Annotated in this window: 52 protein-coding genes (1 of these 52 only partly in view); 28 read left to right on the top strand and 24 right to left on the bottom strand. The window is 68.1% G+C overall.

Annotated features, from left to right (window positions below):
• A protein-coding gene (gene aroA / locus IU452_RS01315; protein ID WP_195107003.1) for a 3-phosphoshikimate 1-carboxyvinyltransferase crosses the window boundary here: on the bottom strand, positions 1 to 1003 show its 5' portion. 281 nt of this gene lie to the left of the window's left edge; 1003 of the gene's 1284 nt are visible here — the first part of the coding sequence; it begins with the start codon at positions 1001 to 1003; the stop codon falls past the left edge of the window.
• Positions 1004 to 1177: 174 nt separating this feature from the next.
• A complete protein-coding gene (locus tag IU452_RS01310) occupies positions 1178 to 2686 on the bottom strand; it encodes an aldehyde dehydrogenase family protein (protein WP_195107002.1) in 1509 nt (502 codons plus the stop codon).
• 143 nt (positions 2687 to 2829) lie between these two features.
• On the opposite strand from IU452_RS01310, the gene IU452_RS01305 reads away from it, so the two are divergent.
• Positions 2830 to 3612, top strand: a complete 783-nt coding sequence (locus tag IU452_RS01305; protein ID WP_195107001.1) for an SOS response-associated peptidase — start codon at positions 2830 to 2832, stop codon at positions 3610 to 3612.
• Between the two features lie 24 nt (positions 3613 to 3636).
• Here the strand turns inward: IU452_RS01305 and IU452_RS01300 are convergent, their stop codons facing one another.
• The 4 genes from IU452_RS01300 to ybaK form a co-directional block, all read right to left on the bottom strand.
• On the bottom strand, positions 3637 to 3933 hold the full coding sequence (locus tag IU452_RS01300; protein WP_195107000.1) for a hypothetical protein: 297 nt from the start codon (positions 3931 to 3933) through the stop codon (positions 3637 to 3639).
• Between the two features lie 146 nt (positions 3934 to 4079).
• Entirely contained in the window at positions 4080 to 5708 is a 1629-nt protein-coding gene (locus IU452_RS01295; RefSeq protein WP_195107457.1) for an MDR family MFS transporter, read from the bottom strand.
• Positions 5709 to 5773: 65 nt separating this feature from the next.
• The gene (locus IU452_RS01290) at positions 5774 to 6265 is read right to left on the bottom strand and encodes a MarR family winged helix-turn-helix transcriptional regulator (RefSeq protein ID WP_195106999.1); all 492 of its coding nucleotides are present in this window, start codon (positions 6263 to 6265) and stop codon (positions 5774 to 5776) included.
• 136 nt (positions 6266 to 6401) lie between these two features.
• On the bottom strand, positions 6402 to 6896 hold the full coding sequence (gene ybaK / locus IU452_RS01285; RefSeq protein WP_195106998.1) for a Cys-tRNA(Pro) deacylase: 495 nt from the start codon (positions 6894 to 6896) through the stop codon (positions 6402 to 6404).
• A 408-nt stretch (positions 6897 to 7304) separates the two neighbouring features.
• Between ybaK and IU452_RS01280 the strand changes: the two genes are divergently transcribed.
• Together IU452_RS01280 and rsrA are read left to right on the top strand one after the other, a co-directional pair.
• Complete coding sequence (locus tag IU452_RS01280; protein ID WP_416382270.1) at positions 7305 to 8033, top strand: sigma-70 family RNA polymerase sigma factor; 729 nt, start codon at positions 7305 to 7307, stop codon at positions 8031 to 8033.
• A 20-nt stretch (positions 8034 to 8053) separates the two neighbouring features.
• A complete protein-coding gene (rsrA, locus tag IU452_RS01275) occupies positions 8054 to 8311 on the top strand; it encodes a mycothiol system anti-sigma-R factor (protein WP_195107455.1) in 258 nt (85 codons plus the stop codon).
• 82 nt (positions 8312 to 8393) lie between these two features.
• On the opposite strand, the gene IU452_RS39380 is transcribed toward rsrA, so the two are convergent.
• Positions 8394 to 8468 carry a 50S ribosomal protein bL37 gene (locus IU452_RS39380; protein WP_370512239.1) on the bottom strand — a complete coding sequence of 25 codons (75 nt, stop codon included), beginning with the start codon at positions 8466 to 8468 and terminating at the stop codon, positions 8394 to 8396.
• 107 nt (positions 8469 to 8575) lie between these two features.
• Here IU452_RS39380 and IU452_RS01270 point away from each other — a divergent pair, with 107 nt between their 5' ends.
• On the top strand, positions 8576 to 8791 hold the full coding sequence (locus tag IU452_RS01270; RefSeq protein WP_195106997.1) for a biotin/lipoyl-binding carrier protein: 216 nt from the start codon (positions 8576 to 8578) through the stop codon (positions 8789 to 8791).
• A gap of 62 nt (positions 8792 to 8853) precedes the next feature.
• Complete coding sequence (locus IU452_RS01265) at positions 8854 to 10368, top strand: sensor histidine kinase (RefSeq protein WP_195106996.1); 1515 nt, start codon at positions 8854 to 8856, stop codon at positions 10366 to 10368.
• Between the two features lie 101 nt (positions 10369 to 10469).
• Here the strand turns inward: IU452_RS01265 and IU452_RS01260 are convergent, their stop codons facing one another.
• Both IU452_RS01260 and IU452_RS01255 read right to left on the bottom strand, forming a co-directional pair.
• Positions 10470 to 10724: a WhiB family transcriptional regulator gene (locus tag IU452_RS01260; protein ID WP_062507827.1), complete on the bottom strand. Its 255-nt coding sequence runs from the start codon at positions 10722 to 10724 to the stop codon at positions 10470 to 10472.
• 233 nt (positions 10725 to 10957) lie between these two features.
• Positions 10958 to 11992, bottom strand: coding sequence for a diacylglycerol/lipid kinase family protein (locus IU452_RS01255; protein WP_195106995.1), 1035 nt, complete (start codon positions 11990 to 11992; stop codon positions 10958 to 10960).
• Between the two features lie 108 nt (positions 11993 to 12100).
• On the opposite strand from IU452_RS01255, the gene IU452_RS01250 reads away from it, so the two are divergent.
• Positions 12101 to 12517 (top strand): hypothetical protein, encoded by a 417-nt coding sequence (locus tag IU452_RS01250; protein WP_324192382.1) that lies wholly within the window; start codon positions 12101 to 12103, stop codon positions 12515 to 12517.
• A gap of 22 nt (positions 12518 to 12539) precedes the next feature.
• Here IU452_RS01250 and IU452_RS01245 read toward each other — a convergent pair whose 3' ends face one another.
• The 5 genes from IU452_RS01245 to IU452_RS01225 all read right to left on the bottom strand — a co-directional run bounded on the left by IU452_RS01245 (position 12540) and on the right by IU452_RS01225 (position 17110).
• On the bottom strand, positions 12540 to 13016 hold the full coding sequence (locus IU452_RS01245; RefSeq protein WP_195106994.1) for a GNAT family N-acetyltransferase: 477 nt from the start codon (positions 13014 to 13016) through the stop codon (positions 12540 to 12542).
• Positions 13013 to 13621, bottom strand: a complete 609-nt coding sequence (locus tag IU452_RS01240; RefSeq protein ID WP_228816260.1) for an acid phosphatase — start codon at positions 13619 to 13621, stop codon at positions 13013 to 13015. Before IU452_RS01240 ends, IU452_RS01245 begins: the two co-directional genes overlap by 4 nt.
• 43 nt (positions 13622 to 13664) lie before the next feature.
• Positions 13665 to 14885, bottom strand: a complete 1221-nt coding sequence (locus IU452_RS01235) for a PQQ-binding-like beta-propeller repeat protein (RefSeq protein WP_195106992.1) — start codon at positions 14883 to 14885, stop codon at positions 13665 to 13667.
• An 80-nt stretch (positions 14886 to 14965) separates the two neighbouring features.
• Positions 14966 to 16660: a DEAD/DEAH box helicase gene (locus tag IU452_RS01230; protein ID WP_195106991.1), complete on the bottom strand. Its 1695-nt coding sequence runs from the start codon at positions 16658 to 16660 to the stop codon at positions 14966 to 14968.
• Positions 16661 to 16711: 51 nt separating this feature from the next.
• Positions 16712 to 17110 (bottom strand): hypothetical protein, encoded by a 399-nt coding sequence (locus tag IU452_RS01225; protein ID WP_195106990.1) that lies wholly within the window; start codon positions 17108 to 17110, stop codon positions 16712 to 16714.
• 89 nt (positions 17111 to 17199) lie between these two features.
• On the opposite strand from IU452_RS01225, the gene IU452_RS01220 reads away from it, so the two are divergent.
• The 3 genes from IU452_RS01220 (at position 17200) to IU452_RS01210 (ending at position 19335) form a co-directional block, all read left to right on the top strand.
• The gene (locus IU452_RS01220; protein ID WP_195106989.1) at positions 17200 to 18258 is read left to right on the top strand and encodes an alpha/beta fold hydrolase; all 1059 of its coding nucleotides are present in this window, start codon (positions 17200 to 17202) and stop codon (positions 18256 to 18258) included.
• Between the two features lie 41 nt (positions 18259 to 18299).
• Positions 18300 to 18998: a ferritin-like fold-containing protein gene (locus IU452_RS01215; RefSeq protein ID WP_195106988.1), complete on the top strand. Its 699-nt coding sequence runs from the start codon at positions 18300 to 18302 to the stop codon at positions 18996 to 18998.
• A 109-nt stretch (positions 18999 to 19107) separates the two neighbouring features.
• On the top strand, positions 19108 to 19335 hold the full coding sequence (locus IU452_RS01210; RefSeq protein ID WP_195106987.1) for a DUF3107 domain-containing protein: 228 nt from the start codon (positions 19108 to 19110) through the stop codon (positions 19333 to 19335).
• A gap of 109 nt (positions 19336 to 19444) precedes the next feature.
• Here the strand turns inward: IU452_RS01210 and IU452_RS01205 are convergent, their stop codons facing one another.
• Positions 19445 to 20107, bottom strand: coding sequence for a TetR/AcrR family transcriptional regulator (locus IU452_RS01205; protein ID WP_195106986.1), 663 nt, complete (start codon positions 20105 to 20107; stop codon positions 19445 to 19447).
• A gap of 301 nt (positions 20108 to 20408) precedes the next feature.
• Here IU452_RS01205 and IU452_RS01200 point away from each other — a divergent pair, with 301 nt between their 5' ends.
• From IU452_RS01200 to IU452_RS01190, 3 genes are all read left to right on the top strand, one after another.
• The gene (locus IU452_RS01200) at positions 20409 to 21545 is read left to right on the top strand and encodes a DUF3152 domain-containing protein (RefSeq protein ID WP_416382257.1); all 1137 of its coding nucleotides are present in this window, start codon (positions 20409 to 20411) and stop codon (positions 21543 to 21545) included.
• A gap of 90 nt (positions 21546 to 21635) precedes the next feature.
• Positions 21636 to 22820, top strand: coding sequence for an adenylyltransferase/sulfurtransferase MoeZ (gene moeZ / locus IU452_RS01195; protein WP_195106985.1), 1185 nt, complete (start codon positions 21636 to 21638; stop codon positions 22818 to 22820).
• A 140-nt stretch (positions 22821 to 22960) separates the two neighbouring features.
• Positions 22961 to 23812: a TIGR02569 family protein gene (locus IU452_RS01190; protein WP_195106984.1), complete on the top strand. Its 852-nt coding sequence runs from the start codon at positions 22961 to 22963 to the stop codon at positions 23810 to 23812.
• Positions 23813 to 23820: 8 nt separating this feature from the next.
• Here IU452_RS01190 and IU452_RS01185 read toward each other — a convergent pair whose 3' ends face one another.
• Both IU452_RS01185 and IU452_RS01180 read right to left on the bottom strand, forming a co-directional pair.
• On the bottom strand, positions 23821 to 25296 hold the full coding sequence (locus IU452_RS01185) for an MFS transporter (protein ID WP_195106983.1): 1476 nt from the start codon (positions 25294 to 25296) through the stop codon (positions 23821 to 23823).
• 198 nt (positions 25297 to 25494) lie between these two features.
• Positions 25495 to 26163: a FadR/GntR family transcriptional regulator gene (locus IU452_RS01180; RefSeq protein WP_195106982.1), complete on the bottom strand. Its 669-nt coding sequence runs from the start codon at positions 26161 to 26163 to the stop codon at positions 25495 to 25497.
• A gap of 65 nt (positions 26164 to 26228) precedes the next feature.
• On the opposite strand from IU452_RS01180, the gene IU452_RS01175 reads away from it, so the two are divergent.
• The 6 genes from IU452_RS01175 to IU452_RS01150 all read left to right on the top strand — a co-directional run bounded on the left by IU452_RS01175 (position 26229) and on the right by IU452_RS01150 (position 34283).
• On the top strand, positions 26229 to 27473 hold the full coding sequence (locus IU452_RS01175; protein ID WP_324192381.1) for an MFS transporter: 1245 nt from the start codon (positions 26229 to 26231) through the stop codon (positions 27471 to 27473).
• Between the two features lie 312 nt (positions 27474 to 27785).
• The gene (locus tag IU452_RS01170) at positions 27786 to 29282 is read left to right on the top strand and encodes a nitrate/nitrite transporter (RefSeq protein ID WP_195106980.1); all 1497 of its coding nucleotides are present in this window, start codon (positions 27786 to 27788) and stop codon (positions 29280 to 29282) included.
• Positions 29283 to 29304: 22 nt separating this feature from the next.
• Positions 29305 to 31854 carry a nitrite reductase large subunit NirB gene (gene nirB / locus IU452_RS01165; RefSeq protein ID WP_324192380.1) on the top strand — a complete coding sequence of 850 codons (2550 nt, stop codon included), beginning with the start codon at positions 29305 to 29307 and terminating at the stop codon, positions 31852 to 31854.
• A 64-nt stretch (positions 31855 to 31918) separates the two neighbouring features.
• Positions 31919 to 32320 carry a nitrite reductase small subunit NirD gene (gene nirD / locus IU452_RS01160; RefSeq protein ID WP_195106978.1) on the top strand — a complete coding sequence of 134 codons (402 nt, stop codon included), beginning with the start codon at positions 31919 to 31921 and terminating at the stop codon, positions 32318 to 32320.
• Positions 32317 to 33558 carry a uroporphyrinogen-III synthase gene (locus IU452_RS01155; RefSeq protein WP_195106977.1) on the top strand — a complete coding sequence of 414 codons (1242 nt, stop codon included), beginning with the start codon at positions 32317 to 32319 and terminating at the stop codon, positions 33556 to 33558. Before nirD ends, IU452_RS01155 begins: the two co-directional genes overlap by 4 nt.
• The gene (locus tag IU452_RS01150) at positions 33555 to 34283 is read left to right on the top strand and encodes a sirohydrochlorin chelatase (RefSeq protein ID WP_195106976.1); all 729 of its coding nucleotides are present in this window, start codon (positions 33555 to 33557) and stop codon (positions 34281 to 34283) included. The genes IU452_RS01155 and IU452_RS01150 overlap by 4 nt, the downstream gene beginning before the upstream one ends.
• 27 nt (positions 34284 to 34310) lie before the next feature.
• Here the strand turns inward: IU452_RS01150 and IU452_RS01145 are convergent, their stop codons facing one another.
• Positions 34311 to 34793, bottom strand: a complete 483-nt coding sequence (locus tag IU452_RS01145; RefSeq protein WP_195106975.1) for a MarR family winged helix-turn-helix transcriptional regulator — start codon at positions 34791 to 34793, stop codon at positions 34311 to 34313.
• A 47-nt stretch (positions 34794 to 34840) separates the two neighbouring features.
• Here IU452_RS01145 and IU452_RS01140 point away from each other — a divergent pair, with 47 nt between their 5' ends.
• Complete coding sequence (locus IU452_RS01140; RefSeq protein ID WP_195106974.1) at positions 34841 to 35626, top strand: SDR family oxidoreductase; 786 nt, start codon at positions 34841 to 34843, stop codon at positions 35624 to 35626.
• A gap of 104 nt (positions 35627 to 35730) precedes the next feature.
• Here the strand turns inward: IU452_RS01140 and IU452_RS01135 are convergent, their stop codons facing one another.
• From IU452_RS01135 to IU452_RS01125, 3 genes are all read right to left on the bottom strand, one after another.
• Positions 35731 to 39732 carry a Pls/PosA family non-ribosomal peptide synthetase gene (locus tag IU452_RS01135; RefSeq protein ID WP_228816258.1) on the bottom strand — a complete coding sequence of 1334 codons (4002 nt, stop codon included), beginning with the start codon at positions 39730 to 39732 and terminating at the stop codon, positions 35731 to 35733.
• Between the two features lie 290 nt (positions 39733 to 40022).
• Positions 40023 to 40445: a hypothetical protein gene (locus tag IU452_RS01130; protein WP_416382256.1), complete on the bottom strand. Its 423-nt coding sequence runs from the start codon at positions 40443 to 40445 to the stop codon at positions 40023 to 40025.
• Positions 40446 to 40521: 76 nt separating this feature from the next.
• Positions 40522 to 41295 (bottom strand): SDR family NAD(P)-dependent oxidoreductase, encoded by a 774-nt coding sequence (locus tag IU452_RS01125; protein WP_195106973.1) that lies wholly within the window; start codon positions 41293 to 41295, stop codon positions 40522 to 40524.
• Positions 41296 to 41340: 45 nt separating this feature from the next.
• Here IU452_RS01125 and IU452_RS01120 point away from each other — a divergent pair, with 45 nt between their 5' ends.
• Entirely contained in the window at positions 41341 to 41943 is a 603-nt protein-coding gene (locus IU452_RS01120) for a TetR/AcrR family transcriptional regulator (protein WP_195106972.1), read from the top strand.
• Between the two features lie 102 nt (positions 41944 to 42045).
• A complete protein-coding gene (locus IU452_RS01115; protein ID WP_195106971.1) occupies positions 42046 to 42570 on the top strand; it encodes a hypothetical protein in 525 nt (174 codons plus the stop codon).
• On the opposite strand, the gene IU452_RS01110 is transcribed toward IU452_RS01115, so the two are convergent.
• A complete protein-coding gene (locus tag IU452_RS01110) occupies positions 42533 to 43597 on the bottom strand; it encodes an aldo/keto reductase (protein WP_195106970.1) in 1065 nt (354 codons plus the stop codon). The genes IU452_RS01115 and IU452_RS01110 overlap by 38 nt on opposite strands.
• A gap of 118 nt (positions 43598 to 43715) precedes the next feature.
• Between IU452_RS01110 and IU452_RS01105 the strand changes: the two genes are divergently transcribed.
• The 4 genes from IU452_RS01105 (at position 43716) to IU452_RS01090 (ending at position 50405) form a co-directional block, all read left to right on the top strand.
• A complete protein-coding gene (locus IU452_RS01105; protein WP_195106969.1) occupies positions 43716 to 44549 on the top strand; it encodes a helix-turn-helix transcriptional regulator in 834 nt (277 codons plus the stop codon).
• Positions 44550 to 44686: 137 nt separating this feature from the next.
• Positions 44687 to 48664, top strand: coding sequence for an amino acid adenylation domain-containing protein (locus IU452_RS01100; protein ID WP_324192379.1), 3978 nt, complete (start codon positions 44687 to 44689; stop codon positions 48662 to 48664).
• On the top strand, positions 48661 to 49377 hold the full coding sequence (locus tag IU452_RS01095) for a DUF6875 domain-containing protein (RefSeq protein WP_195106967.1): 717 nt from the start codon (positions 48661 to 48663) through the stop codon (positions 49375 to 49377). Before IU452_RS01100 ends, IU452_RS01095 begins: the two co-directional genes overlap by 4 nt.
• Positions 49378 to 49418: 41 nt before the next feature.
• Complete coding sequence (locus tag IU452_RS01090; protein ID WP_195106966.1) at positions 49419 to 50405, top strand: alpha/beta hydrolase; 987 nt, start codon at positions 49419 to 49421, stop codon at positions 50403 to 50405.
• Between the two features lie 5 nt (positions 50406 to 50410).
• Here the strand turns inward: IU452_RS01090 and IU452_RS01085 are convergent, their stop codons facing one another.
• Entirely contained in the window at positions 50411 to 52114 is a 1704-nt protein-coding gene (locus IU452_RS01085) for a metallophosphoesterase family protein (RefSeq protein ID WP_195106965.1), read from the bottom strand.
• A 66-nt stretch (positions 52115 to 52180) separates the two neighbouring features.
• A complete protein-coding gene (locus IU452_RS01080) occupies positions 52181 to 52807 on the bottom strand; it encodes a TetR/AcrR family transcriptional regulator (RefSeq protein ID WP_195106964.1) in 627 nt (208 codons plus the stop codon).
• Positions 52808 to 52925: 118 nt separating this feature from the next.
• Here IU452_RS01080 and IU452_RS01075 point away from each other — a divergent pair, with 118 nt between their 5' ends.
• From IU452_RS01075 to IU452_RS01065, 3 genes are read left to right on the top strand one after another with little or no spacing between them, the layout of a single operon-like run.
• The gene (locus tag IU452_RS01075) at positions 52926 to 54299 is read left to right on the top strand and encodes a flavin-containing monooxygenase (RefSeq protein WP_195106963.1); all 1374 of its coding nucleotides are present in this window, start codon (positions 52926 to 52928) and stop codon (positions 54297 to 54299) included.
• Positions 54296 to 55459 (top strand): serine hydrolase domain-containing protein, encoded by a 1164-nt coding sequence (locus IU452_RS01070; RefSeq protein WP_195106962.1) that lies wholly within the window; start codon positions 54296 to 54298, stop codon positions 55457 to 55459. Before IU452_RS01075 ends, IU452_RS01070 begins: the two co-directional genes overlap by 4 nt.
• Positions 55456 to 57114, top strand: a complete 1659-nt coding sequence (locus IU452_RS01065; protein ID WP_195106961.1) for a class I adenylate-forming enzyme family protein — start codon at positions 55456 to 55458, stop codon at positions 57112 to 57114. The genes IU452_RS01070 and IU452_RS01065 overlap by 4 nt, the downstream gene beginning before the upstream one ends.
• Positions 57115 to 57178 lie beyond the last annotated feature (64 nt).

The raw sequence follows: 57178 nt of genomic DNA, 5'->3' as shown, positions 1-57178 counted from the left end.
GCAGGTGCGCGATGCCGCGCAGCCGGGACGGCGAATAGGCCAGTGCGGCCAGTGCGGCGACGGTCGGGGTGAGCTCTCCGACGTCGTGCAGGTCGATATCGATCCCGGCCAGCCGGTCCGGGCCGCGCACGGTCAGTTTGCCGTCGAAGCGGCGCGCCTCGGCACCCATGCGCACCAGGATCTCGCGGATGACATCGCCGGGCTGGGTGGTCAGTTGCGGCCAGTGCGGGATGACCACCTCGCCGCCGGTCACCGCCGCCGCGGCCAGGAACGGGGTCGCATTCGACAGATCCGGCTCCACCTCCCAGTCGACCGCGCGGATCGGGCCCGGCGAGACCGTCCAGATCTGGTCCTTGCGCGGATCCGACGGCGCCTCGACACGCACATCGGCCTGCTGCAGCATCTGCACGGTCATCTCGATATGCGGCATCGACGGCAGCGGGTCGCCCTGGTGGTGAACGGTCACGCCCTCGTCGAAGCGGGCCGCCGAGAGCAGCAGCCCCGAGACGAACTGTGAGGAGCCGGAGGCATCGATGGCGACCGGGCCGCCGCGCAGCGAGCCGGTGCCGTGCACCACGAACGGCAGCGAATCGCCGTCGATATCCACCCCGAGCCGGCGTAGCGCGTCCAGGATGGTGCCCAGCGGACGCAGCCGGGCCTGCTCGTCGCCGAAGAAGGCGACATCGCCGTGGGCGAGCGCGGCCACCGGCGGGAGGAACCGCATGACGGTCCCGGCCAGTCCACAATCGACGGTGGCGCTGCTCAGCGTGGCGGCGGGGGTGACGGTGAGAGTCTCTGCGTCGCCGGTGATTTCGGTGCCCATGGCCCGCAGCGCGGCGATCATCAGGTTGGTGTCACGACTGCGCAGCGCACCGGTGATGGTCGACGGGCGGTCGGCGAGTGCGGCCAGGATCAGTGCCCGGTTGGTGATGGATTTCGACCCGGGCAGCGGCACGGTCGCATGCACGGGCTGTTCGGTATGGGGCGCAGGCCAGAAACTCACCAATCCATCTTCGCCTATGTAAGAACTCTGTACGCATCCGGACTGTGCTATTTTGCGCCGCCTACGGTGTCGCAAACCCGTACGTGGCTGGTCTAGCCGGGAAACATGCGGAACCCACTTGGGCGGACCGGAAGTAGGTCCCCGCGCGCTTTTGGCGGGGACCCACGGAACGGCCTACTTGTGGCGGCCGTGGAGGAGGGGGACGACCTTGCGGAGCAGGTTCATGGTGCGGTCGGTGCGGGCGTAGCTGAGCAGGGCCATGCCGGGGATGGCGAAGCGCTGCACGGCGATGGAGTGCGGGCTGGAGAATTCCAGCAGGCCCGGGGCGCCGTGGATGCGGCCGATGCCCGAATCGCCCACGCCGCCGAACGGCAGGGCCGAGATGGCGGCGAAGCCGAGCACCGAGTTGACCGAGGTGGCGCCCGCGCGCAGGCGGCGGGCGATCTCGAGGCCGCGCTTGCGCGAGTAGACCGACGAACCCAGTCCGTACTTGGAGGCGTTGGCCAGCTCGACGGCCTCATCGATGCTGTTCACCGTCCGGATGGTGACGGTCGGGCCGAAGGTCTCCTCGCACACCGCCTCCGAACCCTCGTCCACATCGACCAGCACGACCGGCTCGATGTAGGGCGCCTTGACCGATTCCGGGCCGCCCAGCACCGCGGTGCCGCCCTTCTTCAGCGCATCCTCGATGTGACGGCGCACGATATCGATCTGGCTCGGCATGGTCATCGGCCCGTAGGAGGCCTTGTCGTCGGAGCCGGGGTGAATATCGGTCAGGATCCGCTTCACCTCGGCGACGAACTCGTCGCGGATGGACTTCTCGACGTAGACCCGCTCCACACCGGCGCAGGTCTGGCCACTGTTCATGGTCGCGCCGTAGGCGACCGCATCGGCCGCGGCCTTGATATCGGCGTCGGCGGCCACGATGACCGGATCCTTACCGCCGCATTCCAGCAGGACCGGGGTGAGGTTCTCGGCCGCGGCGGCCATGATCTTCTTACCGGTGGCGGTGGATCCGGTGAACGCGATCTTGTCGACGCCCGAGCGGACGAGTGCGGCACCGGTCGCGCCGTAGCCGTTGATCGTGCCGAATACGCCCTCGGGAAGCTCCGGATTGGCCTTCGCGAACAGCTCCGCCAGGAAATTGCCGATGCCGGTGGAGTACTCGCTGGGCTTGAACACCACGGCATTTCCGGCGGCCAGCGCATAGGCGATCGAGCCGTTGGGCGTGTAGACCGGGTAGTTCCACGGGCCGATCACGCCCACCACGCCGAGCGGGCGCTGTTCGATGTAGGCGGCGAAGTTGGCCATCAGCGCGCCGGGGGACACCTTCTTGGGCTTCAACACCTTCTCGGCGTTGTTGGCGGCCCATTTGATGTGCTCGAGGGCCAGCATCAACTCGAGGAAGGCGTCGTCGCGGGGTTTGCCGTTCTCGGCGTGGATCAGGTCGCAGAATCGGTCGGCCTCGGCGACGATGCGGCTGCCCCAGCGCAGCAGGTGCCGCTTGCGGTCGGCGTAGCTGAGCCGTCCCCAGGTCGCGGCCGCGGTGCGGGCCTTGGCGACGGCCGCGCGCACCGCCTGTTCGTCGGCGATCGGATGGCTGGCGATGACCTCACCGGTAGCCGGATTGACCGAGGTCAGCGTGGTCTCCGGAACGATGGCGGTGGACTCGGTGGTGGACATGTCTCGGCGACCCCTAGTGAGAGAGTTACGGCACGAAGTTCTCACACCATAGATGTGAAGTCAACCGCCTTCAGTTGGATTTTCGGCCATTTTTCCGCCGTTTCGGTCAAATACTTGTCGGTGCCCGGTGGCAGCATGGGTGCATGTGCGGCAGATATGCGACCACGGCGAACCCGGCCCGACTGGCCGCCGAACTCGACGCCATCGACGAAACCGGTGATCGGCCGGATTCGGGCCCCAACTACAACGTGGCACCGACCAACCAGGTGCTGACGGTGGTCGAGCGCCACGATCACGACCACCCGGACGACGATCCGACGCTGCGGATCCGGCGCATGCGCTGGGGCCTGATCCCGGTGTGGACCAAGGCCGCCGAGCCCGGCGTCCCCGCCAAGGGCAAGCCGCTGTTCAACGCCCGCGCCGACCGGGCCGCCACCGCACCCTCGTTCCGGGACGCGGTGAAGAAGCGGCGCTGCCTCGTGCCGATGGACGGCTGGTACGAATGGCTGGTGGAGGGGGAGACCGCCAAGGGTAAGGCGATCAAGCAGCCGTACTTCATGTCCCACGCCGATGGGTCCCGGTTGTATATGGCCGGGCTGTGGTCGACCTGGCGCGATCCGGCGCAGCGGGATATGGATCCGCTGCTGTCGTGCACGATCCTGACCACCGACGCCGTAGGTGACCTGACCAAGATCCACGACCGGATGCCGCTGCCGATGCCGCGCGAGCACTGGGACGCCTGGCTGGATCCGGACCACCCGGCCCCGCAGGAGTTGCTGGAAACCCCTCCGGTGGACTGGATTTCGGGAATCGTCGCGCGTCCGGTGTCACCCCTGGTGAACAGCGTGCGCAACAACGGCCCGGAACTGCTGGCCGAGGCATCCGGTGCGAATACCGAACAGGCCGGTCAGACCAGCCTGATCTGACCGGCCGTCGGCGGGACTTCGTTGTCACATATCGCATCTCACGGTCGGCACCGCGATGCCGAGCCCGCACTTGACGACGCTCGCGCCCAGATCCACGAGTCTGGTGGTCAGGCTCCCGCCGAACTTCTCTGCCTTCTCCGCCTGCCTGGACGGATCCTGGGTCGCCTGTCCCGGTCCGCCGCCCATGGGGTAGTTGGAATCCACGGCAGTCACGATCACCGGTGCCGCGGCCACGGGGACCGCGGCCGTCACACCCGATCCCAGGGCCACCAGGGCACCGCCCGACACGATCAGGGTGCGTAAACGGCGTCGGTCAGACATGTCGCATCACATCCTCCGGTCGAACGAATCTGACCCGACCAGTAACGCATACTGCCCGGTTCCATTCGGGACATTTGCGTGTTTCATGCCTCTGACTGTGCGTGTCGGGGTCCCCGCCAGCAGCAGGCGGGGACCCCCACGGATGCCTACGCCTGCGGTACCGAGGCGGTTACCTTTTCCTCGGTTCGTGCCTGCCCTGCGGCCTGGATGCCGCCCGCGGTGCGCAGCGGCACCTCCTTCCAGAACAGCACCAGCAGCAGGGCCAGGGCCGCCATACCGGCCACCGACAGGAACACCGTCGACATCGAGTCGGCGAAGCCCACCTTGAACGGCCGGGCCAGCGTCGGGTTCAGCTGCTGGATGACCGAGCTGTCGTTCATCACCGCACCGGCGGCGGAGACGTCATGGGCGGCAAGCCCCTTCGACAGTGCCGCATCGGCCGGGTTGGTGCTGTGCACGCCCTCGACCACCGCCTGCTGGAATGCGGGCTGCGTCGCCGACGAATGCAGCTCGTTGCTGATATTCGGGGTCAGCTGCGCGAACAGGATGGACAGGAACACCGCCACACCCAGGGTGCCGCCGATCTGCCGGAAGAAGGTGGCGGCCGCGGTGGACACGCCCATATCCTTCGGCGGCAGCGCATTCTGCAGCGCCAGGGTCAGCGGCTGCATCAGATTGCCCAGGCCCAGGCCGGCGATCGCCATGAAGATCATCACCAGCCACAGGTGGCTGTCGGCGGTCACGAAGTGCAGCAGGAACAGGCCCAGCGTCAGCAGTGCCGCACCGATCAGCGGGAAGGCCCGGTAGCGGCCGGTGCGCGAGATCAGCTGGCCCGCGATGATCGATCCGGTCATCAGGCCCAGCACCATCGGCAGCATCTGCAGACCGGCGACGGTCGGGCTGGAGCCGCGCACCACCTGCAGATACTGCGGCAGCAGGCTGATACCGCCGAACATGGCGGCACCGACCACGAACGAGATCACCACGCCCAGCGCGAAGGTCGAGCTCTTGAACATCCGCAGCGGGATCAGGGCCACGTCGCCCAGCTTGGCCTCGACCGCGATGAACCCGAGCACGCCCAGCACGCCGATCACGTAGCAGAGCACCGAATTGGTGCTGCCCCAACCCCATTCGCGACCCTGCTCGGCCACCACCAGCAGCGGCACGATGCCGACCGCCAGCATGAGCACGCCCCACCAGTCGACCCGCACACCCGGATGCGGCTTCTTCGGCAGGTGCAGCACCTTGCTCACCACGGCCAGCGCGACCACGCCGACCGGCACGTTCACCAGGAACACCCAGCGCCAGCCGGTGACGCCGAAGAGGCTGTCCTGACCGGCGAACAGGCCGCCCAGCACCGGGCCGACCACGCTGGAGGTGCCGAAGACGGCCAGGAAGTAGCCCTGGTAGCGGGCCCGCTCACGCGGGCTGACGATATCGCCCATGATGGTCAGCGCCAGCGACATCAGACCACCGGCGCCCAGGCCCTGCAGCGCGCGGAAGGCGGCCAGCTCGTACATCGACTGCGCGAACGAGCAGGCCAGCGAGCCGATCACGAAGATCGTGATGGCGGCCAGATAGAACGGCTTGCGCCCGTACATGTCGGACAACTTGCCGTACAGCGGGGTGGCCAGGGTGGCGGTGATCAGGTAGGCGGTGGTCACCCACGCCTGCAGCGAGTAGCCCTGCAGGTCGTCGGCGATGGTGCGGATCGCGGTCGAGACGATGGTCTGGTCGAGCGCGGCCAGCAGCATGCCGAGCATCAGGCCGCTCATGATCACCAGAACCTGGCGGTGGGTGAAGCCGGCCGCCTCCGATCTCGGTTCTTCGATGGTTGCTGTCACGAATGTTCCTCCGTCGCAGAAATTTTCGGGGGAGTGAGGATGGCCGGGCGGGCGGCCTCGTAGTCGTCGACGAACCGGCGCAGCAGGTGCCCGAGCAGTTCGCGATCGTCGCGGGACCAGTTCGCCATGACCCGGTCGAGGGTTTCGTTGCGGCGCCTGCGGATTTCCGCGGCCAGCTCCCGGCCGGCGTCGGTGACGACCAGGACGCTGGCCCGCCCGTCGTCGGGGTCGGCCCGGCGCTCGATCAGCCCCTTCTTGACCAGGCTCGCGACCTGGCGGCTGATCGTGGAGGCATCCGAGTACAGCGCCTCGGCCAGCGCTCCCGACCGCATCGGGCCGTCGCAGAGCAGCCGGAAGATGATGCCGTAGGCCGCGAGCTCGATCTCGCTGCCGGATGCGGCGGCGATCTGCGCTTGGGTGCGCTCCCGGATGCGAGCCAGGCGGATCAGCTGCTGGGCGATCTGGTCGATCACCGCGTCGCTGTCCATGCTCAATGCCTCCTTGTGCGGGCCAACTACTTGCAAAAGGTAATTGCTTGTATGAGTCAACTAGTTGTACCTGGCAAGTATGCGGAGATATGTCCGCGACGGCAAGTCGTTTCGGGTGTGAGCCGAGTCGCCCTGGTCAGCCCTGGGTAATAGGGGCGGTGACGGCCTGGGTGAGCCGGATCAGGTCGGCGGGCGCCACCTCGATCTCCAAGCCGCGCTTGCCCGCGCTGCACAGCATGCGGTCCCAGTCGAGTGCCGAGTCATCCACCACGGTCGGCAGCAGCCGCTTCTGGCCGAGCGGGGAGATGCCGCCCAGGACGTAGCCGGTCGTGCGCTCGGCCTTGGCCTTGTCGGCCATCGCCGCCTTCGGCGCGCCCAGGGCGGCCGCGGCGGCCTTCAGCGAGAGGGTGCGCGGGACCGGCAGGACCGCCACCGCCAGCCCGCCCGTCGACAGCTCGACGACCAGGGTCTTGAAGATCTGCTCGGCCACCACGCCCAGCTGTTCGGCCAGCGCTGCCACGGCCTCGGCGCCATAGGAGTCGCTGCGCGGATCGTGGGGGTAGGAGTGCACGTGATGGGGGGCCTTCGCCTGGGTCAATGCGCGGATCGCGGGCGTGGAAGCTCCTGCCATGCGGGTCACCTTAGATTCCCGGCCTTCGGCCGGGAAAGCGAAAAAGGGCCGGGAAGCCGGAAAGCGAAAAGGGGCCGGGAAGCCGGAAAGCGAAAAGGGGCCGGGAAGCCGGAAGGCGAAAGAAGGCCGGGAAGCCAGGTAGGGCACGGGAGAGGCCACCCGCGGGAACACACCGAAGGGTTGCCATGTTGCATGCGATACCCACCCTCGATCCCATATCCCGTGAACCGAAGGAGATTACCGGTGACGGTTCTGGTCGACGAACGTCCGGTGCACGCCGGGTCGCCGCCGTCGTTCCCACAGCTGGACCCGGTGGCGCCGGTCACCGGATTCCTGCTGCCCACCCCCCTCGCGGTAGATTCGGAAGCTACGGCGATCGAAGGGATGGGCGTGACGAGCGACGACGATATGGCGGCCGATCGCCTGCGCGGCGACACCGCGGGCGATTCCGGGCCCGAGGGCATCGGTGACACCGATGACCTGGCCATTGATGACGAATTCGCGGACGACGAGCCGGGGGCGACACGCAGCAATGCCAGCGATGCGGAGCTGGCCGAGCGGTTCGAGCGCGATGCGCTCCCGCTGCTGGACCAGCTCTACGGTGCGGCCTTGCGGATGACCCGCAACCCGGCCGACGCCGAGGATCTGGTGCAGGAGACCTATGCCAAGGCCTACCAGGGCTTCCGGTCCTTCCGGGAGGGCACCAACCTGCGGGCCTGGCTGTACCGCATCCTGACCAATACCTACATCAACTCCTATCGGAAGAAGCAGCGCCAGCCCGCGCAGTATCCGACCGACGAGATCACCGACTGGCAGCTCGCGTCGACCGCCGAGCACACCTCGACGGGTCTGCGTTCGGCGGAGATGGAGGCGCTCGAGGCGCTGCCCGACGACGACATCAAGTCGGCCCTGCAGTCGCTGCCGGAGGAATTCCGGATGGCGGTCTACTACGCCGACGTGGAGGGCTTCCCCTACAAGGAGATTGCCGAGATCATGGGGACTCCGATCGGTACGGTCATGTCCCGGTTGCACCGCGGCCGCAAGCAGCTCAAGGGGCTGCTCGCCGACGTGGCGCACGAACGTGGATTCGACCGGAACCGAGCGGGCAGTGGCACGCGTCAGGAGGTAACCCAGTGAGTGCCGGGGACAACGACGACATGGAACTGGACTGCACGGCTGTGCTCGCCGACGTCTGGCTCATGCTCGACGGTGAATGCGACGAGGCCACCCGGGCCCGGCTGCAGCATCACATGGACCACTGCTCGCCGTGCATCGAGGCCTACGGTCTCGAGGAGAAGCTCAAGCGCCTGCTGCACACCAAGTGCGGCGGCGACAAGGCACCCGAATCGCTGCGCGAACGGCTGACGCTGGAGATCCGGCGGTCCATCACGATCACCGAGACCCGCGAGGGATAGTTCCACAGCAGAGCGGCACGCCATCCGGGATGGCGTGCCGCTCAGTGCTTTTCGGGTTTCGCCGACCGGGTCGGCGGCACGATCAAGCGTTGGGACGCTTGCCGTGGTTGGCCGCGTTCTTGCGGCGGCTGCGCTTCTTACGACCACGCTTACCCATCGGTATCCTCCTTCTGATCGAGCGTCATTGTTTCATGTGTGGTTGGGTGGGCCTGCAGCGGATGCGGGGCCGGAATATTCACAGTGCCGACGGGTGGAAAGGGTGTCATGGCCGAGGAAGTGCACGCCGAGATGGTGTCGACCGTCTTCCAGATCGTCGCGCAGGAGGGGGCGCCGATCGAGGAGGGGGACACCCTGGTGCTGCTGGAGTCGATGAAGATGGAGATTCCGGTGGTCGCCGAATCGAGCGGCACGGTGACGTCGATCAACGTCAAGCCCGGCGACGTCCTGCAGAAGGGCGACCTGATCGCCGTCATCTCCTAGTGCCTGCGCTCCACCCCGATGCGTAGTGGAGGATATTCACATCGGGTTGAAGGAGCGTGGTGATGTCGACACTGAGCGATCTGCTGGCCGAGCATACGGATCTACCGGGTGCGGCCGTGGATCATCTGCAGCGGATGGTGGGTGATTGGCAGCTGCTGTCGGACCTGTCGTTCGCGGATCTGCTGCTGTGGGTGGGCGCGGGCCCGGTGTCGGAGGGCGCCGACGTCGTCTGCGTCGCCCAGTGCCGCCCCACCACCGGCGCCACCGTGCATCCGGAGGATCTGGTCGGCGGCCTCGCCTCCAAAGAGGATCATCCGCAGGTGTTCGAGGCGCTGCTGACCGGCGAGATCGTGCGAATCGACTCCGACGGCGAATCCCAGGGGGTCTACCACCCCAGTCCGGTGCACGCCATTCGCGAGGCGATTCCGGTTCGGGTCGGCGAGCACGTGATCGCCGTGCTCGCCCGCGACACGGACGTGCAGCGGTCGAAGGTGCGCGGCAGCCTCGAGCACGCCTATATGGCCTGTGCCGACGATCTGTGTCAGATGATCGCCGACGGCACCTTCCCGACGCTCGAGGACCGCACCGGATCGCATTCCAGTCCGCGCGCCGGTGACGGGTTCATCCGCCTGGACACCGAGGGCATCGTGGCCTACGCCAGCCCCAATGCGCTGTCGGCCTATCACCGCATGGGCCTGCAGAGCGATCTGGCGGGCCAGGATCTGGCCCAGACGACGCGCTCGCTGATCACCGACCCGTTCGATGCCCAGGAGGTCGTCAGCGATATCCAAGCCGCGCTGGCGGGCAAATCGGGGCGGCGCATGGAGGTGGAGGCGCGCGGGGCGACGGTGCTGCTGCGCACCATAGTGCTGCGCCCGCACGGCGAGCTGGCCGGTGCCGCGGTGCTGGTCCGCGACGTCACCGAGGTCAAGCGCCGCGACCGGGCGCTGCTGTCCAAGGACGCCACCATTCGCGAGATCCACCACCGCGTGAAGAACAACCTGCAGACGGTCGCGGCACTGCTGCGATTGCAGGCGCGGCGCACCGAGAACGAGGAGGCGCGGCTGGCGTTGACCGAATCGGTGCGCCGGGTCACCTCCATCGCGTCGGTGCACGAAATGCTGTCGATGTCGGTTGACGAAGAGGTCGATCTCGACGAGGTCGTGGACCGGCTGCTGCCGATCATGGCCGATGTGGCGACCGTGCATACCGCGCGGATCAAAGTGCGCCGGGCGGGTTCGCTGGGAGTGTTCTCCGCCGAGCGGGCCACGCCGCTGGTGATGGTGCTGACCGAATTGGTGCAGAACGCAATCGAGCATGCTTTCGATCCGGGCGAAAACGGCACAGTGACAATTCGTTCCGAGCGTTCGGCGCGCTGGCTGGATGTGATCATCAGCGATGACGGCCGGGGTTTGCCCGACGGTTTCAGTTTGGAAGGTTCGGACCGGTTGGGCCTGCAGATCGTGCGCACTCTGGTGACCGCCGAATTGGGTGGTTCGATCGGTTTGCACCCGGGTGCGGATGTGGGAACCGATGCGGTACTCCGGGTTCCGCTCGGCCGCCGATCGTCCCGTTGATCCCTGAAAACAATGAAGCCCGGCACCTCGCGGGTGCCGGGCCGAAAATGCGCTACGTGCCGGGCTGTGCGGCTATCGCGTGGCCGTAACGCCGAACGCCGTCAGACGACGCTACGGGTGCGGGTGCGCGCGTTGCGACGCTTCAGCGCCCGACGCTCGTCTTCGCTCATACCACCCCAAACGCCGGCATCCTGCCCCGACTTCAGGGCCCAGGACAGGCACTCGGCGGTCACGGGGCAGCGGGCGCAGACCAGCTTGGCATCGGCAATCTGCGCGAGTGCAGGACCGCTGTTACCTACCGGGAAGAACAGCTCGGGGTCCTCGTCGCGACAGATGGCCTTGTGGCGCCAGTCCATTCCTCTGCTCCTTTGCTGGGCGCGCTAGGGCGCCTCGTGTTTGTGGTCCGTTCACTTGTGCGACTCGAATGTTTCCGCACGGTTGCTTGTGAATGCTTTCACGAACACCGTAGATGTCAATAGGTTTGTGGTGCACCGTGGGGAAGCTCACGCTGTAAGACCCCTACATCGGGGGCCTGCGGAGTCCTTTGTACTCGCTCGCGCCAGTTTTCGCAGCACAACTGCGATGTTTCTCAGTTGTGTCGGCCCGATTCGGGTCGCGGAGCGACCACCTCGAGCACCTCCGGCACGGCCGTGAAATCCACCACGCTGCGTCGGCCGATGAAGTCGCCGTCAATTTGCAGCCCGATGGGTTCGGCGGCCTCGATCCGCACCGACGGAACATCGTCGGTGCGAAACAATTTGCGCGCCTTGGGGTTTCCATCCTTGGCCAACAACTGGCGGGCGACCCACAGTGTGGGCAGTACCCGCATGGTCTGCATGGCAAACACTCCGAGTCCGGTTTCGAATCGAGTCCCGGGGTTGGTGCGCACCGGAGTGGAGTCGAGATAGGTCCACGGGCTGGTGTTGGTCACGAATGCGTAATGCACGCCCGTGACCGGTTCGTGATCGGGCACGTGCAGGGTGACCGCCGGCTCCTTGCGCTTGGCCCGGAAGAACTGCCGCACGGTGGTGCGCAGATAGCGGGCCGGGGTGGCCGTGTGCCCGTTGGCGCGGCTGCGGTCGATGGCCTCGCACACGTCGGCGTCCAGGCCCACGCCCGCGCTGAAGGTGAACCAGCGGTCGTCGGCGATGGCCAGGCCGATGCGTCGGTCACCGCCCGCCGCGCTCCCGGCTGTGTTCGATCCCGCCCTGCTCCCGGCTGTGTTCGATCCCGCCCTGCTCCCGCCCGCGTCCAGCGACAGCAGGTCGATCAGCTGATTGGTGGCGGCCACCGGGTCGGGCGCGATGCCCAGCGAGCGGGCGAAGACGTTGGCCGACCCGCCCGGGATGACGCCGAGCCGCGGAATCCACGCCTGCCCGTCGTCGACCTGCGGCAGCGGCAGGAAGCCGTTGATCGTCTCGTTGACCGTGCCGTCCCCGCCGTGCACGACGATCAGATCCATCTCGTTGGTGGCGGCCCACTGCGCCAACTCGGCCGCATGCCCCCGATGCTGGGTGTGGGCCACGATCAGCTGGGTGCGGCTCTCCAATGCGTGAGCGAGCAGATCCCGAGTGGCCGGTGTGGTCGAGGTGGCATTCGGGTTCACGATCAGCAACGTCCGCACGCCAGCAGCCTAGCCACGGGTGAAATCGGTTGACACCTCGCGTTGCCTGCGAAGTCGGTCGGCACCTTGTGTTGCCCCGCCGGAACGGCAGGGCCTTAGGCTGGGCGGGTGGCGAAGCAGGACACGGATGGTGGAGGGACCGGATCGGTGGAGGCGCCCGGGACGGTGCGCGGGGCCGGGGCGGTGGCGGCCCTGGAGGGGCTGGTCGGGGTGATCATCGCGATCGTGCTGGTGGCGCAGGGAACTCGGGGTAACGAGACCGCGACCCAGGCGTATGGGACCGCCGCGTATTTCGCGATCCTCGCCGGTGCGGTGCTCGCGGCGGGTGTCGCGCTGTTCCGCGGGCACCGGTGGGGGCGGGCCATCGTGGTGCTCGCGCAGGTGCTGTTGCTGCCGGTGGCCTGGTACATGTTCAGCTCGCACCGGCCCGAGTTGGCCGTCCCGGTGGGCCTGGCCGCCGTGGTCACCCTGGTGCTGATCTTCTCCCCGCCCTCGAACCGCTGGATGGCCCGCAGCTACGGCTAGGTGTTTCGTCGGGGAGTCCGAATCAGGACGCCGCGAGGCGTCCCAGTGCATCGCCGGACAGGCGGTAGCCGGTCCATTCGTCCTGGGGTTCGGCGCCCAGGGATTTGTAGAAGTCGATCGACGGGGTGTTCCAGTCCAGCACGGCCCAGGCGACCCGGCTGTAGCCCTTGGCCACGGCCTCTCGGGCCAGTTCGGCGATCAGGGCCTTGCCCAGGCCCAGTCCTCGCGCCTCCGGTTTGACGTAGAGGTCCTCGAGGTAGATCCCGTGCACCCCGTCCCAGGTGGAGAAGTTCAGGAACCAGATCGCGCAGCCGAGCACCTCGTCGCTCGAATCGCCGTGGGCCACATGGGCGAACAGGGCGGGGGAGGGGCCGAACAGGGCGGTGTGCAACTGCTCGGGGGTGAGAGTGCATTCCTGCCCGGCCTTCTCGTACTCGGCCAGGTCGTAGACCAGCTGCACCAGGGCGGGCACGTCGTCGGGGGTGGCGCGGCGAATCATCGGGCGGCTCCGTCGAGATCGGGGACGAGATTATGGGCGAGGATCGTGCGGGCCTGATGGTCGTGTCCGAGGACGCTGATCGCGCCGGTCGACAGGAAGAAGCGCCGGCCCTCCCGGACGTCGAATTCGGCCCAGCGGGCGATCAGCGCGCGGGAGAAGTGCCCGTGTCCGACCAGCACCACATCGCGGGAGCGCAGTGCGGGCTCGACCGCGGCCAGCACCCGGTCGGCGCGGGCCTGCACCTGGGCGGCCGATTCCCCGCCGGGCACGTCGTGGGTGAAGATGGTCCAGCCCGGGACGGTCTGCTGGATCTGCGGTGTGGTCAGACCCTCGTAGTCGCCGTAGTCCCACTCGACCAGGTCGTCGTCGATCCGCGCATCGGACAGGCCGGACAGCTCCGCGGTCTGCACCGCCCGCTGCTTGGGGCTGGTCAGGACCAGGGGATCGGACAGCTTCAGGCCGGTCAGCACGTGTGCGGCGGCGCGCGCCTGCTCCTGTCCGAGCGGCGTGAGCGGGACATCGGTGCGCCCGGTGTGTCGACGCGCCTTGGACCACTCGGTTTCGCCGTGCCGCAGCAATACCAGCCGGTACTCCGTCTCGCCCATGTCTTCGATCATGCCCGAGATCCCCCGGGCCGGGGACGAGGGGCTACTGGCCCAGGCCGTAGAGCTGCCCGCCGCGCAATTCGAGGACGGTGGAGCCGACCACCGCCAGCGAGATGGGCTCATTGTGATAGCCGCTGCGCTGCAGCGGAATTCGGGAGATCCGTGCGCCGGTGGTCAGGTCGAGGGCGGCGATGCCGTCGGCGGTCGGCATGATCAGCTGTCCGGCCATCCAGGCGGGGCTGCCCAGCGCGTCGGGAGCGGTCCAGATCGGCTCCAGGGTGGTGGCGTTCAGCGCGATCAGGCTGTTGCCGGTGAACACCAGAAAGGCCGATCCGATCCGGGTGGTCTTGACGCTGTCGCTCAGCGGCGTCGTGAGCCGGTGCACCGCAACGGGATTGGCGGCCTGATCGTAGATGGCGAATTCCGGTGCGGTGGTGGCGGTTCCGGGCAGATACAGCGCAATCCGGTTGTCCGACACCGCGATCACGCGGGCCTTGTCCGATAGCGCGCCCGGTTCGGTGAGCACGTGCGAGCCGTACTCCTCGGGCACGGTGTTGTCCTTGGGCGCCGGGTTCTGCACGGTGAGCCGCACGGCCGCTTCGCCGGGACAGCGCTCGAGCACTGCCAGCCGACTGGTGCTCGAGGCGGCCGACAGCAGTGTGCAGCCGCGGCGCGGCTGGGTCCGCACGTTCACCGGCGCATCCACGTACCCGTACTCGAGGGTGCGCACCAGATCGGGTCGCCACATCTCGAGCCGCTTCGGGCCCAGCGCCAGCACGTAGGTGCCGTCGGCCGACAGCGTCACTTGCCGGTCCATATAGCTGCTGCGAGCGGTGCGCCGCGTGCCGCTGTCGGCGGCCAGCAGCGTGGACTGGCTGCAGCCGCGCTGGTCGCGATAGGTGGCCACCACGGTGCCGAGCTGACCCTCGACGCCGCACAGCGGCATATCCCGCTGGTATTTCCACACCTGCGCGCCGGTCGCCGGGTCGCGCCCGGTGACCGTGCCGCCGTCGCCCGTGATGGCGAGCCCGCCGCCGACCAGGGCCCGCCCGGCGGCGCCGTCGGCGGCGTGCCACAGCTCGCGCAGCGACTGCGGCAGGTGGTCGGCCGGGGCCGGTGGGGTGACCGGGTGTGCGGCCGGATCGGATTCGGTGCCGCGCGCATCGCTGATCGACCACACGACGACCACCGCGATCACCACCACGACGGCGATCGCGACGGCGGCATAGATGTCGGCGCGTGTCCGCCGCTCGGGTGCGAGCACGTCAGCGAGACTAACAGTGGGCAGGGACGGGCCGAGCCGCCACGTGCGGCGGGCTCGGCACGTTCGCGCGAACGGTGCGGTTACACCGACGCGGCAACGGGGGCTTCGGCATCGGCGTCGGCACCCGACTCGGCCGAGGGCTTGCGGCGGCGGCGGCGACGGCGTGCGGGCTTGTCCGTCGATTCCTCCGCGGTGTCGGCGTCCGCGGCGTCGGCCGCGGTGTCGGTGCTCTCGGCTTCGCTTGCCGCGTCGTCGTTTCCGGCCTCGGCGCTCGCCCCCGACCGGCGGCGGCGACGCCGACGGCGGGCCGGCTTGTCACCGTCGGCCACGGAATCGTCCTCGGCCGCAACGGCCGCACCCGAATCGGCACCGGCGGTGTCGGTTTCGGTGGCCTCGGTGCCGTCCTCGGACCGCTCCACCGGCTTACCGCGCACGGTGCGTTTGCGATTGCGCTTGCGCGGGGCGCGCGGCTCGCGCTCCACCACGACGGCATCCTCCTCGCGCTCCGGCTTGCGCCGTAGCGTGCCGCTCACATCCTCCGGGATGCCCAGGTCCGAATACAGGTGCGGGGAGCGCGAATAGGTCTCCACCGGCTCCGGCATGCCCAGTTTCAGCGCCGCATCGATCGTCTGCCAGCGGTTGATCTCGTCCCAGTCGACCAGGGTGACCGCGACACCGGTGCGGCCCGCGCGGCCGGTGCGGCCGATGCGGTGCACGTAGGTCTTCTCGTCCTCCGGGCACTGGTAGTTGACCACGTGGGTGACATCGTCGATGTCGATACCGCGGGCGGCGACGTCGGTGGCGACCAGGACGTCGATCTTGCCCTTGCGGAACTTGTCGAGCGCCTTCTCGCGGGCGATCTGACCCAGGTCGCCGTGCACGGCACCGACCGCGAAGCCGCGCTCGGCCAGTTCGTCGGCCACCTTCTGGGCGGTGCGCTTGGTGCGGGTGAAGATCATGGTGGCGCCGCGGCTCTCGGCCTGCAGGATACGCGCGATCACCTCGCCCTTGTCCAGCGCGTGGGCCCGGTACACGAATTGTGCCGTCCGGTCGTGTACGGCCGAATCGTGCGGTTCCTCGGCCCGGATATGGGTGGGCTTGTGCAGGAATGTGCGGGCCAGGGTGATGATCGGGCCCGGCATGGTCGCCGAGAACAGCATGGTCTGGCGCTGCTCGGGCACCATGGTCAGAATGCGTTCGATATCGGGCAGGAAGCCCAGATCGAGCATTTCGTCGGCCTCGTCGAGCACCAGCACGCCGACCTTGCCGAGGATCAGATGCTGCTGTTCGGCCAGATCCAGCAGACGCCCGGGTGTGCCGACCACGACGTCGACGCCGGAGCGCAGCGCCGCGATCTGAGATTCGTAGGGGCGGCCGCCGTAGATGGAGGCGACGCGCAGCTTGCCCTTGTGGTTGGTCAGATATTTGCCCGCATTCTCCAGATCCTGGGTGACCTGGACGCACAGCTCGCGGGTGGGCACGATGACCAGCGCCCGCGGGGTGCCGTCCAGCGGCGTGGTGCCCGAATCGGTGCTGGAAATGCGGTTCAGCAGCGGCACGCCGAAACCGAAGGTCTTACCCATGCCGGTGCGGGCCTGACCGATCAGATCCTCGCCGGCCAGGGCCAGCGGCAGGGTGAGTTCCTGGATGGCGAAGGTGCGTTCGATACCGATCTCGCCGAGGGCGCGCACGATTTCCGGGCGCACTCCCAATTCGGCGAATGTAGGGGCGGTGTGGTCGGGGTCGAGTTCGGCGGTCAACAGCGTGTCCGTCAACCCCGGTTCCTGTTCGACAGTGATCTTGCTCAGGTTCGTACCTTCCTCGTGTTATCGCATCTCGCGCGCACGAGGTGTGGGACGGATACCGAGGGAGATCGCGTATCCGAGCGACCACATATCCGGCGGTGTTTCCACCTCGGCCACTGCGGGATGCCTGCTGGCATCTACCTGGCGTGGCGCAATGGTGTCGCGGATCTGGTGCGCGCACATTTTCGTTGGGCCGCGGTTCCCTGCCCGCGACGCGGGCGCAAAATTCCGTTGCCCATGGAGATTGTAGCGTGATAGCTTCTTCTGCCTGTTTTCCGCCACCCGCAAATGCCGCGCGGTATCGGGCGAAACTTCTTCGCTACTTCTTTCGTTCCTGTTCCAGCGCGTGCCGTCGTCCGCTGTGCCCCATGACATCCCGGCCGAAAGCACGCCGGGATGCTCGCGGAGAAATCCCGTCATCCCGGAGTGCTTTCGGCCGGGATCAGGGCCCGCGGCGGTGGCCAACACCACATATGTGAGACACGGTGTCACGGGATAGGTTCTCTGCCGTGAGTCTGGCAGACACGGTGAGTACCGCCGCGCGCAACGCATGGGCCCTGACCTTCGGCGAGGGCATCCGGCCGCCCGAACCGACGCCGTCGACGGTGCTGTGGGACGAACCGCATCGGCTGCTGCGCCGGTACGAGCGCGGCGAGGGATCGGTGGCGGCGCCCGACGACGCCGCGGTGCTGCTGGTGCCGCCGCTGGCCGCGCCCGCCTTCTGCTTCGATCTGCGGCCCGATCAGAGCCTGGCGCGCTTCCTGCTCGACGCCGGGCGCCACCCGTATCTGATCGACTACGGCGAGATCACCTTCGCCGACCGGCGCCTGGGCTTCGAGGACTGGATCGACGACATCCTGCCCGCCGCCATCGGCCGGGCCTCCGCCGATCGGAACGGGGCACCCGTGGATCTGGTGGGGTGGTCGCTGGGCGGGGTGTTGGCGCTGCTGACCGCGGCCGCCGACCCGGCCCTGCCGATCCGTTCGATCACCGCGATCGGCGCCCCGCTGGACTACGACAAGATGACCGGCATACCGCAGCTGCGCGCGGTGGCTCGGCTGACCCGCGGTCTGGCCGTCTCGACGCTGGTGCGGGCGGCGGGCGGGGTGCCCGCGCCGCTGACCCGCCTCGGCTATCGCGCCACCGCCTGGGAGCGCGAACTGCGCCGCCCGCTGTTCATCGCCGCCAACCTCGACGACACCGCGACCCTGGCCCGAATGGAGAGCGTCGACCGGTTCCAGGCGCAGCTGCCCGGCTATCCGGGGCGGCTGTACAACCAGCTGTGGAGCCGGTTCATGCTGGCCAACGACATCGGTAAGGGGGTAGTGAGGCTGGGGGAGCGGAGGATCGCGCTGGCCGAGGTGACCGCGCCGGTGCTGTTGGTCGGTGGGCCCAGCGATGTCATCACCCCGGCGGCGGCCGTCGAGCACGGCACCGCCACCCTCACCGGTGCCCGGGAGGTGCGGTTCGAGACCGCGCCGGGTAGCCACCTCGGCATCCTCACCGGGCCCGACGCGAGGGACACCACGTGGACATATCTGGAGAAGTTTCTGCGAGATGTGCCATGACCGAGCGGGTAACCGGGGCGGTCGCTACTAGGGTGGAGCACATGGGAGCTAACCCGTCTGCCGCGCTGGGTGTTTCGACCGAATCCGACCCCCGTATTCCCGCCGATCATCCCGGCGTCATCGACCTGTTCGCGGTGCTCGCCTACGGCGAGATCTCCGCGTTCTACCGGCTCGCCGAGGAGGCGAAGCTGTCGCCGACCCTGCGGGGCAAGGTGGCCGTGGCGAAGATGGCCGCCGCCGAGATGGGGCATTTCGAGACCCTGGAGCAGGCACTATCGCAGCGGGGCGTCGACGTCTTCGACGCCATGGCGCCGTTCGTGCGCGCGCTGGATGCCTACCACGACTCCACCGACCCCTCGACCTGGCTCGAGTCGATGGTGAAGTTCTACGTCGGCGACGGCATCGCCGCCGACTTCTACACGGTGCTGGCCGATGCGCTGGCGCCCGAGGTGGCCACGGTGGTGCGCGATGTGCTCGCCGAGACCAGCCACTCCGAATTCGTGATCGAGGAGGTGCGCCGCACGGTCGCGGAGAGCCGCTCCGAGCGCGACCGGCTCACCCTGTGGGGCCGCCGGCTGCTCGGCGAGGCCATCACCCAGGCCCAGTACGTGATGGCCCAGCGCGACGAACTGACCGAGCTCGTACTCATCGCCACCGGCGACCTCAACGGCGTCGCCGCCCTGTTCGAACGCATGCAGGCCAGCCACGCCGAACGCATGCGCGTGCTGGGTCTCGGCTGAGTCTTCGTTCGCGTCTTCGTTCGCTCACAGCGCAGCTTGCCGCATAACTTCGCCCGTTCGTGCTGCATTAGCCTGAGCTAGACACCATCAGGGAATTAGGAGGTTGGCCGTGGAGGTCAAGATCGGTATTTCGGATAGCCCGCGTGAGCTCGTGATCGTCAGCTCGCAGACCCCGGAAGAGGTCGAGGCGCTGGTGTCCGGTGCGCTGGAGGGCGGGAGCGGCGTGGTGGCGCTGACCGACGAGAAGGGCCGCAAGTACCTGATCCAGGCCGCCAAGGTCGCCTACGTCGAGATCGGCACCTCCACCAGCGGACGCGTCGGCTTCGCGGCGGTCTAGCAAGGATGTAATCGAGCCGCGGTCTAGCAAGGATGTAGTCGAGCCGCGGCCTGGACGTAGGGACACCAAAGGCGGCGAAGCAGAAAGCTTCGCCGCCTTTTTCGTCGATCTATCCCTGGGGGTGCAAAGGCACGCGCGACAGGCCGCCCCAGCACAGCGAGACCGTCGTATCCACGGCCTCCTCCTTGGAGATCGGGCGGTCGGCCTCGAGCCAGTAGCGGGCGGTGATCTGGCTGGCGCCCACCAGGCCCACGGCGAGGATGCGGGCCCGGTACGGATCCAGGCCGGAGTCGTGGGCCACCAGATCGAAGACCGCGTCCACACACGCCTCGGTGGCCTGTTCGACCCGGCGCTGCACCTGCGGCTCACTGGTCAGGTCGGATTCGAAGACCAGCCGGAAACCCTGGGTCTCGTGGTCGACGAAGTCGAAGTACGCCTGCACCGCGGCGCGCACCCGCTGGCGGTTGTCGGTGGTGGAGCGCAGCGCCTGGCGCACGCTCGACACCAGCGCGTCGATGTAGTTCTGCAGCACCGCGAGATACAGCTCGAGTTTGCTCGAGAAGTGCTGGTACAGCACCGGTTTGGAGACGCCCGCGCACTGCGAGATCTCGTCCATGCCCGCCGCGTGGTACCCGCGTAGCACGAAGACCTCACCGGCCGCGGCGAGCAGTTGCGCGCGACGGGCGTCGCGAGGCAGGCGCGTTCCGCGCTTGCTCGGCATGGCCTCGGACGACAGTCGATGCGACGTCATCCGGTCCACGAGGTCAGTCATTTCGGCTCTCCCAATCGATTCCCGGCTGGAAATTTGGATGTGCACGGGTATCCCACGAACGATACTCGCATGCGGGCCCGCGTGCCGTTCCCGGTTCTCACACTATTGCGGCGGTCCAAGTCTGCTCCGGATCGCGACCGGAGAGCGGGACAAGTGACCGATAACCTTCCACACCTATTGGCAATCTGTCAGTAACTGATCGCCGTGAGAAATCTCGCACAGTGGTGAGAAATCTCGCAACCCCTAAGGCTGGGGTCAGGTCCCCCGGTGCCCCCGCGCGGGTTGTGAGACTCTGAATGTCGTGACCGACCAACGGGGCAGATCGACCGGCGGGCGCGATTCGCGCCGCCCCGTGGGCGCTGTCGCATCGCGTGCGGGTGCCCTCGGCTCGAAACGCAAGGGAAAGCCGCAGCCGGAGATCTACGATCCGCTCGGCCTCTACACCGATCCGGACCGGGTCGACGAGCAGCTCACGCACCGAATCGATCGATCCCATCAGCCGCTGCGCGCCCGCTGGGACCCCACCGCACCGATCGACGAACCGGCGCGTCCGCGGCCCAACCGGGGGGCCGAGAAACAGAGCGCTCTGGGTCGTTTCGTCTCCACCTACGGCTGGCGGGCCTATGCGCTGCCGGTGCTGTTCGTGATCACGGTCCTGGTGGTCGTGGATGCCGTCAAGGGGGGTGGCGATTCCGGCGGCGGTGGCATGCCCGGATTGGGACGGCTCAGCCAGCACACCAACAAGGCGGGCATCATCGGCGCCCCGCCGCGCGGGGACGGCAAATTCGGCGGCGATCTGCCGACCGGCGCGCTGCCCGACGGCGGCCCGTTCGCCGAAACCGGCGCGGGCACCTGGCATCTGGTGCCGGGCGCCTCCGCGCAGGTCGGTGCGGCACAGGGGCATCTGTTCACCTACACGGTGGAGGTCGAGGACGGCATCGACACCTCCGGATTCGGCGGCGACGCCTCGGTGGCGAAGATGGTCGAGGCGACGCTGTCCAATCCCAAGAGTTGGATTCACGATCCCAAATTCGGCTTCCGCCGGATCGACAGCGGCGAGCCCGATTTCCGGGTCTCGCTCACCTCCCGCCAGACCACCAAGACCGAGTGCGGGTTCGAGATCCCCATCGACTCGTCCTGCTTCAACTCCGACAACGGCCGGGTGGTGCTGTCGGAGGTGCGCTGGGTGCGCGGGGCGCTGGCGTTCGAGGGCGATATCGGCTCGTATCGGCAGTACCAGATCAATCACGAGGTCGGCCACGCGATCGGCTACCACGAACATCAGCCGTGCGAGTCCGACGGCGGCCTGGCGCCGGTGATGATGCAGCAGACCTTCGGCACCCGCAACAACGACATCGCCGCCCTCGACCCCCAGGGCGTGGTGCCCATGGACGGCAAGAAGTGCCGCTTCAACCCCTGGCCGTATCCCCGCGGGTGAGGTGGGGCAGGATGGTCGGGAAGAACGGCCCGATTCGCCGCGTTGCACGGGTGACGTGATCGGCGAATTCGATGCGAGGAGTCTGAGGACGTGTCATCACCAAGGTCCCTGCCGCCCCTGGTCGAGCCGGCTGCGGAGCTGACCCGAGACGAGGTCGCCCGCTACAGCCGGCATCTGATCATCCCGGATCTGGGTGTGGACGGTCAGAAACGACTGCGCAACGCCAAGGTGCTGGTGATCGGTGCGGGCGGCCTGGGCTCGCCGGCGCTGCTGTATCTGGCCGCGGCCGGCGTGGGCACGCTGGGCATCGTGGAGTTCGACGAGGTGGACGCCTCGAATCTGCAGCGGCAGATCATCCACGGCGAATCCGATATCGGGCGTTCCAAGGCGGATTCGGCGCGCGACTCCATTCTGGAGATCAACTCCGGAATCACCGTGGAGCTGCACAAGTTCCGGCTCGACAACGACAATGCGGTCGAGCTGTTCTCGCAGTACGACCTGATCGTCGACGGCACCGACAACTTCGCCACCCGCTACCTGGTCAACGACGCCGCGGTGCTGGCGGGCAAGCCCTACGTGTGGGGCTCGATCTACCGGTTCGAGGGCCAGGTGTCGGTGTTCTGGGAGGACGCACCCGACGGGCGCGGCATCAACTACCGCGATCTCTACCCGGAGGCGCCGCCGCCGGGCATGGTGCCCTCCTGCGCCGAGGGTGGCGTGCTGGGCGTGCTGTGCGCGTCGATCGGTTCGATCATGGTCACCGAGGCGATCAAGCTGATCACCGGCATCGGTGAGCCGCTGCTGGGCCGGCTGATGGTCTACGACGCACTCGACATGAGCTACCGCACCATCAAGCTGCGCCGCGATCCGGAGCGCCAACCCATCACCGAGCTGATCGATTACGAGGCGTTCTGCGGCGTGGTGTCCGAGGAGGGCCAGGCCGCGGCCGTCGGTTCCACGGTCACCGCGCGCGAGCTGAAGGACATGCTCGACGCCGGTAAGGATGTGGCGATCGTCGACGTGCGCGAACCGGTGGAGTGGGACATCGTCCGCATTCCGGGCGCGACCCTGATTCCGAAGGACCGCATCCTGTCCGGTGAGGCGCTGTCCGAGCTGCCGCAGAATCGCCCGATCGTGCTGCACTGCAAGACCGGTGTGCGCTCGGCCGAGGCACTGGCCGCCCTGAAACGCGCCGGTTTCTCCGACGCCACCCACCTGCAGGGCGGAATCATCGCCTGGGCCAAGCAGATCGACCCGTCCCTCCCCGTCTACTAGCCGCCCCAGCCGCACCCCTTGTTCACATCCGCACCCGCTCCAGCGCCCTGTACGGGGTGCGGGAGACGGAAAGGGGTGCGGCTGTGCTGGTCTCGGCGCGGCGTCGGGAGTGGACAAACTTCCCGGAGTACGGTACGGCCGTGACTTCTGTGGAACCTCCCGAGCACGTGCGCGCCACGTTCGGGCTTCGCGAGGAAACGCCGATCGCGCTGGGCGATTGGGACGGCGGCTGGCGCTGCGGGGATGTGGTGCTGAGCCCGGTCGCCGACCATGCCCGGGCCGCGTGGTCGGCCCGCGTGCGGGAGACCCTGAAGGTGGACGGCCTACGGCTGGCGCGCCCGGTGCGCGCCACCGACGGCCGCTACGTCGTCTCGGGCTGGCGCGCGGACACCTATCTGGAGGGCACACCCGAACCGCGCCACGACGAGGTGGTGTCGGTATCGCTGCGGTTACATCAGGCGACCGCGACACTGGACCGTCCCCGGTTCCTGGTGCAGCAGCCGATCGCGCCGTGGGTGGATGTGGACGTGTTCGTCGCCGCCGACCGGGCCGCCTGGGAGCCGGTGCCGCTGCGCAGCCTGAAGATCGGCGGCATGCTCCCGGTCACCTCGCCGGACGGTCAGCGCAGCCTCGAAATGCTTGCGCAGCTGGCCACTTTGCGTAAACCGGTGCAGACACCGCCGCAGCTGGTACACGGCGATCTGTTCGGCACCGTGCTGTTCTCCGGCGCCTACACACCCGGCCTCACCGACATCACCCCCTACTGGCGGCCCGCCCCATGGGCCGCCGGGGTGATCGTCGTCGACGCGCTGTCCTGGGGCGGCGCCGACGACGGATTGCTGCAGCGGTGGTCGGACCTGCCGGAGTGGCCGCAGATGCTGTTGCGCGCGGTCATGTTCCGCCTCGCCGTGCACGCCCTGCACCCCCGCTCCACCCCGGAGGCCTTCCCGGGCCTGGCCCGCACCGCCGACATGATCCGACTCCAGCTGTAGTCGGGCCCTTACACGTTCGCGTAGGCGAGCGACGGCACCCGATCCACCGCGAACGACGACCGCAGGTAGCACCACCAGGTGAGCCCGCCCATGGCCAGGAAGGCCACCGCGTAGGACCAGAATGCCGGATTCATGCCGCCGAAGTGGTTGTTGGACAAGCGAAGTGCCTGCTGCAGCAGCCAGCCGCCCGCGGCGCCGACCGCACCCACGACGCCGATGGCCGCACCGGCCTGCCGCTTGGCCGCGATGAGCGCGGAGGCCGGGTCGCGGCCCGCCTCGCTGGCCCGGCGCTTGGCCTCCGCGCCGAAGATCGAGGGGATCATCCGGTAGGTGGAACCGTTGCCGACGCCGGTCAGCACGAACAGCAGCAAGAACGAAATCAGATACAGCGCAAAGTTTTTCGCCGACAGCGACGCCATGATGAGCGCGGTGGCCACCGCCATGCCGCCGAAGACGTACAGCGTGATCTTGGCGCCGGTCAGTCTGTCGGAGATCCAGCCGCCGAACGGGCGGCTCAGCGAGCCCACCAGGGCGCCGAGGAAGGCGAGGTTACCGAGCGTACTCATCCAGCCGATCTTGGCCAGATCGGGGAAGTTGGCCTTGAGCAGCGTCGGGAAGGCGAAGGAGAAGCCGATGAACGAGCCGAAGGTGCCGATGTAGAGCACCGCCATCACCCAGGTGTGCGGATTGGCCAGGGCCAGTTTGTAGGACGAGCCGTCGGACTTGGCGTGGGTGATCGAATCCATGTACCGCAGCGCGCCGAACATCGCGATCAGGATCAACGGGATCCACAACAGCGCGGCCAGCGTGATGCCGAAGCGATAGCCCCCGGCGTCCTTGGCCATCAAGTGAGTGCCGAGCGTGATGATCAGCGGCACGAACAACTGCGTCTGTGCCACACCGAGATTCCCGCCCGCGGCATTGATGCCCAGCGCCGCACCCTTCTTGCCCTCCGGGAAGAAGAAGTTGATATTGGCCATCGACGAGGAGAAGTTGCCGCCGCCGACACCGGCCAGCGCCGCCAGGATCATGAACACCCAGAACGGCGTGCCCGGCTGATTGATGAAGTACGCCAGGCCCAGCGCCGGAATCAGCAGCATGCCCGCGCTGAACACCGTGAAGGCCCGACCGCCGAACTTCGGGATGGCGAAGGTGTAGGGGATGCGCAGTGCGGCCCCGACCAGGGTGGGGGTGGAGGTGAGCAGCAGCGAATTGCCCACGGCCACAGGGTTTCCCCGGCCGAGGCCGTCGAGGAATGCGAAACCCGCGGGCCCCATGGCGGTGACGACGCTGGCCCACAGCACCCAGACGCTGAAGCCCAGGTTCTCGGCGAACACCGAGAAGATCAGATTCTTGCGTGCGGTCTGCTTACCGCCGTTCTCCCAGAAGATTCGATTGTCGGGCTCCCAGCGGTCCAGCCATCGGCCGCGGGCCTGATAGGTGAAGGTCGGGGTGCCGGTGTGCGCTACGGCGTCGCTTGTCATCGGCGCGCTTCCTCTCGAGCGGGGGACGACCGCCCTCATCGTGAGCCCGTGCCGAAATACCCTGGCTGCGAATACCCTGGCTGCGGGCCCTGCGGTCGGATTCCACCGTACGAATGCGCCGTTACGCGGGGTTCACCGCCGATGACGATCGAGCCAAATCTCGCTCACGCCATCGCGAACCGGTCGGTGACGACTCGTTTACCTGTCGGGATATCCGGCGATCAACGTGTCGAGAAAGCAGTTGGCCGTCCGCGCAGCCCGCTCCGGGTCGCCGTCGATCACCGCCTGCACCAGTTCGGCGTGTTCGGTGTGATAGGACTCGCTGGATCTGGTTGTGCTGGAACGGATTCCCTGCTCGATCACCGGCAGCAGCGAATCGTAGAACTCCAGGTACACCGCATTATGGCTGGCGACCACGATGGCGCGGTGCAGCTGCACGTCGGCCTCGATGGCGGCCGGATCGCCTTCGGCCCAGGTGCGGCGGCGTTCCTCGAGCAGCTGGCGCAGGTTCTCGATATCGGTGTCGTCGCGGCGCTGCGCGGCCAGCCGGGCGGCGGTGGTGTCGAGGGCCTGGCGTAGCTCGAGGATGTCGCGCTGGACGGCGTCGGCGAAATACTTCGTCAGGGGGCCGCCGAGATCGGAGGTGGCGATCACATAGGTGCCCGATCCCTGGCGACGCTCGAGCATGCCGGCATGCACGAGCGCCTGGACGGCTTCACGGACGGTATTGCGGCCGGTGCCGGTGAGTTCGGTCAGCTCCGGTTCGGTGGGGATCCGGGAGCCGACAGGCCAACGGCCGGAACGGATTTCGGCACGCAGCTGCTCGGTCACCTGAGCGATGAGGCTGGTGCGACGGACGGGTTGCACGCCCAACAGAGTACCCCGCATCACATTTGTTGCCTCCTATCATCCAATCATCCTATGATTTTGCGGTGACAGTAACCGCCGAGCAGACCACTCAGCAGCTTCAACAACGCCGCCGCTCCCTGATCGAGGGGCGGCTCCTCGTGCTCGCCGCCATCATTGTGTCGGCGTCGACGCTGCGCATCGCGGTCACTGCCTTCAGCCCGCTGGCCGAGCGGATCGGCGAGGATATCGGCTACTCGACGGCAATTGTCGGCGTATTCGGCATGATCCCGACCGCCATGTTCGGCTTCGCGGGCATTCTCACCCCGATCCTGGAGCGGCGGCTGGGCCTCGAACGCACCGCGCTGGTCGCGATGCTGATGGTCGGCATCGGCCAGGCCGTGCGCGCGGTCGTGCCCGACACCTGGGAGCTGCTGGCCTTCTCCGCGGTGGCGCTGGCGGGTATGGGCGTCGGCAATGTCGTGATCCCGCCCCTGGTCAAGCGGTACTTCGCCGATCGGGTCGGGGTGCTGAGCTCGCTGTACATCGTGATGGTGCAGCTGGGCACGGTGGTGCCCGCGCTGATCACGGTGCCGGTGGCCAACGCCCACGGCTGGCGGGTCTCGCTGGGGATGTGGTCGCTGCTCGGCTTCGCCGCCGCGCTGCCGTGGCTGGGTGTGCTGCGGGATCGCCGCGGCCGCGACGTGGCCGACCGGACCGAGGTGCCGGTGCGACAGGGCGAGGTCGCGGGCAAGGTGTGGCGCTCGCCGGTGGCCTGGGGTATGGCCGGGATGTTCGGCATGACCTCGCTGACCACCTATGCGATGTTCGCCTGGCTGCCCAAGATCTTCTCCGATGCGGGGGCCAGCGAGGCGTTCGGCGGCACCATGGTCGGCATCTTCTCGCTGATCGGACTGGTCGCCGCGCTGTCCGCGCCGACGGTGATCGTGCGCGTCGCCAACCCCTTCCCGATCGTGGTGGTGTGTGCGCTGTGCTTCTTCGCCGCCTTCGCCGGGCTGCTGATCGCGCCCATGAGCGTGCCGCTGCTGTGGGTGCTGCTGCTGGGCCTGGGCCCGAGCACCTTCCCGATGGCCCTGACCTTGATCAACCTGCGCACCCGCACCCAGGCCGGATCCGCGGCCCTGTCGGGCTTCACCCAAGGCGTCGGCTACGCCGTGGCCTGCGTCGGCCCGCTGCTGTTCGGCGTGCTGCACGACGTCACCGGCGGCTGGGGCGCCCCCTTCGCCCTGCTGTGCGTCGCGGTGCTGGTCCTGCTGCTGGGCGCCTGGCAGGCCTGCAAGCCCCGGGCCCTGGAAGACACCTGGAGCTGAGGTCCCGGCGAAAAGCACGCCGGGACGTGAGGTGGGGCACGCCGGGACATGAGGTGGGCACGCCGGGGCATGAGGTGGGGCACGCCGGGACATGAGGTAGGCCCAACCCCAGCACCTCACCGGCCCGGCTTTCGGGCGTGGGGGGTTTGTGACGCGCGGAAACCGTTGTGTCACATGGACGAAATATAGGTCCGGTTCTCACGAGGGGTCCCAGGTACCCGTGAGCAACCGTTGATTTGGTGGTCATTTCGCGCAGCATCGGCGCAATACCGGTTCCCTACCTTGGGGCCAACGGGAAGTTGGGAGGCCGGTTTGAGCACGCTGACGCGTAACCATGACATCGACCACTGGGATGCCGAGGACGTCGACGCCTGGGAAGCGGGCGGCAAGGACATCGCGCGCCGCAACCTGATCTGGTCGGTGTTCGCCGAGCACATCGGGTTCTCGGTGTGGTCGATCTGGTCGGTGATGGTGCTGTTCATGCCGGCCGACGTCTTCGGCATCGATCCGGCCGGGAAATTCTTCCTCGGGGCGGTCCCGACGCTGGTCGGCGGCGTGCTGCGGATTCCATACACGGTGGCGACGGCGAAGTTCGGCGGGCGCAACTGGACCATCTTCAGCGCGCTGGCGCTGCTGGTGCCGACCCTGCTGACGCTGTATTTCATCAACCAGCCCGGCACCTCCTACACCATCTTCCTGATCGTGGCGGCGTTCGCGGGCCTGGGCGGGGGCAACTTCGCCTCCTCGATGGCCAATATCAACGTCTTCTACCCGCAGCGGCTCAAGGGCTGGGCGCTGGGCCTCAATGCCGGTGGCGGCAATATCGGCGTGCCGGTGATCCAGCTCATCGGCCTGGCCGTCATCGCCACCCTGGGCAGCGCCTACGGCAACGCGTCGGTGGTGTGCCTGGTCTACCTGGCATTGATCGTGGTCGCGGCCACCGGTGCGGCGCTCTACATGGACAACGTGCGCAACCAGCAGGCCGACTACTCCTACATGATCACCGCGCTGAAGGTGCCGCAGTCCTGGGCGATCGCCTTCCTCTACATCGGCACCTTCGGCTCGTTCATCGGCTACAGCTTCGCCTTCGGCCAGGTGCTGCAGGTCAGCTTCCTCGCCGGTGGTGACAAGCCCGCGCAGGCCGCGCTGCACGCCGCGCAGATCGCCTTCATCGGTCCCCTGCTCGGCTCGCTGGCCCGCCCGTACGGCGGCAAGTGGGCCGACCGGTTCGGCGGCAGCAGGGTGACGCTGGCCAGCTTCGCCGCGATGATGCTCGCCGCGGTCGTGGTGGCCGCGGCCAGTGCGGTGACCGACGGCAACAACCATGTGCCGACCGGTGGGGTGACGGTGGCGCTGGTGGCCGGATTCATCGCGCTGTTCGTGGTGTCCGGTGTCGGCAACGGCGCGGTCACCAAGATCATCCCCTCGGTCTTCGCCGCCAAATCGCGCAGCCTGCAGGCGGATGCGGCCGCGCAGGCCTCGTGGGCGCAGAACACCTCGGGCGCCCTGATCGGTGTCGTGGGCGCGATCGGTGCGCTGGGCGGGGTCGCCATCAACCTGGTGCTGCGCTCCTCCTACGCCTCCACGAAGTCCGCGACCACCGCGTTCTGGGTGTTCATGCTCTTCTATGTCGCCTGCGCGGTGGTCTGCTGGGCGGTGTTCCTGCGGCGGCCCGGCGCTCGCCGGGCCGGCGACCCCGACGTGGTGGTCGAGGCCGAGGCCCTGGTGCTCGAGGCCGAAGCCGCAGGGAAATCGAAAGCTCTGCCCCATACCGTGTCCCAGTCCGCCGACGCGCCGTCGCGTGCGTGACCCGAACCACAGGGAGGAAATGGTGAACCACACAGTGGAATCCACCCAGCGCAAGACCGTGGTGGTCGTCGGTCACGGCATGGTCGGCCACCGCTTCGTGGAGGCGCTGCGCGCCCGCGACACCGCGGGACTGTGGCAGGTCGTCGTGCTCAGCGAGGAGCCGCGCCCGGCCTACGACCGTGTGGGGCTGTCGTCCTACGTCGGTGCCTGGGACGCGGCCGCGCTGGCGCTGCCCGGCAACGAGTACGCCGGTGACGCTCTGGTGGATCTGCGGCTGGGCGTGCGGGCGGAGTCGATCGACCGCAATGCCCGCAAGGTCACCACCTCCGGCGGTGATGTGATCGCTTACGACGCACTGGTTCTCGCGACGGGTTCGTACGCGTTCGTGCCGCCGGTGCCCGGTCACGACCGGTCCGAATGCTTCGTCTACCGCACCATCGAGGATCTCGACGGCATCCGGGCCGCGGCCGAGGCCGCCGGACCCGGCGCGGTCGGCGTGGTCGTCGGCGGCGGCCTGCTGGGCCTGGAGGCCGCGAATGCGTTGCGGCTCATGGGTATGACGCCCCATGTCGTCGAATTCGCACCGCGCCTGATGCCGGTGCAGGTCGACGAGGGCGGCGGCGCCATTCTGGAGCGGCTGGTCAGCGATCTGGGCCTGCACGTGCACACCGGTGTCGGCACCTCCTCCATCGGTGAGTCGGAAGACGGTGCGGGACTGCGGGTTACGCTGTCGGACGAGTCGACGATCGACGCCTCGCTGGTGGTGTTCTCCGCCGGTATCCGCCCGCGCGATCAGCTCGCGCGCGACGCGGGGCTGGAGATCGGCCCGCGCGGCGGTGTCGTCACCGACCTCGGCCTGCGCAGCTCCGATCCGAACATCTACGCCGTCGGCGAGGTCGCCGCCGTCGAGGGCACCTGCTACGGCCTGGTCGCCCCGGGTTATACCACCGCCGAGATCGTGGCCGACCGATTGCTCGGCGGCGCAGGCGAATTCCCGGGCGCGGATCTGTCCACCAAGCTGAAGCTGCTCGGCGTGGACGTGGCGTCCTTCGGCGATGCGCACGCCACCACCGAGGGTGCGCTGTCGGTGGTGCTGCACGACGCCGCCAAGGGCACCTACGCCAAACTCGTCGTCTCCGATGACGCCAAGACGCTGCTGGGCGGCATCCTGGTGGGTGACGCCTCCGCCTATGCGGCGCTGCGTCCGCTGGTCGGCAGCGAGCTCCCGGCCGAACCGGCGGCGTTGATCTCGCCCGCCGGTGCCGAACTCGGCGCCGACGCCCTGCCCGACGACGCCCAGATCTGCTCCTGCAACAACGTGTCCAAGGGCGCGATCTGCGGTGCCATCGCGGAGGGCGCCTGTGATATCCAGGGCATCAAGAACTGCACCTCCGCCGGAACCTCCTGCGGCGGTTGCGTTCCCATGCTCAAGAAGCTGCTCGAACAGTCCGGCGTGGAGATGTCCAAGGCGCTGTGCGAACACTTCCCGCAGTCGCGCCAGGAACTGTTCCACATCGTGCAGAGCACCGGGATTCGCAAGTTCTCCGAACTCATCGCCCGCCACGGCACCGGCCTGGGCTGCGATATCTGCAAGCCCGCCGTCGCGTCGATCCTCGCCTCCACCTCGAGCGATCACATCCTCGACGGCGAACAGGCCGCGCTGCAGGACACCAACGACCACTTCCTGGCCAATCTGCAGAAGAACGGCACCTACTCGGTGGTGCCGCGCATGCCCGGCGGCGAGGTCACCCCGGAACAGCTCATCGAGATCGGGCAGATCGCCAAGGATTTCGGCCTGTATGTGAAGGTCACCGGCGGTCAGCGCATCGACCTGTTCGGTGCGCGGGTCGAGCAGCTGCCGCAGATCTGGCAGCGGCTGGTCGATGTCGGCATGGAATCGGGGCACGCCTACGGTAAGGCGCTGCGCACGGTCAAGAGCTGCGTCGGTTCCACCTGGTGCCGCTATGGTCAGCAGGATTCGGTGGGCATGGCGGTGCTGCTCGAGAAGCGCTACCGCGGCCTGCGCTCCCCGCACAAGCTGAAGCTGGCCGTATCCGGCTGCGCCCGCGAATGCGCCGAGGCCCGCGGCAAGGACGTCGGCGTCATCGCCACCGAGAACGGCTGGAACCTCTACGTCGGCGGCAACGGCGGGCTCGCGCCCAAGCATGCGGTGCTGTTGGCCGGAGATCTCGACGACGAGACCCTGATCAAATACATCGACCGGTACCTGATGTTCTACATCCGCACCGCCGACCGGCTGCAGCGCACCGCGCCCTGGCAGGAGGCGCTCGAGGGCGGTATGGACTACCTGAAGCAGGTCATCTGCGAGGACTCCCTCGGCATCGCCGCCGAACTGGAGGACGCGATGGCCCGCCACGTCGCCGGATACAAGGACGAATGGGCCGCGGTGCTCGAGGATCCGCAGAAGCTGTCGCGGTTCGTATCCTTCGTCAACGCGCCGCAGGAGCCCGATCCGACCATCGCCTTCGACGACAGCGGGGAGCGGAAGGTCCCTGTGCTGCTCGGTATGCCTGAGATCCCGGTCACAAGTACTGCCACCGACGGGAAATAGGCGCGTAATCGCGCGGAAACAGGACGCCGGTACCAATAGGTAGGGCGTTCGGAGGAGAGTACCGATGACCGTGATCGACACACCCAGCAGCATTGACCGCGTCGCCACCACCGGATGGACCTCGGCCTGCCGTCTCGACTATCTGATTCCCGGCCGCGGCGTGGCGGTTCTGCTGAAGGATGGCCATCAGGCCGCCCTGTTTCTGCTGCCGGACGGATCGCTGCACGCCGTCGGAAATATCGACCCGTTCGGGCGGGCCGCGGTGATGTCGCGGGGCATCGTCGGCGATCGCGGCGGCGTGCCCGTCGTGGCCTCGCCGCTGCTCAAGCAGGCGTTCTCGCTGGTGGACGGTCACTGCCTGGACGATCCGGCGATGGCGCTGCCGGTCTATGCGGTCCGCGTGGACGACGGCCTGGTGTCGGTGTCCAACGAGCCGGTGAGTTGTAGTGGCGGTGATTCGGCATGAGCGAGCGCAGCGAGCGAACAGTCACCACGGCCGAGCCCGAGAGCCTGGAAGGCTTCACCATCGGCATCACCGCCGCCCGCCGGGCCGATGAGCTCGCCACACTGCTTACCCGCCGGGGAGCGAATATCCTTGCCGCCCCGGCCATTCGCATCATCCCGCTGGCCGATGACACCGAATTGGAGCGGGTGACAAGGCAATTGGTGGCTGATCCGCCGAAAATCGCCGTCGCCACCACGGGTATCGGCTTCCGCGGCTGGATGGAGGCCGCGGAGGGGTGGGGCCTGGCCGAAGATCTGCGCACGACGCTGGGCTCCACCCGTCTGCTCGCCCGCGGCCCGAAGGCCAAGGGCGCCATCCGCGCGGCCGAACTGCGCGAGGAATGGTCCCCGGCGTCGGAGTCCTCGGCCGAGGTGCTCGATCATCTGCTCGCCGAGGGGGTGGAGGGCGTGCGGATCGCGGTGCAGTTGCACGGCGCCACCACCGAATGGGAGCCCGTGCCCGACTTCTGCGAGGTATTGCGCTGTGCCGGTGCCGATGTGGTGCCGGTGCCGGTGTATCGCTGGACGCCGCCCGAGGATCAGGCCCCGATGGACCGGATGATCGAGGCGGTCGTGACCTCGGCGCTCGACTGCGTCACCTTCACCAGTGCGCCTGCGGTGGCCTCGATGCTCATGCGCGCCAAGGAAACCGGGCTGCTGGAGGGGGTGCTGCACGCATTCCGCTCGCGGGTGCTGCCCGCCTGTGTCGGGCCCATCACCGCGGCTCCGCTGGAGGAACTCGGGGTGTCGACCACCATGCCCGGACGGGCCCGGCTGGGCGCACTGGCACGGCATGTGGCCGAGGAACTTCCGCGCCGCGCCAACCGCATTCATGCCGCCGGGCATGTGCTGAGCGTGCGCGGGGGATGTGTGGTTGTCGACGGGAAGGTGCGTCAGCTCGCGCCCGCACCGATGGCGCTGATGCGAGTGCTGGCCCGGCAACCGGGCCGGGTGGTATCGCGGGAGGATCTGCTGGCCGCGCTGCCGGGCGGCGGTGACGACACCCACGCCGTCGAGACCGGAATCGCGCGCCTGCGCGCCGGACTCGGCACCCCGAAGGCCATTCAGACCGTGGTGAAACGCGGCTACCGGCTGGCCTTGGATCCGGCCGAATGCATCGACAACAACCCCCGGCCGCCGGTCAGCGGCTACAACCCCTCGCGGCGCCCACACCGGCCGACGCCGATGGCGGGCGTATGAGTGTCGGGAGAGGGAGTGCGACGAATCTCCCGGCACTGGTTCTGGTCGCGCACGGCACGCGAAGCCCGCGGGGCGTGCAGATGATCGCGGCACTGGCCGAGGCCGTGCAGCGGGAACTCGACGGCGTAACGGCGCGCACCGCATTCGTCGATGTGCTGGGCCCGTCACCCGCCGAGGTGCTGCGGGATCTGGATCCCGTTCCGGCCGTGGTCGTTCCGGCGTTTCTCGCCTCGGGTTATCACGTTTATCAGGATGTGCCGCGTGAGGTCGCCGAGAGCGGGCATCCGGCGGTGGCGGTGACCCCTGCCATGGGCCCGGATGCGGCACTGGCCCGCATCATGCGGATGCGACTGCGCGCAGCGGGATGGCGGCCCGGCGATGCGGTGGTGTTCGCCGCGGCCGGGTCGTCGGATCCTCGTGCCCGCCGAGATGTCCGGCGCGCGGCCGAACTGCTCGGTGAGCGCCTCGACGCCCCGGTCGAGGTGGCATATATCGCCACCGGGACCCCTCGGGTGCCGGAAGTCGTTTCTTCACTTCGTAATTCGGGCGCACGCCGCATCTTCGTCGCGTCGTATCTGCTCGCCCACGGCCTGTTCCACCAGCGCCTGCACGAGGCGGGAGCCGACGGCGTGACCGAACCCATCGGCGTGCATCCGGCCGTGGTCCGCCTGCTCACGGCCCGCTACCGTACCGCCGCCCACACTCTCGTCGAGGCCGCGGCCTGACGCTGGACGACCGTCACCGATCGCCGGCTATTTCCGGTGCGGGCGGCGTCGCCGTTGGAGGCCGGGATGCACCCCCGCGGGGAGCGCCGCGTGGGCGGAAATGCGGTCCAGCAGTGCGATGAGCCGGGTTCGTTCGGCGTCGTCGAGTGGTGCGAGGATCTCGGCCTCGAGCGCGTCCGCTTCGGATTCGGCCGCGGCGAGCGCGGCGCGGGCCTCGGCGGTGAGATGTACTGCGTGCGCGCGCCTGTCGACAGGGTGGGGCCGGCGCTCCACCAGCCCGCGCTCCTGCAATTCGTCGACCAACCCCACCATCGCATTGCGGTGCACGCGAAGCAGATCCGCGAGTTCTTGCTGACTGCGTCCGTCGGTGGCGGCGAGGTGGCCGAGGACCGCGATGTAGGCCGGGTCCAGATCGTGCAGCGCCAGCCGGTCCATGAACCGGTACGACACGTGATAGCCGATCTGGGATAGCAGGAACACCCCCCGGGAGTCCAGTGGACGTTGTGTCATGAACCGCACATTAGCAAACTAAATAGATTGTCATCTAAGGTGACAATATGACGAATGAGCTACTGACGAACAGGTTGCAGCACAAGACGGCACTGGTCACCGGGGCAAGTCGAGGTATCGGGCGCGGTATCGCACGGCGCCTTGCCGCCGACGGCGCCGTCGTCGCCGTGAACTACGCGACCGACCACGGCGCGGCAAAGCAGACGGTGGCACTGATCGAGGAGGCCGGTGGCCGGGCCTTCGCGGTGCAGGCGCAGTTGGGGACGCCCGGTGCGGTGGAGCAGTTGCTGCTCGGCACCCAGGCGGGTTTGGTCGAGCTGACCGGCTCCACACGGCTGGACATTCTGGTGAACAACGCTGCCGCAGCCGGTTTCGCCGGCGCTGGGCCGGACGCGGTCACCGAGCAGTACATCGACAACTGCTACACCGTCAACGCCAAGACGCCGTTCTTTCTGATCCAGAAATCCCTGGAGCTGATCCCCGACGGCGGCCGGGTGATCAACATTTCCTCCGGAATCACCCGCTCGGCCTTCCCGCAGCAGATCGCCTACGCCATGAGTAAGGGCGCCCTGGAACAGATCACGCTGCACCTGGCTCCGGTCCTGGCCGCACGCGGGATCACTATCAACACCGTAGCGCCCGGGATAACGAACAACGGCGACCCGGTCTTCGACGATCCGCAGGCGGTGGCGGAGATGGCGTCGTGGTCGGCGTTCGACCGGGTCGGCGAGGTCTCCGATATCGCCGATGTCGTCGCCTTCGTCGCATCCGACGATTCCCGTTGGATGACAGGCTCGTTCGTCGACGCGACCGGTGGCACCCTGCTCGGCTGACGAGTGGTGCCGGTGCGGTGAAACCGGGCGACCGTGCGGGCGGAGGGGCCTGCACGGTCGCCGGGGTTTCACCACTTGCCGATGGACGGCGGTGGTGGTGCCGATTATGGTGCGCTGCCGACAGATTCGCTGGAAGCTGCGACCAGGGCGGGTTGTCGGGGCTGGGCGGGGATTCCGCCCCACCGGGTGTCGGCGGTGAGGTGTTCGCCCTTCATCAGCAGGGACAGGGGGGCGAGGACGACGCCGTCGCCGACGACGGAGTCGTAGAGCACGACCGTGCGGGCGCCGACGGTGGCGCCGGGGCGGATGGTGACGGTGGACATCTTCATCACCCGGTCTTCGAACAGGTGGGTCTGCAGCGCGGCTTCGGGGCCCACGGCGGCGTCGTCGCCGATCGAGACCAGATCGAATTCGGTGAGGAAGGTGGTGCCCAACCAGGTACGCCGCCCGACGTCGGCGCCGAACCAGCGCAGCATCACCGGCAGGAACGGGGTCCCCGTCAACATACCCAGGCAGGCGGGCACCGCCGCGGCCTCGTACATGCCGGTGACGAATTCGGTCTTGCGCACGAACAGATTCCACAGCGGTTCCACGCGTGGGCGATAGCGGCCGATGACGGCCCGCTTGATCGCCGCGCACACGCCGACGATCGCGACCGCGACGGCACCGGCGATCAGCGGTGACAGCAGCACCGTCAGGCTGATGTCGTCGCCGTGAGCCAGCGCCGACAGCGCCCGCACGTACAGATAGGACCCGGCGGCCAGCACGGTGGCGGGCAGCGTGGCGCGGAAGAACTCGATCAGCAGACGCTGGCGCACCAGGCGGGCGGGCGGTTTGTAGGTCGTGGACTCCGGGAAGTCGCCGGAGTCCTGCCGCGTCGGCAACTGGATGGCGGGTGAGCCGAGCCAGGTGGTGCCGTCGGGCACGCCGGTGTGCGGCGGCAGAGTGCTGACGCCGACCAGTGCGCCCTCACCGACCGTCGCCCCGGCGGAGACGACCGCGGCATTGCCGATGAACGAGCGGCGGCCGACCCTGGTGGGCGTGAGCGAGATCCAGCCGCGACCGAAGGTGGCGGCGCCCACGCTGGCCATATCGGCGACGAAGGTGCCGTCGGCGAGGTCGAGCAGATCCGGATCGATATGGGCCGCGTTAGACACCTCCGAGCCACGCCCGATGCGCGCGCCGAGCAGCCGCAGCCACGGCACCGTGTAGAGGGTGGCGTACAGGGTGAGGGTGAACTCCAAGCTGTATTCGAACAGCTTGTCCGCCACGAACTTCCGGATACCCAGCCCGGAGCGCGCGGGATGGATGCCGGGCGGCAGTTTCGGCAGCACGAGCCGTTTGCCGAGCGCCACCAGCACGCAGACCGTCACCACGAAGATCGGACCGGCCAGCAGCGTGGAGAGCAGCCCGACGAGGAAATCGAAGCGCAGCAGCGCCCACGACACGAGGACGGCGGAGGGCACGATCATCGCGATGGCGACGGCCTCGAGCCCGAAGATGGCGACGGCGAAGGCCCCCAGCTGTGCCGGTGTCCATGGCGTGCGTCGGGGTGGCATGGCCAGCACCGCCTCGGCGCCGTTGGACAGTCGCTCCGTCGGCTCGGCGGGCGAGCCCGCCCACCGCTCGCCCGACGGCACTGTCGCGCCGGTGCCGAGGGCAGACTGCTGTCCCAGCGCCGCACCGGGTTCCACGCACGACCCGGCGTCGAGGACCGCGTGCGCGCCGACGAAGGCGTCGGCACCGACGGTGATCGGTGCGACGATCACCCAGCCGTCCTCGACCCGCCACGGCCACAACGTCACTCCGTATCCGATGGCCGCGCCGGGACCGATGTCGAGCATCGAGGGCAGGCTCACCGCCGCGGTGCCGACGTGGGCGCCGTCGCCGATCCGGGCCCCGAGCCACCGCAGGTAGGCATTGCCCAGCGGGGAACCGGCGAGCACCGGCAGCGGTCCGAACGTCAGCAGCAGATGCAGTGCCCAGATCCGCAGATACGTTGTCCCCCAGAGCGGATACCGGCCCGGCCGGATGCCTGCGCTCAGCAGGCGCACCGACAGGATCGGTAGCACCCAGCGCACGACGATGTCGGCGACGACGAGCGCCACCAGCAGCTGACCCAGCGTCTGCAACGACAAGCGACCGTCGTCGGCGGCGTCGACGTACGCCAACGGCAGCGTGGTCACCAGTAACAGCAGATACAGCACGGCCAACTGTGCGACACCGCTGCGCACGACAGTGGATGTGCTGTGCCGCAAGGGTTTCGGCCCGGAGTCGGCACCGGCCGACACGGTCGACGGGGCGGGCAGATGTGCCGCCATCGCCTGCACGGTCGGATACCGGTACAGGTCCCGCAGCGCCGCGTGCGGTGCGGCGCCACTCGCGCGCAGCTGTGACACCACCCGCGCCGCCAGCAGGGAATGCCCGCCGAGGTCGGTGAAGAAGTCGGCGGTCACCGACACCGTCTCGGGTGGCAGGCTCAGCGCCTCGGCCCAGACGTCGCGGATGCGCTGCTCGGTGGCGTCGGCGGGTGCCACCACCGGGCCGGATCCGACGAAGCGGTGACCGGTCGGGGCGGGGAGCTGTCGGCGGTCCACCTTGCCCGACGGCATGGTCGGCAGCGCCTCGATCACCTCCACGTACGAGGCGACCATATACGCGGGCAACCGATCTCGCATACCCCGGTGCAACCGTGCTCGCAGTTCCTCATCCGCCTCGCTCGAGTCCGAGAGCACCACGTAGGCGGCCAATTCCGGACCGTCGGCACCCGCGTGGTCCGTGGTCGCGACCACCGCCTCGGTCACCGACGGGTCCTCCAGGAGTACGGACTCGATCTCGCCGAGATCGATGCGATGGCCGCGGATCTTCACCTCGGCATCGGCTCGCCCCATGTACTCCAGCTCGCCGGAGGCATCGAAGCGCCCGAGATCGCCTGTGCGATATAGCTTTCCGTCCGGGGCGGCCGGATGATCGATGAACCGGTCGGCGGTCAGGTCCGGACGGCCGATATAGCCGAGCGCGACACCCGGCCCGCCGATGCAGATCTCGCCGACCTCCCCGTCGGCGACGGTATCGCGGTTGTCGTCGAGCAGGATCACCGAATACGTGGGCAGCGCCCGTCCGATCGTCACCTGCTTGCCGGGCACCAATTCGCCGACCGTCGCCGTGACGGTGGCTTCGGTGGGGCCGTAGGTGTTGAGCATGCGCCGGCCGGGCCTGGCCCAGCGCTCGACCAGCTGTGCCGGGCAGGCCTCGCCGCCGACGAGAATGCTGCGAATCGACGGCAGTTCACGGGGAATCGTCGCCAGCAGCGTTGGCACGCAGTACAGCACCGTCACACCCGAGGACTCCAGGAAGTCGGCGAGCTCACCGCCGAGGCGGCGCGAATCCGTCGGGCCGACGACGACCGTGGCCCCGCGCGCCCAGGTCGGCCAGATCTCCTCGATGGAGAAGTCGAACGAGATGGTCATGCCCTGGTAGACGCGATCGCCGGTGCGGATGTCGTAGACGTCCGGCACCACGTCCAGGAAGTTGCAGATGCTCGACTGCGCGATGAGCACGCCCTTCGGGCGGCCGCTGGATCCGGACGTGTACATGATGTACGCGACCGGATCGGCCAGGCCCGCGGGCGGCTCCGGCCGGGTCGTCGGTGCGGACGCGATCGCCGCGGCATCGGCATCCACCCGAACGACGGTGCGGTCCAAGCCGTTCAGCGCATCGTCCAGTTCGGTCGAGGTCACCACGACCTCGACGTCGGCGTCCTCGACGATGTAGGCCACGCGATTCGGCGGCGCGCCGGGATCGATGGGTACGAAGGTGGCTCCGGCCTTACCGATACCCAGCAGTGCCACGTAGGTATGCACCGAGCGCGGCAGCAGAATCGCCACCCGCACGCCTTCGGTCACGCCGAGAGAGCGCAGATGGTGCGCCAAACTATTCGCGCGCGAATCCAATTCGGCGTAGCTGAGTGTCGCGCCCGCACAGTCCAGCGCGACCGCGTCGGGCGTGGCATCGCAACTGGACTCGAATACGTGATGCATTCGTCGGACGGCCGGGCGACGGCCGTCGCCCCGCTTTGCACCCTGCATTTCCCACATGCGGCTCATGTTGCCACCAAATTACTTGGCCGTTAATGAGATATGAAGCACGATGCATGGCAATGTATTTGCCCTGGATATGACCGTTTCGCCGAGTACGGGAAAAATGTTTGCTCGCTATGATGAATTGCGAATACGGTCAATTGGGGCAATCCACCAAGACTTTCGGGTGTATAACTGAGAAAATTCTGAACGATGTTTCGGATAGGGCTGAGATTGCGAAATGTGCGCGGGCGCCGCAAATATTGCCGCTGGGAAAAATATTCAGGCGCAGAAGAAGCGTGTCAAAATCTGTCGAGCTACGGCACGTGGAACCAGGCGAAGCCCGGTGTGGTGGTCGGGCCCAGCGTATTGAGCATGACGACGACCTGTCCGGCGCCGGTGTTCAGTGTCGCCTCGGCGGGGCGGCCGTGCAGACCGTCGGACAGCTGCGTGGAGCCCGTCGTGCCTGTCGACAGATTCAGCCATTGCACGTGCGAGGACAGCGGGCAACCCCAGCGGCCCGCCTTGCCGCCGGTGATCAGGGCGACGCCGGGCTGTTCGCCGACGACGGCCGCGCATCGGAGAGGGGGCACGTCGAAGCTGCCGTTCGGGTTCCCGTACGGGGCCGGATGGATCTGGAACGGGACCGTAACCGATTCTGCGGCAGCGACTCCCACGGTCGAGAACCCCGTGGCGAGAACACCGACCGCGCAGATGCCGAGTCTGCGAATGCAATTCACTACAGATCTCCTGCCACGCTGGAGGGACCCCGACCCGGACAGTGCCGAGCATAACCCGCACACGCGGGCCGAATGATCAGTTCAGGGATTCGACCCTGGCGTAGGTGCGGGCGGCCGCATGCCGGGACAGGGATCGGGGCAGGTGCCGCAGGAGGGCGGCGGTGATCGTGTTGAGGCGGCCCGGAATTGTCAGGGCACGTCCGCGTTCGCTCGCGGCGAGAGCTCGCCGCGCCACGAATTCGGGATCGGCCCACATCGCCGAGGGCAGTGCGGAGGCATCGACTCCCGCCCGCGCCTGCAGTTCGGTGCGGGTGTAGCCCGCGCACACGCACGTCACGGTGATTGCTTTGCCGCGCAGTTCATGATGCAGCGATTCGCTCAACGAAATCAGCGCCGCCTTGCTCGCCCCATACGATGCCAGGCCCGGCGCGGCGCCCAGCCCGGCCAGGGACGCGATATTGATGATCCGGCCACCGGGTGCCATCGTCTGCGCGGCCGCGTGGCACAACCGCAGCGGTACGGCCGCATGCAGGGTCAACTGCCCGAGTTCGGCGGGCAATTCGAGCTCCGCGAAGTTCCCGTAGGTGGTGTATCCGGCGTTGTTGATCAGCAACTGCACCCCCTCGCGGACACGGTTCTCCACCAGAGCGAGATCGTGCGTGTCCAAAAGGTCGGCGACGAGGACTTCCGCGCCGATCTCCGCGGCGAGCTCGTCGAGACGGCGTCGGTCGCGCCCCACGGCCACCACGTGCCAGCCCTGGCGAGCGAGCAACCGCGCGAAGGCGGCTCCGATACCGCTGCTGGCGCCCGTGACCACGGCCGTCCAGGGTGAAGTAGACCCATATTCCATAGATGGAACAGTACTCCATCAATGGCATATGCATATAGTTCAACCATGACCGCATCGCGCACCGCCCGTCGCTCCGAGGCGCTCCGGACCCGCATCGTCGACACCGCATGCGAACTGGTGGCCGAGCGGGGCGTGGAGGGGTTGACCATCGAGGGCGTCGCCGACCGCGCGGATGTCGCGGTCCAGACGGTCTATAACCGGGTCGGTGGCCGCCACGACCTGCTCATCGCGGTCGCGGAGAAGGCGCTGGCCGCCGACCGCATTCACATGGACGCCGCCTACGCGGCACCGGGAACTCCCGCGCAACGCATCGAGGCCGCCGCGGCGGCCTACATCGCCTTCGCCACCGAGAACCCCCACCAATTCCGGCTGCTGGCCGACCCTCCGGCGGAACCCGGAGTACGGCAACGCATCCGGGCCCTCGTCGGCGAACAGAACGCCAAGCTCGCAGCGGCATTGGCCGACGGAATCGCCGATGGCACCCTCCGTCCCGGACTCGACCCGACCCGGACGGCAACCGTTCTGTGGGCAATGATGAATGGCCTTCTCGCACACCACATAACGGCGTCCGAGGATCAGCGGCTCGACCCCGACACCCTGCTCGCCGTGGCACTCGACATCCTCCGGCACGGTATCGAGCAATCCTGACCGACCTCGGCGATCAGGGCGGTCCCGGAGTCCGAAATGCGGGTTGCGGCCGGATCCGCGGGGGCGGTCGAGCGGTTTACGGTGCGCAGCGGAGGTGTCGGTATGAGAAAGACGACTGTCCCGCTGGGTGTGCTGACCGTGTTCGCGGTCGTGGCCTTCTTCGTCTTCGCCGTGGCGGTGGGGGAGACGCTGTTGTTGTATCCCAATATTTTTCGGGAGATCCCGGATTCGCTGGCGATGACCGAGCAGTTCATGAGCGTCGTCGCGGTCGGTGATGTGTTGCGGCCCTTGGGTGCGCTGCTGACGGTGTGCGGCCTCGCGGCGGTGGCGGTGGCGCTGTGGTCGAGGCGGTCGCGAGGGTGGACGCTGGCGGCGTTCACGTCGCTGCTCAGCGGTCAGATGCTGCTGTCGATCCTGTATCTGTGGCCACGCGCCACCGTCCTGTTCGACGAGCGAGGTTCACACACCGTGGACGAAATCCGGCGGGCCGCAACGGAATTCCAGGCCGGTCAGGTGTTCCGCCTCATCTTCGCGGGCCTGACCGCCCTGTTCGCCGTGCTCGCCGCACTGCGCTGCTATCGCGAACGCGTCAGCGGCGCGATTCGATCTTCAGATCCCCGAACGTGACGGAGCGGGTCATGTCCAGGGCGAGCATGTTGTGGGGGAAGCCGAGGTCGATGGCGCTGGCCTCGGCCAGGCGGGTGAGGTGGGGTGCGTCGAATTCGACGTCCAGCGCGCCGAGGTTGTCCTCCAGCTGAGCCGGGGTGCGGGCGCCGATGATGGGGGCCGTCACGCCGGGGTTCTGCAGGGTCCAGGCGAGGGCGACCTGGGAGGGGGTGCGGCCCAGGTCGGCGGCGACCTCCTTCACGACGTCCGCGATGGCCAGGCCGCGTTCGGTGAGGGCACCGCTGGCGAGGGCGACGTTCTTACGGGTCCCCTCGGGGGAGCCCACGCCCGCCTCGGCCAGGTCGGCGCGGCCGTATTTGCCGGTGAGAACGCCGCTGCCCAGCGGTGACCAGGGGATGACGCCCAGGCCCATCTCCCTTGCCATCGGGATCAGATCGCGTTCTCCCGTGCGTTCGATCAGGCTGTATTCGATCTGCAGCGCCACCAGGGGGGACCAGCCGCGCAGGTCGGCGATGGTCTGCATGCGCGCGACCTGCCAGGCGGGGGCATCGGAGATACCGACGTAGAGCACCTTGCCCTGGCGGACCAGATCGTCCAGTCCGCGCAGAATCTCCTCGACCGGGGTCAGGAAGTCCCAGGCGTGCAGGTACAGCAGATCGATGTAGTCGGTATTCAGTTGCCGCAGACTGGCTTCCACCGAGGCGACCATGCTCTTGCGGTGATTACCACCGGAATTCGGGTCGCCCGGCCGACGCAGCATGGTGTATTTCGTTGCCAGCACCAACGCCTCGCGGTTATCCCGGGCGAACTCGCCCAGTAGCTTTTCCGAGCTGCCGTTGGTGTACATGCTGGCGGTATCGATGAAATTGCCGCCGCGCTCGACGTAGGTGTCGAACAGTTTGCGGGCGTCGTCGGTATCGGCGCCCCAGCCCCAATCGGCGCCGAAGGTCATGGTGCCCAGCGCCAGCGGGGAGACCCGCAGCCCGGAGCGGCCGAGCAGCCGGTAGGTGTCGAGGGTGAGGGACATCGTGTCCTCCTGTGTGGTACTCCGCTTGTCGAGGACCAGTCTGTGGTGGCATCGAGCGTGGAGTAAGGGAGGGTTCTTCCTGGGAATGCCGGTCCTACCCTGGTCGTACGATCGAGAAATGACGAGTGGCACGGTGGATGCGACGCAGGAACTCGCGGCGTTCCTGCGGGGCCGGCGCGAACGGCTCGATCCCCGGGATTTCGGCCTGCCCCAGCGCAGGCAGTCCCGGCGGACGCCCGGCCTGCGGCGGGAGGAGGTCGCCGAACTCGCGGGCGTCAGCACCGACTACATCGTGCGGCTCGAACAGGGGCGGGGATTGCGGCCGTCGGCGGAGGTGCTCGAGGCGCTGGCCCGCGCGCTGCGCCTGGCCCCCGACGAACGCGCCTACCTGTTCGACCTGGCCCAGCAGCGCCCGCCCAATGCGGACAAGCCCACGACCACCGCCGAACCGGTGCTGGCGCGGTTGGTCGCCGACCTGTCGCCGCTGCCCGCGATGCTGGTCAACCACCGCTATGACATCCTGTCGTGGAACCGGGAGATGGCGCGGCTGCTCCTCGACTTCGACACCCTGCCGCCGCAGCAGCGCAACACCATGTGGCTGTGCCTGATGCACGAGGGGATGCGGGAGTTCTACGTCGACCGCGAACGCATCATCCGAGAGGGCATCGCCGACCTGCGCGCGGCCTGGGCGGCGCATCCGGAGGATGGCGCGCTGGCCGATCTGATCACCGAATTCACCACGCGCGACGAGGAATTCGCGCGGCTGTGGGCCATGCGCGACGTCCGCGTCAACGGCCGCGGACGCAAGGTGATGCGGCATCCGGAGGTCGGGACGATCGCGGTGCAGTTCGAGGTGCTGATGCCGGTGCAGGACCCGGACCAGCGACTGGTGATCTACCGCGCGGCCGACGACGACAGCCAGGTGGCCCTGGACCGCCTGTGCGAGGAGTGAACGACGGGCCCGGGAATCCGTTCACCGAGGGCGGCGCGCCCGGCCCATGCGGTTGGCTCCCCGATTTTCACGGTCCGATGCCGTAGGTTTGCTGAAGGACTGTTCGGTGAATGCTCTCCGGTTGGGGAGGAGGCCCGGTGACGCGAGCCCAGGACGACGCCGCACTGCGGACGCGGCACGACGATCGGGGCGCGACACGAGCCGGGGGCGGCGACCACCCGCTGTCGGCGGCACAACTGCGGTGGTGGGTGGCCCAGCAGCTGTATCCCCGGGTGCCCAATACCGTTGCCATGTATCTGGATCTGCAGGGCCCGCTGGATATCGATCGGCTGCGGGCGAGCGGGGTGCGAGCGGCGCGGGAACTGCAGTCGCCGCTGCTGCGGTTCCGAGTCGTCGGTGACGGTCCCCGGCAGTTCGTGGACCCCACCGTCTTCGGGCCGCTGCGCAGCGAAGACCTCACCGACCGTGCCGATCCGGTGGCCGCCGCCCTGGAAGATATGGAACGCGATCACGGTTCGCCGCTGGACCTGCTGCGTGACCGGCTGACCGTCGCCGTCGTGTACCGGGTCGGCGCGGATCGGCACCTGCTGTATCTGCGCAGCCATCACATCGTGCTCGACGGTGTGGGCGCGGTGGCGGTGTTGCGCCGGATTGCGGAACTGTATATCCAGGCCGAACATGGTGTGCCACAGGAGAACTCCGGTGACCGGTGCGGGCCGATGTCGGTGGCGGAGCTGCTCGACGATGAGCGTTCGTATCAGAGCTCCGCGCGTGCCCGGGCGGACCGGGACTACTGGCTCGAGCAGCTCGAGGGACTGGGGGAGCCGGTGGTCTTGGCGGGCCGGCAGGCCGCCCCTGCCCCGCGGCCGCATCGGGTGGCCGCGACCCTGGCTCCGGAAACCGCCGATCGTCTTGCGTCCGTCCGTGACAGCATCGGGGCCACGTTTCCGGAGCTGACGGTGACCGCCTTCGCCTGCTATCTGGCCGCCATGACCGGGTCCGACGATGTGGTGCTGTCGCTCCCGGTGGCCGCCCGCCCGTCCGCGGCGCTGCGCCGCTCGGCGGGATCGGTGTCGAATGTCGTTCCCTTGCGGTTGACCGGTATTCGGGAAACCACGGCCGCCGCGGCCGTCGAACTGGTCCGGGCTCGGGTCATCGGGGCGTTGCGCCACCAGCGTTACCGCTACGAGGACATTCAGCGCGACCGGGGTGAGAATCAGGTGGTGCGAGGCGGTTTCGGGCCGGTGGTGAACGTGCTCGGCTTCCTCGAGCCGCTGCGCTGGGGTCCGTTGTCGGCGCAGGTCCGGCTGCTGGCCCTGGGGCCGGTGGAGGATCTGCTCGTCAACGGCTACCAACTCGGCCCCGACGACCGCACCGCCAGCATCGATATGCAGGCCAATCCCGCCCTGTACTCCGAGGTGACCCTGGCCTGGCATCATCACGCGTTCCTGGAGTACTTCGACCGGTTCCTCGCGGCCACCACCTCGGATCGCCCGGTACGCGCCCTGGATCCGGCCCTGGCCCCGCCGATGACTGTCTCGGTGCGGACGAACCGGCTGCTACCCGACCTGCTGCGGTCCTCCGTCCGGTCCCGAGCGTCGGTACGGCCCGGCGGGGCGACGGAAGACGTTGCTGTCCAGGACGGCTCGCGGATGTGGACATACGCGGAGTGGGGGACGACGGCCTCCCCGTGGGCGCGAGAGTTGATCGAATGCGGGGCGGGGCCGGGCGAGTTCGTGGTGGTGGCGGTGCCGCGGTCGGCGGAGTCGGTGCTGGCGGTGTGGGCGGTCGCTGAGAGTGGTGCGGCTTTCGTTCCGGTGGATCCGGACGATCCGGCGCGGCGGCTCGCTGCGGTGGTGGCGGATTGCGGTGCGCGGGTGGGGATTACGGTGGCGTCGGTGCGCACCGGGTTGCCCGAGAACGTGACCTGGGTGGTTCTCGATGATTCGCGGACGTGCGAGCGGGTCCGGCGGCGATCCGGCGAGACCGTCACCGATGCCGAGCGCACCCGCCCGCTGCGGCCCGATCATCCCGCCTATCTGATCTACACATCGGGGACGACCGGGATGCCGAAAGGTGTGGTGGTCACCCACCGTGGGCTGGGACCGCTCACCGATCATCTGGTGGATCACTACGGCGTGGACCGGGGATCCCGGGTGCTGCACGCCCACGCGCCGTCGTTCGACGCCCACCTGCTCGAACTGCTCGCCGCATTCGCCGCGGGCGCACGGCTGGTCGTCGAGCCGCCGACGGTGGTCGCCGGTGCCGATCTCACCCGCCTGGTCAATGCCGCCGAGATTACTCATTTCCTCACCACGCCTGCGGTTTTGGCCACGCTCGCGCCGTCGGAAGTGCCGGGACTGCGGGTGGTGGTGGTCGGCGGCGAGACCTGCCCGGCCGATCTGGTGCGCCGGTGGGCCTCGGCGGTGCGCCTGTTCAACGGGTACGGGCCGACCGAAACCACCATCATGGCAACCCAATCCGCGGCGCTGGCCGCCGAAGGTCCGGTGCCGATCGGTCCCGCGCTCCCTGGTGTGCGGGCTCTGGTGCTCGACCGTCGGCTGCGGCCGGTGCCGCCCGGTGCGCGCGGCGAGCTGTATCTCGGCGGTCCCGGTGTCGCCCAAGGCTATCTGGGCCGACCGGGCGCGACCGCCGCGCGATTCGTGGCCGCCCCGTGTGCCCATGGGGAAAGGGTTTACCGCACAGGCGATCTCGTGCATGCCGAAGTGGACGGGACGCTCGAATTCCTCGGGCGCGCCGACGATCAACTGAGTGTGCGAGGAAGGCGCGTCGAACCGGCCGAGGTCGAGGCCGCTCTGGTGGCCCTGCCGGAGATCGCGCAGGCCGTGGTGGCCGTGGTCGGCGCAGGGCAGCAGGCCCGGCTGATCGGTTATGTCGTCGCCGCACCCGGCGTGCGGGTCGATACCGCGGATATCGCGCGCCGCCTACGGGATGTGCTGCCCGCCGGCCTGATTCCCGCCCAACTGGTCCAGATGCAGCGGCTGCCGGTCACCGCCCACGGCAAGATCGATCGCTCCGCCCTGCCCGCACCCGCCGCTGTGCCGCGGCCGTACCGCGCGCCCGAGACCGACCTGCAGCGCCTGATCGCCGACAGATTCGCCACCGCCACCGGTGTGCAGTGGGTGGGTCTCGACGACGACTTCTTCGAACTCGGCGGCAATTCGCTACTGGGCGTGCCCTTGTCGGCGGATCTCGCGGCGGCAACGGGTCGACCGGTCACGGTGCGCTGGCTCTACACCGCACCGACCGTTCGCGAGCTGGCCGAACGGATCACCGGTCACGACGGCACCGCTGGGGGCGACGACGCACTCGGGGTGGTGCTCCCGCTGCGCCGCACCGGGAATGCGGCCCCGCTGTTCTGCGTGCACTCGGCGGTTCCGCTGGCCTGGTGCTATGCCGGGCTGGCCCGCTACATCACCGACCGTCCGATCTTCGGTCTGCAGGCTTCGACATTGGCGGGGGAGCCGAGGACCGACGCCACCATCGACGCCCTCGCCGACGGCTATGCGGCCGAGATCCTGCGGATCCAACCGACCGGGCCCTACCACCTGCTGGGATGGTCGCTCGGTGGGCAGATCGCCCACGCCATCGCCGTCCGGTTGCGCGAACGCGGTTGCCCGGTGGCCGTTCTGGCCATGCTCGACAGCCTCGTGTTCCCCGACGGCATGCCCCCGCCTCCGACGCCGCGAATGCGCGATCTGCTCACCCACCTGCTGGGGGAGGAACCCGAGGACGGCGATGCCCTGGACGATCTCACCGCTGCCGAGGCGGCTGCCGAATTATCCGCTGCCACAGCCAATCCCGGCACCGGATTGACCGCCGACCAGCTGACCCGGCTGCACCGCGGCTACGTCGAGGGAGTACGCCTGTCCCACAGCTACCGACCGGGCGTCTTCGACGGTGACCTGCTGTACTTCTCGGCCACCCGCGGCATGACCGAACCGTTCGGTGCCGACCTCTGGCGGCCGTACGTCACCGGCACCCTCACCGAACACCGTGTCGACGCCACCCACGCGCAACTCACCAATTCCGAGGCCCTCGCCACTATCGGTCCCCTCCTCGCCGCCCACCTGCGCGGACAGGATCACCGATGACCGCCCGCGCGGCGGTGCGGGCCGGGCAGCGCAGCGGGGTGTGCTGGTGGAATGTGTATGCGGATCGGGAGCGGTGGGAGGGGCACGGGGAGTCGGCGCGGACGTTGGTGCGGTGGGTGGACGAGCACCTGATGCGGCCGCACCGGGAGCTCGGGCGGACCGGGCCGGTGTGTCCGTTCGTGCGGAACAGTGTGGTGCGGCGGGTGTTCTGGGCCGGGCTGGCCGCGGGGGGAGATGGGCTGACGGTGGAGCAGATGCAGCAGGTGGTCGACGATGCCGTCGCGATCTATCGGCGCCTGCGTGCCGACAGTCCTTCGGAGGCAAGGGTTTCGACGCTGATCACCGTCTTTCCGGAACTGACTCGCTACGACCTGATCGACGCCGTGCACCTGTCGCGCAAGAGTGAGGTGGTCGCCGAGGGACTCATGCTGGGCCAGTTCTATCCCGGTTGCGCCGTGCCGGGGTTGTGGAATCGGGACTTCCGCCCGCTCGACGCGCCCGTGCCGATGCTGGTGCTGCGGTCGATGATGAGTACCGACTTCCCGTTCCTCGCCGCCCGGACCGAGTGGCTGTACGCGTATTTCACCCAGGTGGCCCCGAACCTGCCGAGGAACCTGCGCTGGGCGATAGCCGAGCGGATGCGGGTCGACGGGTCGGCGGCCGCCGAGATCACGGCGCTGCGAGTACATTCCGCGGGCGAACACGCCCGATGATTCGGCATCGATCGGCTCGACGTGGTGCGATACTCCTATCTATGCACCGGCTCCCGCGTCGCCTGGTCGTCCTGTTCGCCGCGATCGCTGCGTTTGCCGCATTCTTGCCCGTGGCGGCCACCGCCGATCCCGGCGGCGGTTCGGCGATCCTCGAGGTGCGGCCGCTGGGCGGTCGGCAGTACACCGTGGTGGTCCACTCCGCGGCCATGAACAAGCCGGTCACCGTGTGGCTGTCGCATCCCGGCGAGCCCGCGCCGGCGCTGTATCTGCTCAATGCGGTCGACGGCGGCGAGGACGGCGGTCCCTGGACCACTCGCACCGATGTCGCCCGGTTCTTCGCCGATAAACCGGTGAACGTGATCGTGCCGATGGGCGGGCGGGCCAGCTACTACACCGACTGGGTGGCCGACGATCCGGTCCTGGGCCGAAACAAGTGGTCCACCTTCCTGACTCGCGAACTGCCCCCGCTGTTGGAGGAGCGGTTCGCCATGACCGGACGCAATGCCGTTGCGGGTACGTCCATGTCGGCGACGTCGGCGCTGGATCTGGCGATCGAGGCGCCCGGTATGTATCAGGCGGTCGGCTCCTACAGCGGCTGCCCGCGCACCAGCGATCCGCTGGCTCGCGCGTATGTGCATTCGCAGCTGGGCATTTTCGGCGCCAACGCGGCCAACATGTGGGGCGGACCCGACAATCCGGCCTGGCCCGCGCACGACCCGATCGTCAACGCCGACCGGTTGCGCGGTGTGGCGCTCTACATTTCGGCGGGCGACGGCAGCCCGGGTGTGCACGACACCCTCACCGACCCCTCGATCGGCGGCAACCCGGTGAAACTCGCCGACCGAATGCTGGTCGGCGCCACCATGGAATCGGTCGTCAACAATTGCACCCGCGCTTTGGTCGATCGCCTCGCCGCCCTGGGTATCCCGGCCACCATCGCCCTCCGCCCCGGCACCCACGCCTGGCCCTACTGGCAGGACGACCTCCACGACTCCTGGCCCGTGTTCGCCGCGGCCCTGGGGGCGTAGGCGACCTACGCCCGCACCTGCCGCCGATAAGTCACCTTGTCGAACTCGCGCCCGTATTCGTCCACGGCGACCACGTCCATTTCGCTGGAAAAGAAGCCGGGGCGGACGTCGACGCGGATGAACGAGTAGTTGCGGAATCGCACGCGTGACCACGGGGCCGCCTCGGCCTGCTTGTGGCCCTCGGAGGTCCACACGTAGCTGTTGGGCACGGTGGTGTCGGCGACCTCGTGGCCGCGGTAGGTTTCGGGGGAGCCGGGCTGGAAGCCGTAGCGCGGCCGTCCACCGCCGCCGACCGTGTAGTAGACCGTGCCGTCGGTCTGGGGGTAGACGATCGAATTGTCGCCCGCCGCCTTGGTCGGCTTGCCGTCGCGGATCGGGTCGGTGCGCTCGAAGATGTGATTGTGGCCCTGCAGCACCAGATCCACCTGGTAGCGATCGAACAGGCCGCACCAGGCGTCGCGCAGGCCGCCGTCGCTGGCATGCGAATCGGTGGTGGAGTAGGCGCAGTGGTGGAAGAAGCAGACGATGAAGTCGATATTCGGATTCGCGCGATAGGTGGCGAGAGTCCGCTCCACCCAACCTGTTTGGGCACCACCGGAATATCCGGTGTTGGCCTTGATCTCGTAGGAGATGTCGTTGGCGTCCAGCGACAGCACCGCGACATTGCCGTAGGTGAACGAGTAGGCCGACGGGCAGCCCGCCGGGCCGTTACCCGGAAAGTCCAGGCGCGCAAGGTGTCCGCCGTAGCCATGGGTGTCGTAGGCGGCCTCCATGTCGTGGTTGCCGGTGGCGAACATCCACGGCGTGACCGACGCACTGGCCTCGATGGCGCCCAGATACACATCCCACACATAGGGATTGAACTTGTCGAAGCCGTGGCCCGCCTTGCCGCCCGAGGGCACGAACTGCGCCTGCTTCCCCGCGCCGGACGGATCGGCGTAGGCGATATCTCCGGCGAGGACGTGGAAATCCGGTCGGCAGGCGACGATCTGATTCAGCACGTTCGCCGCATGCGGCACCGTCGGATCGTTATCGGGCTTGTAGTAGTTGTCGTCGTAGTCGCCGGGCGCCAACCCGGGCGGCTGAGTGGGCGTCTCGTCGGTACCCTGATCGCCCATCATGGTGAAACGGAAGGGCAGCACCGCATTCCGCACCGACGGCATGGCGGTGGCGGCGGCGCGGACGTCGCCGACGAATCCGTCGGAGGTGCGCCACCGATAGAAGTGCCCCGCCCGCCCCGGCAGCCCGTCGACGGGTGCGTGCACATAGAACTGTTCGGCGGCCAGCACTGCGCCGTCGCTGCTGGGAATCTGGGTGACCAGGTTGCGGACCTCGGCCTCCACCGTGGCGCCCAGCGCCGGCGTCGGGCCGTGGTCGAGAAATATCTTGGCGCCGTTCGGGTTTCGGGACAGCTGGGCCGCGAAGCGCAGCTGGCTGGCGGCATCCGGACCGTAGCCGACGTGTCGCCCGGCAACGGCAAGCTGGGCGTCCTCGGCGTAGGCGCGGCCCGCGAACGGCGAGGCGCCGACCGCCGCCACCGCCGCGGCCGCCGCCGATCCACGCAGGAACTTCCGCCGGGAGACCGAGCGTCCGCGCAGGTAGGAGCGGTGCCACTCGTACTGCTCGGCCATGGTCATGGAGGCGGCCAACTGCTCGGGAATCCCGGTATCGGGAATATCGCCGGCAGGATTCAAGCGATTCGACGGCATGATCTTGGATGCTGGCTCACCGCGGCCCGCCCCGGCAACTCGGAGCCGCGAATTCTTGGTGAACTTTCAGGGCTCGGGGGTCTGGAGGGCGGGGAACCAGATGTCGGTGAGGACCTCTGCGGCCTGGTCGGCGGTGACGTCGATGGTGCCCTGCATGGCCCAGCGGGTGAAGAAGCGTTCCAGCTGGGCGACGAGCAGTTCTATGCGCAGCCGCGCCTCGTCGCGGCGCTCGGCCGGCCAGCGCGACAGATACGAGGTCATCGTGTCGGGCAGCGCCATGATGCCCGCGCGGGCGACCTCGCGGAACTCGGGTTCGATCGCCGTCGCCTCGTCCCACGCGGGCAACAGATCCTTGTGCTCGAAGAACCACTGGATCGCCCGCGCCATCCAGGCCGCGAATTCGGCGCGCGAGCCGGTGTCCAGCACCCGATCCAGATCCTCGTAGAAACGCATGACACTGGGCAGGGTGCCCTGCTCGGCGATCGCCCGCAGCACCTCGGTCTTGCCGGTGAAGTGCAGATAGAAGGTGGCGCGGCTGCAGCCGACCGCCGCCGCGATGTCGTCGACCCGCACACTCGAATACCCCTGGGTCTCGAACAACTGCCGCGCCGACTCCACGATCCGCGCGCGGGTCAGCCGCTTCTGTTCGTCGCGCAGTGAGCCGCGGCGTTCGGACAGCGAATCCTCGGGCATAGCGTCGATGGTAGACGATCGGTCACTCACTAGACGCGATGTCCAGCGAGTGCTACCGTGTGTGCCACATCACGTCCGGCACGGTCGCCGCCGACCGTCGGCCGAACAGGAGAGTTGCATGCAGACACGCGAACTTCCCCGGGTGTGCGTCATCGGCGCCGGACCGTCGGGAATCACCACCGCCAAACGCCTTGCCGACCACGGTATCCCGTTCGATTGCTACGAGGCCTCCGACGAGGTGGGCGGCAACTGGTATTTCAACAACCCCAACGGGATGTCGGCCTGCTACCGGAGCCTGCATATCGACACCTCCAAGTACCGGCTGCAATTCGAGGACTTCCCGGCACCGGCGGACTGGCCGGACTTCCCCCATCACTCGCAGCTGTTCCAGTACTTCAAGGACTACGTCGACCATTTCGGCATCCGCGATCGGATCCGATTCAACAGCAAGGTGATTGCCGCCGAGCGCGACCGGGACGGACTCTGGGTGGTCACCACCGTCAACGGCGAGACCGAGACCTACGACGCGCTGGCCGTGTGCAACGGCCACCACTGGGATCCCCGATTCCCGGACTATCCGGGCGAATTCGACGGTGTGCTGATGCACAGCCACGCCTACAACGACCCATTCGATCCGGTCGATATGCGCGGGAAGCGAATCGTGGTCGTGGGCATGGGCAATTCGGGCCTGGACATCGCCTCGGAGCTGTCGCAGAAGTTCATTGCCGAGAAGTTGTTCGTCTCCGCCCGTCGCGGGGTGTGGGTGCTACCGAAATATGTCAATGGCCAGGTGGGCGATCGGCGTTCGATGCCGCGCTGGATGCCGCCGAAGCTCGGCCTGAAGCTCAAGCAGCGTTTCGTGCGAAAATATCGCGGCGAAATGGAGAACTACGGGCTGCCCCGGCCGGATCATCTGCCGTTCGAGGCGCATCCCTCGGCCAGTGAGGAGTTCCTGCATCGCGCCGGTTGCGGCGATATCGAGTTCAAACCGGCCATCACCCGGCTCGAGGGTGGCCGGGTGTGCTTTGCCGACGGCAGCGTCGAACAGGTGGACGTGGTGCTGTGTGCGACCGGATATCGCATCAATTTCCCGTTCTTCTCCGACCCGCAGCTGTCGCCGGACACCGACCATCGCTTCCCGCTGTTCAAGTTGATGATCAAGCCCGGTATCGACGATCTGTTCTTCATGGGCCTCGCCCAGCCGCTGCCCACGCTGGTGAATTTCGCCGAACAGCAGAGCAAATTCGTCGCCGCCTATCTGACCGGCCGCTACCACCTGCCGTCCCGGGAGGAGATGGTGCAGGCCATCCAGGAGCAGGAGGCCAGGCGCGCGGGGCGCTACTACACTTCGCCGCGCCATACCATCCAGGTCGAGTTCGAACCCTATGTGCGCGATCTGACCAAGGAACTGGAGCGGGGCGCGAAACGTGCTGCTGCCGCGGGTAATTCGCTACCGGTCCCGGCGCGGGCGATACAGGCGGTGCGAAGATGACCAAGTCCTCCGGTTTCTGTCTCGACGAATTCTCCGGAGTCCGAGCGGCATTCGACGACCAGCTGGCCTCCGGCGCGGAACTGGGTGCGTCGCTGTGCGTGACCGTGGACGGCGATCCGGTGCTGGATCTGTGGGGCGGCCACGCCGATCCGGATCGGACGATGCCCTGGCGGGCCGACACGCTGGTGAACGTCTTCTCGGTCACCAAGACCATGACCGCCCTGTGCGCGCTGCTGCTGGTGGACCGCGGCGAACTGGACGTGTACCAGAAGGTGGCGCACTACTGGCCCGAGTTCGCCGCGAACGGCAAGGGCGACATCGAGATTCGGCATCTGCTCTCGCACACCTCCGGCGTCTCCGGCTGGGAGCGGCCGATCGAGGTGTCCGACGTCTACGACGCAGAGAGCGCCGCGGCCCGCCTGGCCGAGCAGGCGCCGTGGTGGGAACCCGGTTCGGCGTCGGGCTATCACGTCGTGAACTACGGGCACCTGATCGGCGAGGTGATCCGCCGCATCACCGGCCGCACGCTGGGCCGGTTCTTCGCCGACGACCTGGCGACACCGTTGGGTGCGGACTTCCACATCGGCACCGGGCCCGAACATTTCGACCGGATCGCCATGCTCGTCCGCCCGGAACAGCCGACGTTCGACCTCGCGGCACTCGAACAGGACAGCGTGCTGATCAAGACGCTCACCAACCCGCTGCTCGATGTCGTCACCGAAACCGCCACCGCCGCATGGCGGCAGGCCGAGATCGGGGCCGTCAACGGGCACGGCAACGCCCGCTCGGTCGCCCGCGTACAGTCGCTGATTTCCTGCGGCGGCGAGGTGAGCGGGCGGCGGTTCCTGTCGCCGCGCACCATCGACCTCATCTTCGATCAGCAGTCCGACGGCGTGGATCTGGCGCTGCTGGTGCCGTTGCGGTTCGGCATCGGATACGGGCTGCCGCATCCGCAGACCGTGCCGCACGTGCCCGCGGGGCGGGTGTGCTGGTGGGCCGGATACGGCGGTGCGATGGTCGTCAACGACCTGGATCGGCGAATCACCGTCGCCTACACCATGAATCGCATGGCCGGCGGGTTGATCGGGTCGGACCGCTGTGACGCCTATCTGAAGGCCACCTTCGATGCGGTGGCAGGCATGAGGAGGTCCCGATCATGACCGATACTGTCGACGTTCGGGCGGTGGCCGTGCAGGCCGCCGCGCGGTTGACCGGTCCCGGCGGACGCTTCGAGATGACGGTCGAGCCGGTGCTGGGTGCGCCGATGCCGGTCATGCGGCACCGCCGCCGGTCACTGCCGGAACTCCTCGATGCCTCCCTGCGGTGGGGTGAGCGCGACTACCTGGTCACCGACGACCGGCGGCTGTCGTTCGCCGAGCATCATGCGGCGGCCGGTGCGCTGGCGCATGCGCTGTCCGACCGTTACGGAGTCGGTAAAGGTGACAGGGTCGGCATCCTGGCCGCCAATACGCCCGAGTGGGTGGTGGCGTTCTGGGCCGCGCAGCGACTGGGTGCGATCGCGGTCGGCTACAACGCCTGGTGGGCGCCGCGCGAAATCGCCTACGGCCTGACTCACACCGGCCCGAGGGTGGTGATCGCCGATGCGAAACGTGTTGCGCTGCTGGAGGAAGCGCTGGGCAGCGCTACCGCACGGGATATCGCCGTGCTCACCATGGAACACGACCTGCCCGGTCTGATCGCCGCCTACCCGGCCCTCGACACGAGTCCCAGTCTCACCGAGGACGACCCGGCGGTCATCCTGTACACCAGCGGCACCAGCGGGCGGCCCAAAGGCGTGGTGCATTCACATCGAAATCTGGTGGCGGTCAGCGACTATCACCGCTTCACCGATGCCATGGCCGCCGCGATGCAGGGCCTGCCCGACGAGGACGGCCCCAGCGACAAGCGATTCCTGCTGACCTCACCGCTGTTCCACATCGCAAGTCTGCACAACCTGGCTGTTCCCCGATTGGTTACCGGAGCCACCGTGGTGATCCATCAGGGCGCCTTCGACGCCGACCGGGTGCTGCGGCTGGTCGAGCGGGAGCGGGTGACCAATTGGGGTGCGGTACCGACGATGGCCGCCCGGATTCTCGAGCGGGACCTGTCCCGATACGACCTGTCCTCGCTCACCGCGTTCTCGCTCAACGCCGCACCCTCCTCACCGGCGCTGCACCAGCGCCTGCGCGACCGTCTCCCGGTCGCACTGGCCACCAGCTACGGACTCACCGAAAGCGGCACGGCCGCAACGGTGGCCACCCCACCGGATCTGGCCGTCCATCCGGAGACGGTGGGGCGGCCCCTCATCGGCGTCTCCGTGGAGATCCGCGATCCGAACGGCAAGCCGGTGCCCGACGGCACGGAGGGCGAGATCTGCGTGCGCAGCCCGTATGTGATGCTCGGCTACTGGAACGACGAGCCCGCCACCGCCGCGGCCATCGACGGCGAACGCTGGCTGCGCACGGGCGATTTCGGCATTCTCGACGACGGCCTACTCCGGTTGTCCGGCCGCCGATCCGATCTCGTCCTGCGGGGTGGGGAGAACGTGTACCCCATCGAGATCGAGAACGCCCTCGACGAACATCCGGCGGTGCTCGAGTCGGCGGTGCTCGGCATCGCCCACGAGGATCTGGGGCAGGAGGTCGCCGCGGTGGTGGTCGTCCGGGATCCGGCCACGGTGACCGAGGCCGAACTGCGCGAGTTCCTCACCGAGCGGCTGGCCTATTTCAAGGTGCCATCGCGCTGGGTGATCACCGCGGAACCGTTGCCGCGCAATGCCACCGGCAAGGTCGTGCGCCGCGACATCATCCTCTGACCGTTCCGGAGGCAGTTCCTCTGCGCCGCAGTCCGATTCATATTCTTCGCGCCGTTCTCTTTCA

Source organism: Nocardia transvalensis (assembly GCF_015477765.1).
GTDB lineage: Bacteria > Actinomycetota > Actinomycetes > Mycobacteriales > Mycobacteriaceae > Nocardia > Nocardia transvalensis_A.
Note: the sequence above shows the minus strand (reverse complement) of the source record. Positions and strands in the feature narration are given on the sequence as shown.

Bases quoted from the DNA above. Each gene is read 5' to 3' on its own strand.
- IU452_RS01150 (WP_195106976.1), top strand. From the start codon at position 33,555: ATGAGTGTCGGGAGAGGGAGTGCGACGAATCTCCCGGCACTGGTTCTG.
- IU452_RS01305 (WP_195107001.1), top strand. From the start codon at position 2,830: ATGTGCGGCAGATATGCGACCACGGCGAACCCGGCCCGACTGGCCGCC.
- IU452_RS01065 (WP_195106961.1), top strand. From the start codon at position 55,456: ATGACCGATACTGTCGACGTTCGGGCGGTGGCCGTGCAGGCCGCCGCG.
- rsrA (WP_195107455.1), top strand. From the start codon at position 8,054: ATGGAACTGGACTGCACGGCTGTGCTCGCCGACGTCTGGCTCATGCTC.
- IU452_RS01120 (WP_195106972.1), top strand. From the start codon at position 41,341: ATGACCGCATCGCGCACCGCCCGTCGCTCCGAGGCGCTCCGGACCCGC.
- IU452_RS01290 (WP_195106999.1), bottom strand. From the start codon at position 6,265: ATGGACAGCGACGCGGTGATCGACCAGATCGCCCAGCAGCTGATCCGC.
- IU452_RS01125 (WP_195106973.1), bottom strand. From the start codon at position 41,295: ATGGAATATGGGTCTACTTCACCCTGGACGGCCGTGGTCACGGGCGCC.
- IU452_RS01215 (WP_195106988.1), top strand. From the start codon at position 18,300: ATGGGAGCTAACCCGTCTGCCGCGCTGGGTGTTTCGACCGAATCCGAC.
- IU452_RS01205 (WP_195106986.1), bottom strand. From the start codon at position 20,107: ATGACTGACCTCGTGGACCGGATGACGTCGCATCGACTGTCGTCCGAG.
- IU452_RS01185 (WP_195106983.1), bottom strand. From the start codon at position 25,296: ATGACAAGCGACGCCGTAGCGCACACCGGCACCCCGACCTTCACCTAT.
- IU452_RS01295 (WP_195107457.1), bottom strand. From the start codon at position 5,708: ATGAGCGGCCTGATGCTCGGCATGCTGCTGGCCGCGCTCGACCAGACC.
- IU452_RS01075 (WP_195106963.1), top strand. From the start codon at position 52,926: ATGCAGACACGCGAACTTCCCCGGGTGTGCGTCATCGGCGCCGGACCG.
- IU452_RS01095 (WP_195106967.1), top strand. From the start codon at position 48,661: ATGACCGCCCGCGCGGCGGTGCGGGCCGGGCAGCGCAGCGGGGTGTGC.
- IU452_RS01270 (WP_195106997.1), top strand. From the start codon at position 8,576: ATGGCCGAGGAAGTGCACGCCGAGATGGTGTCGACCGTCTTCCAGATC.
- IU452_RS01265 (WP_195106996.1), top strand. From the start codon at position 8,854: ATGTCGACACTGAGCGATCTGCTGGCCGAGCATACGGATCTACCGGGT.
- IU452_RS01155 (WP_195106977.1), top strand. From the start codon at position 32,317: ATGAGCGAGCGCAGCGAGCGAACAGTCACCACGGCCGAGCCCGAGAGC.
- nirD (WP_195106978.1), top strand. From the start codon at position 31,919: ATGACCGTGATCGACACACCCAGCAGCATTGACCGCGTCGCCACCACC.
- IU452_RS01280 (WP_416382270.1), top strand. From the start codon at position 7,305: ATGGCGGCCGATCGCCTGCGCGGCGACACCGCGGGCGATTCCGGGCCC.
- IU452_RS01225 (WP_195106990.1), bottom strand. From the start codon at position 17,110: ATGACGGGATTTCTCCGCGAGCATCCCGGCGTGCTTTCGGCCGGGATG.
- IU452_RS01085 (WP_195106965.1), bottom strand. From the start codon at position 52,114: ATGCCGTCGAATCGCTTGAATCCTGCCGGCGATATTCCCGATACCGGG.
- IU452_RS01080 (WP_195106964.1), bottom strand. From the start codon at position 52,807: ATGCCCGAGGATTCGCTGTCCGAACGCCGCGGCTCACTGCGCGACGAA.
- IU452_RS01245 (WP_195106994.1), bottom strand. From the start codon at position 13,016: ATGATTCGCCGCGCCACCCCCGACGACGTGCCCGCCCTGGTGCAGCTG.
- IU452_RS01260 (WP_062507827.1), bottom strand. From the start codon at position 10,724: ATGGACTGGCGCCACAAGGCCATCTGTCGCGACGAGGACCCCGAGCTG.
- IU452_RS01115 (WP_195106971.1), top strand. From the start codon at position 42,046: ATGAGAAAGACGACTGTCCCGCTGGGTGTGCTGACCGTGTTCGCGGTC.
- IU452_RS01090 (WP_195106966.1), top strand. From the start codon at position 49,419: ATGCACCGGCTCCCGCGTCGCCTGGTCGTCCTGTTCGCCGCGATCGCT.
- IU452_RS01105 (WP_195106969.1), top strand. From the start codon at position 43,716: ATGACGAGTGGCACGGTGGATGCGACGCAGGAACTCGCGGCGTTCCTG.
- IU452_RS01310 (WP_195107002.1), bottom strand. From the start codon at position 2,686: ATGTCCACCACCGAGTCCACCGCCATCGTTCCGGAGACCACGCTGACC.
- IU452_RS01300 (WP_195107000.1), bottom strand. From the start codon at position 3,933: ATGTCTGACCGACGCCGTTTACGCACCCTGATCGTGTCGGGCGGTGCC.
- IU452_RS01140 (WP_195106974.1), top strand. From the start codon at position 34,841: ATGACGAATGAGCTACTGACGAACAGGTTGCAGCACAAGACGGCACTG.
- ybaK (WP_195106998.1), bottom strand. From the start codon at position 6,896: ATGGCAGGAGCTTCCACGCCCGCGATCCGCGCATTGACCCAGGCGAAG.
- IU452_RS01145 (WP_195106975.1), bottom strand. From the start codon at position 34,793: ATGACACAACGTCCACTGGACTCCCGGGGGGTGTTCCTGCTATCCCAG.
- IU452_RS01240 (WP_228816260.1), bottom strand. From the start codon at position 13,621: ATGGGCGAGACGGAGTACCGGCTGGTATTGCTGCGGCACGGCGAAACC.
- IU452_RS01070 (WP_195106962.1), top strand. From the start codon at position 54,296: ATGACCAAGTCCTCCGGTTTCTGTCTCGACGAATTCTCCGGAGTCCGA.
- IU452_RS01135 (WP_228816258.1), bottom strand. From the start codon at position 39,732: ATGAGCCGCATGTGGGAAATGCAGGGTGCAAAGCGGGGCGACGGCCGT.
- IU452_RS01110 (WP_195106970.1), bottom strand. From the start codon at position 43,597: ATGTCCCTCACCCTCGACACCTACCGGCTGCTCGGCCGCTCCGGGCTG.